The 57,671-nt window shown below is 67.6% G+C and carries 39 protein-coding genes and 1 pseudogene (1 of these 40 running past the window's edge); 37 read left to right on the plus strand and 3 right to left on the minus strand.

Annotation, left to right across the window (positions count from 1 at the left end; all coding sequences use genetic code 11):
* The 10 genes and pseudogenes from AB4083_RS16805 to AB4083_RS16850 all read left to right on the plus strand — a co-directional run.
* Nucleotides 1–142, plus strand: a pseudogene (locus tag AB4083_RS16805) (IS30 family transposase); the annotation flags it as partial.
* 740 nt (nucleotides 143–882) lie between these two features.
* Nucleotides 883–2,481, plus strand: a complete 1,599-nt coding sequence (locus AB4083_RS16810; RefSeq protein ID WP_441609232.1) for a ShlB/FhaC/HecB family hemolysin secretion/activation protein — start codon at nucleotides 883–885, stop codon at nucleotides 2,479–2,481.
* Between the two features lie 50 nt (nucleotides 2,482–2,531).
* The gene (locus tag AB4083_RS16815; RefSeq protein WP_441609233.1) at nucleotides 2,532–4,322 is read left to right on the plus strand and encodes a DUF2341 domain-containing protein; all 1,791 of its coding nucleotides are present in this window, start codon (nucleotides 2,532–2,534) and stop codon (nucleotides 4,320–4,322) included.
* Between the two features lie 13 nt (nucleotides 4,323–4,335).
* Complete coding sequence (locus AB4083_RS16820) at nucleotides 4,336–4,743, plus strand: ExbD/TolR family protein (RefSeq protein WP_441609234.1); 408 nt, start codon at nucleotides 4,336–4,338, stop codon at nucleotides 4,741–4,743.
* Between the two features lie 2 nt (nucleotides 4,744–4,745).
* Entirely contained in the window at nucleotides 4,746–5,408 is a 663-nt protein-coding gene (locus tag AB4083_RS16825; RefSeq protein WP_441609235.1) for an energy transducer TonB family protein, read from the plus strand.
* On the plus strand, nucleotides 5,405–7,219 hold the full coding sequence (locus tag AB4083_RS16830; protein ID WP_441609236.1) for a putative porin: 1,815 nt from the start codon (nucleotides 5,405–5,407) through the stop codon (nucleotides 7,217–7,219). The genes AB4083_RS16825 and AB4083_RS16830 overlap by 4 nt, the downstream gene beginning before the upstream one ends.
* Before the next feature lie 11 nt (nucleotides 7,220–7,230).
* The gene (locus tag AB4083_RS16835; protein WP_441609237.1) at nucleotides 7,231–7,848 is read left to right on the plus strand and encodes a hypothetical protein; all 618 of its coding nucleotides are present in this window, start codon (nucleotides 7,231–7,233) and stop codon (nucleotides 7,846–7,848) included.
* A complete protein-coding gene (locus AB4083_RS16840; protein WP_441609238.1) occupies nucleotides 7,845–8,195 on the plus strand; it encodes a hypothetical protein in 351 nt (116 codons plus the stop codon). Before AB4083_RS16835 ends, AB4083_RS16840 begins: the two co-directional genes overlap by 4 nt.
* 247 nt (nucleotides 8,196–8,442) lie before the next feature.
* A complete protein-coding gene (locus AB4083_RS16845; RefSeq protein WP_441609239.1) occupies nucleotides 8,443–21,540 on the plus strand; it encodes a filamentous haemagglutinin family protein in 13,098 nt (4,365 codons plus the stop codon).
* Between the two features lie 182 nt (nucleotides 21,541–21,722).
* A complete protein-coding gene (locus tag AB4083_RS16850) occupies nucleotides 21,723–22,046 on the plus strand; it encodes a hypothetical protein (RefSeq protein WP_441609240.1) in 324 nt (107 codons plus the stop codon).
* On the opposite strand, the gene AB4083_RS16855 is transcribed toward AB4083_RS16850, so the two are convergent.
* Nucleotides 22,047–22,262, minus strand: a complete 216-nt coding sequence (locus AB4083_RS16855) for a hypothetical protein (RefSeq protein ID WP_441609241.1) — start codon at nucleotides 22,260–22,262, stop codon at nucleotides 22,047–22,049.
* A 28-nt stretch (nucleotides 22,263–22,290) separates the two neighbouring features.
* Here AB4083_RS16855 and AB4083_RS16860 point away from each other — a divergent pair, with 28 nt between their 5' ends.
* The 4 genes from AB4083_RS16860 (at nucleotide 22,291) to AB4083_RS16875 (ending at nucleotide 25,648) form a co-directional block, all read left to right on the plus strand.
* Nucleotides 22,291–23,565, plus strand: coding sequence for a substrate-binding domain-containing protein (locus AB4083_RS16860; RefSeq protein ID WP_441609242.1), 1,275 nt, complete (start codon nucleotides 22,291–22,293; stop codon nucleotides 23,563–23,565).
* A gap of 102 nt (nucleotides 23,566–23,667) precedes the next feature.
* Nucleotides 23,668–24,057, plus strand: coding sequence for a prepilin-type N-terminal cleavage/methylation domain-containing protein (locus AB4083_RS16865; RefSeq protein WP_441609243.1), 390 nt, complete (start codon nucleotides 23,668–23,670; stop codon nucleotides 24,055–24,057).
* A complete protein-coding gene (locus AB4083_RS16870) occupies nucleotides 24,057–24,764 on the plus strand; it encodes a prepilin-type N-terminal cleavage/methylation domain-containing protein (protein WP_441609376.1) in 708 nt (235 codons plus the stop codon). The genes AB4083_RS16865 and AB4083_RS16870 overlap by 1 nt, the downstream gene beginning before the upstream one ends.
* Entirely contained in the window at nucleotides 24,761–25,648 is an 888-nt protein-coding gene (locus tag AB4083_RS16875; protein WP_441609244.1) for a general secretion pathway protein GspK, read from the plus strand. Before AB4083_RS16870 ends, AB4083_RS16875 begins: the two co-directional genes overlap by 4 nt.
* A gap of 9 nt (nucleotides 25,649–25,657) precedes the next feature.
* On the opposite strand, the gene AB4083_RS16880 is transcribed toward AB4083_RS16875, so the two are convergent.
* Nucleotides 25,658–26,545: a LysR family transcriptional regulator gene (locus AB4083_RS16880; RefSeq protein WP_441609245.1), complete on the minus strand. Its 888-nt coding sequence runs from the start codon at nucleotides 26,543–26,545 to the stop codon at nucleotides 25,658–25,660.
* A 103-nt stretch (nucleotides 26,546–26,648) separates the two neighbouring features.
* Between AB4083_RS16880 and AB4083_RS16885 the strand changes: the two genes are divergently transcribed.
* Nucleotides 26,649–27,488 carry an NAD(P)H-binding protein gene (locus AB4083_RS16885; protein WP_441609246.1) on the plus strand — a complete coding sequence of 280 codons (840 nt, stop codon included), beginning with the start codon at nucleotides 26,649–26,651 and terminating at the stop codon, nucleotides 27,486–27,488.
* Between the two features lie 58 nt (nucleotides 27,489–27,546).
* Nucleotides 27,547–27,831, plus strand: coding sequence for a DUF6150 family protein (locus AB4083_RS16890; protein WP_441609247.1), 285 nt, complete (start codon nucleotides 27,547–27,549; stop codon nucleotides 27,829–27,831).
* Here AB4083_RS16890 and AB4083_RS16895 read toward each other — a convergent pair.
* Nucleotides 27,823–28,353 carry an SPOR domain-containing protein gene (locus AB4083_RS16895; RefSeq protein WP_441609248.1) on the minus strand — a complete coding sequence of 177 codons (531 nt, stop codon included), beginning with the start codon at nucleotides 28,351–28,353 and terminating at the stop codon, nucleotides 27,823–27,825. The genes AB4083_RS16890 and AB4083_RS16895 overlap by 9 nt on opposite strands.
* Nucleotides 28,354–28,545: 192 nt before the next feature.
* Here AB4083_RS16895 and AB4083_RS16900 point away from each other — a divergent pair, with 192 nt between their 5' ends.
* From AB4083_RS16900 to AB4083_RS17000, 21 genes are all read left to right on the plus strand, one after another.
* Nucleotides 28,546–29,538, plus strand: coding sequence for a sigma-54 interaction domain-containing protein (locus AB4083_RS16900; RefSeq protein ID WP_441609249.1), 993 nt, complete (start codon nucleotides 28,546–28,548; stop codon nucleotides 29,536–29,538).
* 690 nt (nucleotides 29,539–30,228) lie between these two features.
* Nucleotides 30,229–32,664, plus strand: a complete 2,436-nt coding sequence (locus AB4083_RS16905; RefSeq protein ID WP_441609250.1) for a di-heme oxidoreductase family protein — start codon at nucleotides 30,229–30,231, stop codon at nucleotides 32,662–32,664.
* Nucleotides 32,665–33,357: 693 nt separating this feature from the next.
* The gene (gene tssC / locus AB4083_RS16910; RefSeq protein WP_441609251.1) at nucleotides 33,358–35,721 is read left to right on the plus strand and encodes a type VI secretion system contractile sheath large subunit; all 2,364 of its coding nucleotides are present in this window, start codon (nucleotides 33,358–33,360) and stop codon (nucleotides 35,719–35,721) included.
* Nucleotides 35,722–35,774: 53 nt separating this feature from the next.
* Entirely contained in the window at nucleotides 35,775–36,341 is a 567-nt protein-coding gene (locus AB4083_RS16915) for an Hcp family type VI secretion system effector (RefSeq protein WP_441609252.1), read from the plus strand.
* A gap of 201 nt (nucleotides 36,342–36,542) precedes the next feature.
* Nucleotides 36,543–36,935: a hypothetical protein gene (locus AB4083_RS16920; RefSeq protein WP_441609253.1), complete on the plus strand. Its 393-nt coding sequence runs from the start codon at nucleotides 36,543–36,545 to the stop codon at nucleotides 36,933–36,935.
* On the plus strand, nucleotides 36,932–38,755 hold the full coding sequence (tssF, locus tag AB4083_RS16925) for a type VI secretion system baseplate subunit TssF (RefSeq protein ID WP_441609254.1): 1,824 nt from the start codon (nucleotides 36,932–36,934) through the stop codon (nucleotides 38,753–38,755). Before AB4083_RS16920 ends, tssF begins: the two co-directional genes overlap by 4 nt.
* Entirely contained in the window at nucleotides 38,719–39,840 is a 1,122-nt protein-coding gene (gene tssG / locus AB4083_RS16930; RefSeq protein ID WP_441609255.1) for a type VI secretion system baseplate subunit TssG, read from the plus strand. Before tssF ends, tssG begins: the two co-directional genes overlap by 37 nt.
* On the plus strand, nucleotides 39,837–42,419 hold the full coding sequence (locus AB4083_RS16935) for a contractile injection system protein, VgrG/Pvc8 family (protein ID WP_441609256.1): 2,583 nt from the start codon (nucleotides 39,837–39,839) through the stop codon (nucleotides 42,417–42,419). Before tssG ends, AB4083_RS16935 begins: the two co-directional genes overlap by 4 nt.
* A gap of 7 nt (nucleotides 42,420–42,426) precedes the next feature.
* The gene (locus tag AB4083_RS16940) at nucleotides 42,427–45,015 is read left to right on the plus strand and encodes a DUF2169 domain-containing protein (protein WP_441609257.1); all 2,589 of its coding nucleotides are present in this window, start codon (nucleotides 42,427–42,429) and stop codon (nucleotides 45,013–45,015) included.
* Entirely contained in the window at nucleotides 45,012–46,091 is a 1,080-nt protein-coding gene (locus tag AB4083_RS16945) for a pentapeptide repeat-containing protein (protein ID WP_441609258.1), read from the plus strand. Before AB4083_RS16940 ends, AB4083_RS16945 begins: the two co-directional genes overlap by 4 nt.
* Nucleotides 46,091–46,672, plus strand: a complete 582-nt coding sequence (locus AB4083_RS16950) for a DUF3540 domain-containing protein (protein WP_441609259.1) — start codon at nucleotides 46,091–46,093, stop codon at nucleotides 46,670–46,672. The genes AB4083_RS16945 and AB4083_RS16950 overlap by 1 nt, the downstream gene beginning before the upstream one ends.
* A gap of 4 nt (nucleotides 46,673–46,676) precedes the next feature.
* Nucleotides 46,677–47,075: a DUF4150 domain-containing protein gene (locus AB4083_RS16955; protein WP_441609260.1), complete on the plus strand. Its 399-nt coding sequence runs from the start codon at nucleotides 46,677–46,679 to the stop codon at nucleotides 47,073–47,075.
* Nucleotides 47,075–47,542, plus strand: a complete 468-nt coding sequence (locus AB4083_RS16960; RefSeq protein WP_441609261.1) for a hypothetical protein — start codon at nucleotides 47,075–47,077, stop codon at nucleotides 47,540–47,542. The genes AB4083_RS16955 and AB4083_RS16960 overlap by 1 nt, the downstream gene beginning before the upstream one ends.
* Nucleotides 47,543–47,579: 37 nt before the next feature.
* Complete coding sequence (gene tssK / locus AB4083_RS16965; RefSeq protein WP_441609262.1) at nucleotides 47,580–48,986, plus strand: type VI secretion system baseplate subunit TssK; 1,407 nt, start codon at nucleotides 47,580–47,582, stop codon at nucleotides 48,984–48,986.
* Nucleotides 48,983–49,753, plus strand: a complete 771-nt coding sequence (locus AB4083_RS16970) for a DotU family type IV/VI secretion system protein (protein WP_441609264.1) — start codon at nucleotides 48,983–48,985, stop codon at nucleotides 49,751–49,753. The genes tssK and AB4083_RS16970 overlap by 4 nt, the downstream gene beginning before the upstream one ends.
* Entirely contained in the window at nucleotides 49,750–53,784 is a 4,035-nt protein-coding gene (locus tag AB4083_RS16975) for a type VI secretion system protein (protein ID WP_441609265.1), read from the plus strand. The genes AB4083_RS16970 and AB4083_RS16975 overlap by 4 nt, the downstream gene beginning before the upstream one ends.
* A 17-nt stretch (nucleotides 53,785–53,801) precedes the next feature.
* A complete protein-coding gene (gene tssA / locus AB4083_RS16980; RefSeq protein WP_441609267.1) occupies nucleotides 53,802–54,962 on the plus strand; it encodes a type VI secretion system protein TssA in 1,161 nt (386 codons plus the stop codon).
* A 71-nt stretch (nucleotides 54,963–55,033) separates the two neighbouring features.
* Entirely contained in the window at nucleotides 55,034–55,624 is a 591-nt protein-coding gene (locus AB4083_RS16985) for a hypothetical protein (RefSeq protein WP_441609269.1), read from the plus strand.
* A gap of 56 nt (nucleotides 55,625–55,680) precedes the next feature.
* Nucleotides 55,681–56,271, plus strand: coding sequence for a hypothetical protein (locus AB4083_RS16990; RefSeq protein ID WP_441609271.1), 591 nt, complete (start codon nucleotides 55,681–55,683; stop codon nucleotides 56,269–56,271).
* Nucleotides 56,272–56,317: 46 nt separating this feature from the next.
* A complete protein-coding gene (locus AB4083_RS16995) occupies nucleotides 56,318–57,400 on the plus strand; it encodes a M91 family zinc metallopeptidase (protein ID WP_441609272.1) in 1,083 nt (360 codons plus the stop codon).
* An 85-nt stretch (nucleotides 57,401–57,485) separates the two neighbouring features.
* Nucleotides 57,486–57,671: the 5' end (the start) of a hypothetical protein gene (locus AB4083_RS17000; RefSeq protein ID WP_441609273.1), read on the plus strand. It continues 948 nt past the right edge of the window; the window shows 186 of its 1,134 coding nt (coding positions 1–186); it begins with the start codon at nucleotides 57,486–57,488; the stop codon falls past the right edge of the window.

Genomic DNA, 57,671 nt, shown 5'->3' on the forward strand with positions numbered 1-57,671 from the left:
TCCCAAGGGCATGGATCTGGCGTCGCTGACCCAGGCGCAGTTGAACAAAGTGGCGCGTGAACTCAACGAACGGCCACGTAAGACGTTGGGCTTCTTGACACCTGCCCAGAAGCTGCAGGAAGTTGTTGCGTCGACCGATTGAAACCGCCGGCCCAAAGTAAAAGTAACCAAAAAGAAATGGCCTAAGAGCAAAGGCTCGCGACGCGACTAGAACGAGCAATGACGTCTGCGGTAAACGGATTGACCTGGGTCTACACGAAGCGAGAGTGCGTTTACGTGACGCGCCCTTCGAGGTGCCGTTGCGAAGAGGACGTTCAAGAACCGCGGCCAGTTTCTGTTCTTCGTTAGTGCATGCCCCACCACTTCACCCCTCGCCCCTCTGAGGAGAGGGCAGGGTGAGGGGTCGGGCGGAGCGTTGCGTGGAGTCTTGCCTCATGTGCAAAAGCTTGCGTTTGCTCTTCATTGCCTCGTGAATTTCACGTACAGCATGTCCATCTACATGACATTCCCATGTCACTCCCCGCCGCAAACAAGACGAAACATCCCCCGTCATGAATTTTTCGTGACGCAGGTTCAGTTCCCCCGGAAGCCTTCCGTCTAAGGGCAAAGGAAGTCGGCACGGGCTGGGATGCCCACCGGAATCTCTTCGCCCGGTGCGCCCGCATGGCGCACCGGAAATCTCGATCGGGCTTGCGGGCGCGGCCGCTGTGGCGCGCCCCGGGGGAAGGTTTGCGTGTCGGTTATCGACGGAGTTGGGGTTAACGCGGTTCGGCCTTCTGGACGGCCCGCCGGCAGGGCCGGCCTTGGATCGGACATGTCTCTGTCGCGATCCGGTTACGCATCGCGGTTTAGCTACCGGAACATGAGGAAAGGGACGACCGAATGGACCGGAGCGTCGCGATGAAGGGCCGCCGGCCGCTCGCCTTCGCCGTCATGCTGGCGCTGGCCTGGAATACGGCGCAGGCGCAGCAGGCCGCTGCGCCCACCGCCGAGGCGCCCGCGCGCTTCGACGTCAACGAATACCTGGTGCGCGGCAATACGCTGCTGCAGGCAGTCGAGATCGAGCAGGCGGTGGAACCGTTCCTCGGTCCGGGGCGCAGCCTCGACGACGTGCACGGCGCGCGCGACGCGCTGCAGAAGATCTACCAGGCCAAGGGCTATCAGTCGGTCACGGTGGAAGTGCCGCCGCAGCAGGTGCGCGACGGCGTGCTGCTGCTGAAGGTGAGCGAGAACAGCATCGGCCGCGTGCGGGTGGAAGGCTCGCGCTACCACTCGCCGCAGGCGATCCGCGAAGCGGTGCCGGCGCTGGCCGAAGGCGCGGTGCCGAACTTCAACCAGGCGCAGGAACAGCTCGCCCAGGTCAATCGCCAGCCGGGCCAGCAGGTGGTGCCGCTGCTGAAGCCCGGCAGCCTGCCGCAGACCATGGATGTCACGCTGAAGGTGGAAGACAGCTATCCGCTGCACGCCAGCCTGGAGCTCAACAACGACCACAGCGCCGACACGCCGACGCTGCGCACGGTCGGCAACGTGCGCTACGACAACCTGTGGCAACTGGGTCACACGGTTTCGGCGACCTATATCGTGGCGCCGCAGGACCGCCACGCGGTGGAGGTCTATGCGCTGTCCTACCTGGCGCCGCTCAACAGCCAGTGGAGCCTGCTCGGCTCCGGCTACAAGTCCAACAGCAATGCCAACACGCTCGGCGGCACCACGGTGCTGGGCAAGGGCAATGCGGTGACGCTGCAGGCGATCCGCAACCTGCCGACCTTGGGCGACTACGGCCAGTCGTTCTCGGTCAGCGTGGCGCGCAAGCATTTCGACCAGCGCCTGACCGTGGGCGACCAGCAGCAGGCGGTGCCGATCACCTATTACCCGCTGAGCGTGGCCTATACCGGCCAGCGCACGCGCGACAACTCCTCGCTGGGGCTGGCCATCGCCGGCAACTTCGGCGTGCGCGGCGCCGGCAGCGATCGCTTCGAATTCGACAGCCAGCGCTACAACGCGCGGCAGAACTTCGCCTACCTGCGGGTGGATGCCAACTACACGCGTGCGTTTGCCAATGGCTACGCGTTTGCTTTCCACGCCAGCGGACAGCTCGCCGATTCGCCGCTGGTGTCCAGTGAGCAGTTCGCCGCCGGCGGCGCCAACAGCGTGCGCGGTTTTCTTTCAGCGGAAGACACTGGCGACAACGGCGGCTCCGCCACGCTGGAACTGCGCAGCCCGTCGGTGGCGTCGTGGTTCGGCAAATACGTCAACGAGTGGCGCTTCCACTGGTTCGTCGACGGCTCGCGCATCCTGCTGATCGACCCGCTGCCCGAGCAGCGCGGCCGCTTCACCTTGCTCAGCACGGGCCTCGGCACACGCTTCACTTTGTTCAATACCGTCAGCGGCGAACTGGAATACGCCTATCCGCTCAAGGACGGCTCGCGCACGCGCGCCCACGACGGGCGCTGGCTGTTCAGCCTCAAGGCCGGGCTGTAAGGAGCGCGGCGATGACACGGCTTACTTTTTCTTCTAGGGGTGCAACGACGATGCGTTACCTGATCCTTGCGTGGCTGCTGTGCCTGGCCTGCCTGCCGCGCCTCTCGCTGGCGGCCGAGTCGGCCTGGTGGAACGATGACTGGTCCTACCGCAAGCCCATCACGCTGGACACCAGCACCACCGGCGCGCCGCTGCCGCAGTCGCCGGGCCGCGTGCCGGTGCTGATCCGGCTGCATCCGGGCAACTTCCAGTTCGATGGCGTGGCGAAGGACGGCGCGGACCTGCGCTTTATCGCCGCCGACGGCAAGACGCCGCTGAACTACCAGATCGACAGCTTCGATCCGGTGATGGGCGTCGGCCAGGTGTGGGTGGACGTGAGCGAGCTGCCGGCCAATGCCAAGCAGACCATCTGGATGTACTACGGCAACCCCAAGGCCACCGCGCAGAGCAGCGGCCCGGCCGCGTTCGATGCCGACCACACCCTGATCTACCACTTCGAGGAAGCCGCCGCGGGCGCGCCGAAAGACGCCACCGCCTATGCCAACCATGCGCAGTCCGGCAGCGTGCAGCCGGTCGACGGCGGCATCGTCGGCAAGGCCGCGCGCTTCGATGGCAACCAGGTGGTGACCTTGCCTTCCAGCGCTTCGCTCAATGAAGCGGCGGGCGGCGCCTTCACCTTCAGCGCGTGGATCAAGGTCGACGCACTGCCGACCACGCCGACCGCGATCTATGCGCGCCACCAGGATGGCCGCTCGGTGGTGATCGGCCTCGACGGCGGTGCGCCCTACGTGGAAGCGAACGCCGGACAAGGCGCGCAGCGCAGCGCCGGGGGCGAGCCGGTCAAGGCCGGCCAGTGGACGCAGCTGGCGGTGAGCTTCGATGCGCAGCAGGCCACGGTCTACGTCAACGGCCAGAAGTATTCGACCCTGGCCGCCGCGATGCCGGCGCTGGGTTCCGCCGCCACGCTGGGCGGCGATGCGGCCGGGCAGGCGGCGGCGCTGGCGAACTTCCTCGGGGTGATGGACGAAGTGCGCCTGTCGCGCGTGGCGCGCGCGCCGGTTGCGATCGGCGTCGATGCGCTGTCGCAAGGGGCCGAGTCGAAGCTGGTGCAGTACGGCGAGGACGAAAAGAAATCCGGCGCCGGCTTCGGCTACTTCGGCGTCATCGTCAAGTCGGTGACGGTGGACGCCTGGGTGGTGATCGCCATCCTGCTGGTGATGGCGGCGATCTCGTGGGTGGTGATGTGGCAGAAGGGCCGCTACGTCAGCAGCGTTAGCAACGCCAACGACCGCTTCCTGGAACGCTACCGCGACCTCGGCACCAACCTGCTCGGCATGGGCGACGAAGGCATGCCGCGCGACCTGGCCGCCTCCTCGCTGTATCGCCTCTACGAGGTGGGCAAGAAGGAAGTGTGGCGCCGCAAGGACGCCAAGGGCCGCCTGGTGATCGCCACCGAATCGATCGAAGCGATCCGCGCGGTGATGGATTCGACCCTGGTGCGCGAGAACCAGAAGCTGTCGCGCTCGATGGTGATGCTGACCATCGCCATCTCCGGCGGTCCGTTCCTGGGCCTGCTCGGCACGGTGGTCGGCGTGATGATCACCTTCGCCGCCATCGCGGCCGCGGGCGACGTCAACGTCAACGCCATCGCGCCGGGCATCTCCGCCGCGCTGCTGGCCACGGTGGCCGGCCTGTTCGTCGCGATCCCGGCGCTGTTTGGCTACAACTACCTGCTCACCCGCAACAAGGCGGTCACCGCGAACATGCAGGTGTTCGTGGACGAATTCGTCACCCGCCTGGCCGAACTGCACCGCGACGCCGATATCGGCGCGGCGGCTTGAGGAGGACGCGGCCATGCAGGTACAGGACGACGAGAAGCCCTACGACGACATCAACATCACGCCGATGCTGGACCTGGCGTACGTGCTGCTGGTGATCTTCATCATCATGACCACCGCCTCGGTGCAGGGCGTCAAGGTGAACCTGCCCAAGGCCAGCGCCTCGGTCAGCCTGGCCAAGCCGCAGACCAAGGCGATCACCGTGTCCGACAGCGGGCAGATCTTCCTCGACGCCTTCCCGGTGACGATCGGTGAACTGGAAGCGCGCCTGCGCACGCAGAAAGCGTTGACGCCGGAGTTCCCGATCATCGTCAAGGGCGACGCCAACGTGCAGTACCAGAAGGTGGTCGACATCCTCGACCTGCTGCGCCGGCTGGACCTGTCGCAGGTAGGCCTGGTCACCGGCAAGGCGCCGGGCGGTTGACGATGAACACGTCCGGACAGAGTCCGAAGCCCTGGCGCGGCCGCATCATCGGTATCGCCGCGTTGCTGCTGGTCGGTGCCCTGGTGTGGCATTTCGCCGGGCACCAGGTCGGCGTGCGGCGCGAGGCGCCGCGCATCCCGACCATCACCCCGCTGCCGCCTCCGCCACCGCCGCCGAAAGAAAAACCGCCCGAGCCGAAGAAGCTCGAAGAGACCAGGCAGGAGCTGCCCAAGCCGAACGAACCGGCCAAGCCGGTGGAGGCGCCGAAGGCGCCGGACGTGGCCAGGCAGGTGACTATCAACGGCGCGGCGCAGGCCGGCAACGACAGCTTCAATATCGGTGCGGGCGACGGCGGCGGCATGGTCGGCACCGGTGGCGGCAATGGCGTGGGCGGTTCCTCGTACGAGCAATACCTGGGCTATGCCTTGCAGCAGGCGATCCAGCGCGACGAGCGCACGCGCCGCCTGGTGTTCGAGGTGAAGGTCAGCCTGTGGATCAACCCCAGCGGCCGCATCACCCGCGCCGAACTGCTCGCACCCAGCGGTACGCCCGCCACCGACGAAGCACTGCTCGACGTGCTGCGCGGCATGAGCATCGACAGCCCGCCGCCACCGCGCCTGAGCATGCCGGTGCGCGCGTCGATCCGCGGCAGGCGGCCGGTATGAATTCACGTTTCTCACTACCTGTGGCGTCCGGCGACGACGCCTTGCAATCCTCGGAGAACACCATGCTGGATAACACCAAGCCGCGTCCCGCACGCCGCGCGCTGTGCCTGGCCATCGGCCTGCTGCTGGCCGGCGCCGGCCAGGTCGCGCTGGCGCAAAGCGCCGCGCCACCGTCGTCGAACGCCACCATCAACCTGATCCGCCTGATGGTAAAAAAGGGCTTGATCACCCAAGCCGACGCCGATGGGCTGATCGCGCAAGCCAATGCCGAAGCGATCCAGGCGCAGAAAGCGCAGGCGCCGTCCTCGCTCGCCGCCAGCGACGGTGCGCAGCCCGGCGACGTGCGCGTGCCCTACGTGCCGCAGAGCGTGCGCAACGAGATCCGCGACCAGGTCAAGCAGGAAGTGATCGCACAGGCGCGCAGCGAGCATTGGGCGCAGCCCGATGCGCTGCCGGAATGGCTGGACCGCATCGCCTGGTCCGGCGATATCCGCGTGCGCGACGAAGGGCGTTATTTCAGCCGCGGCAACTCGCCGTACTTCATCGACTACGCCGCGCTCAACCGTGGTGGCCCGTTCGATGTCAATCAGATCGGCCGCGGCGTCAATCCGCCGATCGCCAACACGCAGCAGAACCGCCCGAATATCCTCTCGATCCAGGCGCACCTGGGCGTGGACGTGAAGCTGGGCGACACCATCACCGCCGGCATCCGCATCGGCTCGGGCAACGACAACAACCCGGTGTCCACCACCCAGGCGCTGGGCGGCGGCCTGGCCAAGAAGAACCTGTGGCTGGATCGCGCCTGGCTGCGCTGGCAGCCGTTGGAGTGGGGTGCCTTCACCGCCGGCCGCTTCGCCAATCCGTTCTTCGTCACCGACCTGATCTACTCGCCCGAGCTGAATTTCGACGGCATCGTCGGGCAGGGCCACTGGAAGCTGGCCAGCGATATCGAAGGCTTCGCCAACGCGGGTGTGTTCCCCATCCAGTACGCCGGCAACGACACGCCCACGCAGGCGTTCGGCTACCAGAAGAACCGCAGCGACCAGAAGTGGCTGTCCGCGGTGCAGCTGGGCGCGCACTGGAAGATCGACGAGGACATGCAGTGGAGCGCCGCGCTGGCGTATTACTACTACGACAAGATGCGCGGCAGCCTGTCCGAGCCGTGCCCGATCTATACCGGCATCAACTTCTGCAGTACCGACGCCGACGCGCCGCAGTACATGCAGAAGGGCAACTCGGTGTTCCTGCTGCGCAATATCGTGCCGGACCCGTCGTCGCCGGGTAATTATGCGCAGCCGCAGCTGGTCGGTCTGGCGTACGACTACCACCTGCTCACCCTCACCAGCCAGTTCGACTTCGCCGTCGGCAGCACGCCGGTGCGGGTGCAGGCCGACTACGTGCGCAACATGGCCTACCACGCGAAGGACGCCTTCCAGCGCTATCCGAACGGCCTGGGCCAGCCGGTCAACAACTACCAGGCCAGCAGCTCGGCGAACGAGTCCGGTCCGTACAAGAGCGGCCCGGTGGGCTGGCTGCTGCGCGGCATCCTGGGCAACCCGAGCCCGATGAAGGCGCACGACTGGAACGTGGCGTTCGGCTACAAGTACCTGCAGCCGGATGCCGTGCTCGACGGCCTGACCGATCCGAACTTCCATCTCGGCGGCACCAACGCCAAGGGCTTTATCGTCAGCGCCGACTACGGCATCGCCGAGCGCACCTGGCTGACCGCGCGCTACTTCAATGCCAAGCAGGTCTTCGGCCCGCCGCTGTCGATCGACGTGGTGCAGTTCGAGATCAACAGCAAGTTCTAAAGGAGGCGACGATGAAGACCGTGATCCGCGCGGGCGTCGCCATGACGGCGATGGTCCTGGCCCAGGCTGCGTTGGGGCAAAGCCTGGAAGAACAGTTGCGCACGCAGCTGCGCGATGCGCGCAGCCAGGTGCAGGAACTGCAAGGGCAGCAGTCGGCCTGGCAGTCGCAGAAAGCCGGCATCGAAGGTGAGCGCGACCAGGCGCGCAAGGCGCTGGAGCAGGCGCAGGCCGAACTGGCGAAGCTGCGCGCTGCCGCCGGCGATGGCAAGGCGGCGGCCGCCGAACGTGGCGCCAGGCAGCAGGCCGAGACGGCCTTGCAGCAGGTGCGCAAGGACAACGCCGATGCAGTGGCGAAGCTGAAGGAACAGCAGGGGCGCGACGGTGCGTTCCAGACCCAGCTGGATGAAGCGAAGCAGGCACTGGGCACGTGCAGCGCGCGCAACCAGAAGTTGTACGAGGTGGGACGGGAAGTCATCGATGCCTATGTACATATGGACATGGCTTCGGTGATCGGCTCGCGCCAGCCGTTCGCCGCATCGGCGCGGGTGAAGCTGGAGAACGCCGCGCAGGCGTATGGCGATCGTCTGTACGAGCAGCGCTACGTGGCGCCGGCGGAGCGCAAGCCGTGAAGCAGCGGGCAGCCCGCGTGCTTGGCGCGTGGTGCTGCCTGGTCGCGCTTGGCGCGTCGGCGCAGCAGACGCAAAGCTGCGTCGATGTCAGCGTCAATCAGCATGCGGTGCTGGCGTACGACTGCCTCAGCCGGCAGTTGAGCGGCGATGGCAAAAGGCCGATGGGGCCGCCGCCGCCGATGCTCGATCCGGTGGCGAGCGAGCCGTCGAACCGGCAGGTCGGTCAGTACAACGCTGCAGCGCTGGAGCACCGCATGGGTTCCAGCCTTGGCCACAGCGTGTTTCCGCAGCGGCCCGCGCCGACGTATCCGCAATTGATGCCGCCGGGGGCGATCGGTGGCCACTGACGATACCGGCGTAGGTTGGGGTGAGCCGCAGGCGAACCCCAACATCGGCACGTCCAGGCGCACCGCACCGTTGGGGTTCGCCTGTGGCTCACCCCAACCTACGTCGTGGGGACGCGACGATGCGTAGCAATCCAGCCGTCTATATGAAGTTTCCATGACACCAGTTCAGTCCTTCAGCTCCGTGAAGGTCTAACCGGAAGAAGCCGCGGCCGCGCGCCGCGCGACTCAAAGCTAACGAGGCAAACGCGTGATCAAGGCGGTCGATTCGGCGAAGGCAAGCGGCATCTCTCCACGCAGCGTCCCCGGACGCCGCCCGCTGGCGCAATGGATCGCCGCAGCGCTGGCGATGGGAGCGGCGATGCAGGCGCATGCAGGCAACCCGCCCGTGCTGAGCCAGGCCTGGCTCGCGGCACAGCGCGGCGGACAGGCCAGTGCGCCCAATGGCAATGCGCCCGCGCCGACGCCGAACAATCTTTCCGTGCAGAACGCGCCGCAGCTGTTGCAGCAGCGCGTGGTGCAGCAGTCCATCGCCAACCTCAACCAGGCTGCGCAGGCGGTTGCCGCGCAACTGAGTGCGCAACAGGCCGCGCAGCAGGCGGCGCAGCAACTGGTATCGCCGGTGCCCGACGGCATCGCCGCGGGCGGCCTGCAGGTGGCGGCGGACATCGTGCGCAACCCGGCGCTGTGGCAGAACGCCAACGCGCCGGTGCAGAGCGCCGCCGGCGGCAAGACCACGGTGGAGGTGAAGCAGACCGCATCCAAAGCCATCCTCAGCTGGGACAGCTTCAACATCGGCCGCAACACCACGCTGTACTTCAACCAGAGCGGCGGCAACCAGTCCAACGGCGGCAACGACTGGATCGTGCTCAACCGCATCCAGGATCCGAGCGGCGCGCCGAGCCAGATCCTGGGCCGGATCAAGGCCGAGGGTTCGGTCTATCTGCTCAACCGCAACGGCATCCTGTTCGGCGCAGGCAGCCAGGTGAATACGCATTCGCTGCTGGCCAGCTCGCTGAGCCTGTTCAGCAGCGACGTGGCGACCAGCAATGCGCGGTTCCTCAAGGGCGGTATCGCGGACCAGGCCTCGACCACCGGCTTGCTGGTCAATGGCGTGTTCACCGACGGCCGCAGCCACGACGTGGTGATCGAGAAGGGCGCCAACATCACCACCGGCAAGCAGGGCTTCACGCTGATTGCCGCGCCGCATGTATCCAACGCGGGCGCCATCATCGCCGACGATGGGCAGGCCTTCCTGGCTGGCGGCACCGCGTTCTATAACCCGGCCGGCGCCGATGGCGTCAACGCCGCGCTCGGCATCGCCGGCATGAACGATGGCTCGGGGCCGAACGCGCCGATCGGCAGCGTGATCAATACCGGCCTGGTGGAAGCGCGCCGCGGCAGCGTGCATATGCTGGCTCACGATGTGACGCAGGCAGGCGTGGCGCTGGCTTCGACCAGCGTGGCCTTTCCGGGCAGCATCGAGCTGAATGCGCGCGACCAGGCCAGCGGCGTCGGCGGCCTGCTGGATTTCGTGCGCGGCGGCGTGCTGCTGCTGGCGCCGGGTTCGGTCACCACGGTGTTGCCGGAGAAGGACGGCAGCACCACCTCGTCCAGCGCCGCGGCGAATGCCGCGTTCAAGGGCAGCACGCTGGCGCTGGACGGCGCCACCGTCAACCTGCAATCGGGCTCGCTGCTGGAGGCGCCGGGCGCCACGGTGGCGATCGCCGCGCACACCTACGCGCAGGACAGCTCGCCGACGGCCGGCCGCATCTATGTGGACAGCGGCGCGGTCATCGATGTCTCGGGCCTGGCCAATGTCGTGCTGCCGATGTCGGCGCTGCTGGTCAATGTGGCGCGCGTGGGCCAGAACGAACTGGCCAACTCGCCGCTGCTGCGCAACGGTTTCCTGTACACGCAGAAGAACGTGCTGGTGGACAGCACGCAGAGCGGCACGCGCGCGGATGGCCTGGACTGGGTGGGCAGTCCCATCCTCAATGTGGCCGGCTACGTGGAGAACGTGCCGCGCACGGTCGACCAGCTGATGACCAAGGGCGGCGGGCTGTCCTTGCATGGCGGCGAAGTGATCGTCCGCTCCGGCTCGCAGCTCAATCTCGACGGCGGTTTTCTGTCCTACCAGGCCGGCTGGATCGAAACGCCGAATCTGCTCGGTGCCAACGGCCGCATCTACGACATCGCCGCGGCCGATCCGGACATGAGCTATGTCGGCTATGCCGGCCAGTACACGCAGGACCACGTGCGCTGGGGCATCAGCCAGACCTACAACAACGGCATGCTGGCCGGCTCGCGCCGCTGGGATCCGGGCTTCGTCGCCGGCGGCGACGCCGGCACGCTCGACGTGCAGGCCGGCCATGCGCTGGTGCTGGATGGCGATATCTCGGCGCAGTCCTTCGCCGGCCGCAACCAGGTCGACCAGGGCAAGCAGCCGGCGGGTGGCACGTTCCGCTTCAGCGTGCCGCCGATCGGCCTGGATACCCGCTACAACTATGCGCCGGGCATCTTGCTGCAGCAGTCCGCACTGACGCTGGACCAGCTCGCGCCGGGCTTCGACGCCGCGACCGTGTGGGACACGGTTACGGCTGCGCAGGCATCCGATACCGCGCACGACAGCGACCTGCGCTGGTGGCTGCCGATCTCCACCGGCATGCTGAGCGGCGCGGGTTTCTCCAATGTCATGCTGTCCACCGGCGACAGCGGTTCGCAGATCCTGCAGCAGGCGGGCGCCTCGCTGGCGCTACGGCCCGGCGGCAGCGTGGCGTATACCGCCAGCCGCGTGACCGTACTCGGCAACATCGGCACGCCTTCCGGTTCGATCAGCATCACCTCGAACGGACCCGGGCTGGATACGCCGGCGATGCACGCCGCCGATGGCAGCACGCTGCGTCCGGACATCACCATCGGCAACGGTGCCACGCTCAGCACCCGCGGCCTGTGGGTGAACGACAGCGGCCTGGCCGCCGATGCACGGGTGGGTCATCGCTATATCGACGGCGGCAAGATCGCGCTGACCGCGAATGCATCGATCGGCCCGAACAACACCGACGCCACCGGTTCCGTGCTGCTCGATGCGGGCAGCACGCTGGACGTCTCCGGCGGCGGCTACGTCGGCGCCGACTCCCGCGTGCAGATGAAGAACGGCGTGCCCGCTGGCCAGGGCGGCGATATCAGCCTGGCGACTTACGGCAACGTCAAGGCCGAGTTCCAGCAGGCGAAGGCGCTGGACAGCGGCACGCTGCGCCTGGACGGCACGCTGCTCGGCTACGGTTTCAGCGGCGGCGGCAAGCTTTCCCTGCAGGCGAACTACGTGCAGGTCGGCGGCGATCGCGCGGCGATGCCGATGGCGAACGGCCTGTACCTGGATGCCGGTTTCTTCGCCGGCCGGGGTTTCGACAACTACGCGCTCACCGCGATCACCGATGGCGTCGTCGCGCCGGGCACCCAGCTGCAAGTGACGCGCGGCAACTTGCTGGCCGACTATCAGGCGCTGCTGAGCGCGCCGACGGGCAGCGACCTGTACGCGAAAGACGCTGCGCATCCGTCAGGCATGTATGCCTCGGTCGGCTCGCTCGGCGCGTATCACCGCTATGTGACGCGCGGCAGCAGCGCCGGCCCCGGCTTCTCGCTCAGCGCGGGCCAGTACCTGGACTGGCTGGTCAATCCCAACGATCCCTCCAAGGGCGCGCCGCAGTACGCGGGCGTGAGCGGTTCGGTGCTGCTCGGGCAGGGCGCACAGATCGCGGTGGATGCGGGCGGGAGTATCGCGCTGGCCGGTACCCAGGCCACCACCGTGCTGGGCACGCTGAGCGCGCACGGCGGCAAGCTCGATGTTTCCACCAATGCGCTGGCGCGCAATGTCGGCTTGCCGAAGGTGACGCCGAGCGTGTGGCTGGGCGCGGGTGCCGTGCTGGACGCTTCCGGCGTGGCCTTGATCGATCCCTGGGCCGCCGCGGTGGCCGGCGCCGACGGCGCGCCGCAGGTGCCGCGCACCGGCGTGGTGCTGGACGGCGGCGCGGTGTCGCTGAAGGGACGCGGCGGTTACGTGGTGGCGGAGCAGGGCAGCCGCATCGACGTCGCCGGCGCGGCGGACAACTTCCAGTTGCCGTCGCAGGATCCGAACGGCCTGGGCCACGCCACGCATTACCTGGGTACGCCGGTGTGGAGCGATGCGGGCAGCATTACGCTCGCCGCTGCCGCGGGCCTCTACTTCGACGGACAGTTGCAGGCGGCGGGCGGTGCGGCGCAAGCCGAAGGCGGCACGCTCAGCCTGGTCGGCCTCGGCCGCAAGGTGACCCAGACCAGCGCGCCGCAGGCCAGCGGCGTGCTGGTGCAGCAGTCCGGCCTGTTGCTGCCGCAAGGCGCGCAGGCCGGTGGCGCGGTGGAATCGACGGCGCCATCGGGCCTGCTGCGCTTCGCGGTGGATCGCCTCGCCGGTTCGGGCATCGACACCCTGGTGATCGGTCCGGATCCCTCGCAGGGCAGCACCACCGACCTGGCCACCGCCGTGCCGCTGGGTTTCGCCGACGACGTGAACCTGTCGCTGGGGCGCGCCTTCATCGTCAACGTCCCCGCCATCCAGGCGCTGCCGGCCGGCGCCAACCGCTTGTCCACTACGGCGACGGGTTATGCCAGCGGCAACGGCCACGTCAGCATCGCGGCGCCCTACGTCAACCTCACCGGTGGCGTGGCGCCGACCGCGGCGCCGCTGGCCATGGCCGGCGACGGTACACTGTCGGTGCAGGCGGGTTTCATCGATATCGGCGGCTGGCTGAATCTGCAGCGCTGGGCCGCCGCGGATTTTAGCTCCGCCGCGGATATCCGCTTCCAGGCACCCGCCTTGCTCGCCTATGCCAACGGCAAGCCGCAACCGGGCCTGCTGTACAGCACCGGCAACCTGAGCTTCAAGGCGGCCCAGTTGTATCCGGCCACCGACTACCGCTTTGCCATCGTGGCCAATGGCGCGGGCCTGAAGGACGCCAGCGGCAACGCGATCGACACCACGCTGAGCATCCTGCCCAACGGCAACGGCAGCACGCCCTTGTCCGCCGGCGGCACGCTGCTGCTCAGCGCCAACCATATCGAGCAGCAGGGCACGCTGCGCGCACCGGCGGGCAGCCTGATCCTCGGTGTGACCGACGCGGCGGCGCAGGCCAGCGCGCTCGGCGCCGATCCCAAGCTGTTCCCGCTCGCCGTCACCCAATCGGTGCACCTGGCGCCGGGCAGCCTGAGCTCGGTCTCGCTCGACGGTGTCACCGTGCCTTATGGGCGCACCATCGACGGGGTGCAGTGGCGCTACGACGCCGATCCCAATAACGACACGCCGGACCTGACCGCGCCGCCGTCCAAGCAGATCGCGCTCAACGGCGCCGACCTCGCCCTGGATGCCGGCGCCGGCATCGATCTTTCCGGCGGCGGTCATCTGCAGGCGGCCGAGTGGGTGAGCGGCACCGGCGGCACGCGCGACGTGCTGGCGCAGTACGGCACCAGCTACAGCGGCACGGCCGGCACGCAGGTGCCGCAGTACGCGGACGGCCGCGCGATCTACGCGATCGTGCCCGGCTATCGCGCACCGGTGGCGGCCTACGACGCGGCGTTCGCCAAGCAGGGCGGCGCCGGTCCCGCGGTGGGCCAGACGGTGTACCTGTCCGGCGCCCCCGGCCTGCCGGCGGGTTACTACACGCTGCTGCCGGCGCGCTACGCGACGCTGCCGGGCGCCTACCGCGTGGTGCAGGACACCGGCGCGATCGACAGCGTGCTCGGCGCCAGCGCGGTGCGGCCGGATGGCACGCTGGCGATCGGCGGCTACTTCGCCGACGCGCTGAGCGGCGCGCGCGATGCGCGCAACACCACGTTCCTGGTGCAGTCGAACCAGGTCTGGCAGCAGTACTCGCAATACACGCTCAGCGACGCCGACAGTTTCTTCGGCAAGCTCGCCAGCAAGGCCGGCCAGGTCGCGCCGGCGCTGGCCGCGGATGCCGGCCGCCTCACACTGGCCGCCACCCGCACGTTGAATCTCGGTGCCGCGCTCACCGCGGCGCCGGCCAAGGGCGGGCGCGGCTCGCAGGTGGATATCGCGGCGCAGGCGATCCAGATCGTCGGCGCCGACAGCACGGCGCGCGACGGTTATCTCACGCTGTCGGCCGACGGCTTGAGCACGCTCGGCGCGGGCAGCCTGCTGCTTGGCGGCACGCGCCAGCGCGGCAGCGATGGCGACCATGTCAGCGCGGTGGCGGACAGCGTGCTGCTTGCCAACGACGCGGCGCATCCGCTGCAAGGCGCGGAAATCCTGCTCGTCGCCAACGGCGGCATGCACAACGGTGCGCAGGGCGTGCTGCTGTCTTCCGGCAGCGTGCTGCGCGCCACCGGGCAGGGCAGCGGCGCGGCCAGCCTGCCGCTGGTGTTCGGCGCCGTCGCGGGCACCGGCGCCAACGGCCAGGCGATCGCCGCGGTCAGCGGCGACGGCGCGCTGCTGCGCGTATCGCAGAACGGTGCGGCGGGCATCGTGCGCAACAACGTCTCGGCCCTTCCCAGCGGTGCGTTGACCATCGCGGCGGATGCGCGCATCGACGGCGGCGCCGCGCTGACGCTGGACGCCACCGGCAATACCAGTGTGGATGCCTCCGCCGGATTGTCGGCGCAGGCGATCGATGCCAACAGCAACCTCATCACCTTCCTCGGCGATGGCGCGAGCGCGCCGGGCGGCGCCCATGGCTTTGTGATCGGCAGCGACACGCTGAACCGGCTGCGCGGCGCGCAGAGCGTGACCTTGCGCAGCCGCGGCGACATGAACTTCCTCGGCAACGTGCGCATCGGCCTGGCGCACGATCTGAATCTCAGCGCTGGCGCGTTCGCCAGCGACGGCGGCACGGTGGACATCCAGGCCGGCGGCAAGCTCGGCCTGTCCAACGACCTGGGCGCCGCCAACGGCACGTTCGCCGCCGGCACCGGCCAGTTCGTGGCGCGTGCCGGCGAAGTGGATTTCGGCGCCGGCAACACCGGCCTGCGCGACTTCGGCGGCTTCTCCGCCACCGCGGCGCAGGGCATGCAGGGGATCGGCACGGGGCGCTTCGATTTCGGCAGCCTCGACGTCAACCTCAGCACGCCGTGGCTGCTGGCCGGCGACGGTGCCAATACGCAACTGGCCACCACTGGCGCCTTGCGCATCGGCGGCACGGCCGGGGCGATCAGCGGCGAGCACCTGGGCGGTGCGCTGAATCTCACCGGCGGCAGCGTGTCGATCGCCACCACCGTGGCCGCGCCCGCGGGCCAGCTCGGCGTACATGCCACCAGCGGCGACCTCGTGCTGGCCGATGGCGCGCTGCTCACGGTGGGCGGCATCAACAAGACGTTCTTCGACACCACCACCTATGCCGCGGGCGGCGCGCTCACGCTGCTGGCCGACCACGGCGGCATCAGCCTCGCGCAGGGTGCCACGCTGGACTTCTCCGGCGCCGCGGGCGGCGGCGATGCGGGCAGCCTGGACGCGGAAGCCGGTGCGGCGCTGTCGCTGGCCGGCAGCTTGCGCGGCCAGGCCGGGAGCGGTTATCGCGGCGGCTATCTGACCCTGGGCAGCGGCACTGCGATCGATCTGGACGCGGCCGTGCAGATGGCGGCCAGCGCGGGTGCGACCGGCCTGTTCCAGTTGACCACCGGTGCCGGCGATCTGCATCTGTCGGCCGGCAACACGCTGCGCGCGCAGAAGGTCTATCTCACCGCCGCCGGCGGCACGGTGGCAATCGATGGCAACGTGGATGCATCCGCAGCGTCGGGCAGCCGCATCGAGCTGTACGGCGAACGCGGCGTGGATGTCGAAGGCAAACTGATCGCCACCAGCAGCATCGCCGCGCAGCGCGGCGGCGACGTGGTGATCGGCACCGGCGGCAAGACCGACGGCACGCTCAACGGCCAGTACGGCTACCAGAACGTGCAGTACGCCGACTCCGGTTATATCCATCTGGGCGCGCAGGCGCGCATCGATGTATCCGGCGGTTCGTCCGACGCGTTCTCCGGCGGCTCGCTGAGCCTGCGCGCGCCGCTGCTCGCCAATGGCGACGTGCGTATCGCGCTGGATGGCGGCGCTGTCAACGTCAAGGGCGCGCGTGTGGTGACGCTGGAGCCGTACGCGCGCTGGAGCAGCAAGGACGCCTCGACCGATCCGTCCAGGCATTTCGACGGGCTGATCGACCCGGCCGGCTGGTATGCGACGAACACCAGCGGCGGCACGCCGGCGATGGTTGCCGGCACCTGGACCGATGCCAGCGGCAAGATCCTGCCGCCGCCGGCGGACGATGCGCAGCTCAAGCAATACCTGCAGAACAACTACTTCATCCCGAAGCAGGTCAACGGCGATCACGCCGGTTTCTACGGCTACGCCGGCGGTGACGCCAGCAAGGGCGCGGGCACGCTGATGCGCTACGTGCAGCAGCCGGGCTACGCGTTCGGCGGCCGCTACGCCGGCATCGCCAACCTGCAGCTGCGCCCGGGCATCGAGCTGGTCAATCCGGCCGACGGCACGCGCGGCGGCGACATCACCGTGCTGACCAACTGGAACCTCGGCGCCGGCGCCACCCAGGCCGACGGCAGCATCGCGCTGGCCTACCGCTACCAGGGCATGGCGCCGATGCTGACGGTGCGCGCCGCGGGCGACCTGGATCTGCAGGCCAGCATCACCGACGGTTTCTACCAGCAGAACAATGGCGCGGCGCTGGCCAATCCGCCGCTGCCGCCGCCGCCGGTGGACGACCACGGCTATGGCAATGCGGTGGCCGCGTACACCGTTTCGCAGCAGTACCTGGACGCGAACGGGCTGTGGAGCGGCACCATCAAGCTGCGCGACGGCTCGGCCGCGCAGGGTTATACGCCGGGCGGCGGCACCATCAGCATCGCCAGCGATCCGTACTACCAGGCGCTGCAGGCGCCGCTGACCAGCCAGACCGCCAGCTACTACAACAACTACCAGGCGTATATCGGCGAAGTCGGCAATGCCACGACGACCAACGCATGGGCCTATACCTACAACCGCATCGGCGGGCCGACGGCCAAGGGTTTCCTGGTCTACAGCCCCAGCGCGCTGACCCCGATCAAGGTGAGCGATTACGCCGCCTACCAGGATTACGCGACCGCTTACCAGGCGTGGCTGAAAGCCAACTTCGCCACCAACCCGGTGGCGAAGCGCACCAGCACGCCGCCGCCGCTGCTGTTGCCGGTGGACAACGACTACACCAGCTACAGCTCGAACTATTCGATCTACATCACCGGCCACAACGCCTACTTCAAGTACGTCTCCGGCAGCGTCGGCAACGTCACGGCGGGCAGCCAGTTGTTCTACGCGCCGTTCGCGCCGAAGTCCGATCCGAGCGATCCGCTGTACGGCAAGGCCCTGGCCGACTACCAGAAGTCGCAGCAGTTCCTCGATGCCAATGGCCTATGGAACGGCTCGATCAAACTGCGCAACGGTTCGGCCGCGCAGGGCTATACGCCGGGCGGCGGCACCGTCAGCATCGCCAGCGATCCGTACTACCAGGCGCTGCAGGCGCCGCTGGCGGGGCAGTCGAGCGACTACTACAGCAACTACGAGGGGTATATCGGCGAGGTGGGCGACGGCACCACCACCAACGCCTGGGCTTACACCTACAACCGCATCGGCGGACCGACGGCCAAGGGCTTCCTGGTCTACAAGCCCAGCACGCTGACGCCGGTCGATCCGGCCAGCTATCCGGTCTATCAGGATTACATCAACGCCTACCAGACCTGGCTGAAGGCCAACTTCGCCACCAACCCGGTGGCCAAGCGCATCGTCACGCCGCCGCCGCTGCTGCTGCCGCTGGACAGCGATTACGGCAAGTACAGCAGCGACTATGCGCTGTACGTCACCGGCCATAACGCCTACTTCAAGTACGTCTCCGGCAGCGTCGGCAACGTCACGGCGGGCAGCCAGCTGTTCTACGCGCCGTTCGTGCCGAAGTCCGATCCGTTCAAGCCCGGCGGCGGCACCACCGTGCCGGTACCGGCCAGCGCGGCGAACAACAGCCCGTCCAACATGCCTGCGCTGGGCAGTCCGGCGTCGCTGGCCTCGGCGACCCTGCTCGGCGGATCGAGCACCTCGTACCGGCTGGTGGCGGGCGCGCAAGTGGATGCCGTCGATCCGCTGGCCACGTTGGCCGGTGCGGGCGACGTCAACCTCGACAACCACTTCGCGGTGGTCGATACGCTCACGCCCACGACGCCGACCGGACAGCAGAGCAAGACCAGCGGCAAGGCCGTGCTGCTGCCCACCGTGGTGCGCACCGGCAGCGGTTCGATCGAGATCGCCAGCGGCGGCGACATCAACTGGCTGGATGCCGCCGCGCCCGCGGCGATCTATACCGCCGGCACGCCGGCCCAGGGCACCGGCACGGCCACCAACGTCAGCGTGATCCGGCCGGACTGGAGCTCGCCGCTGGCGAACACGCCGTACATGCTCAGCACCGGCCAGGTGAATCCGGAACATGCCGGCGACCTGAGCCTGAATGCGCGTGGCGATATCGACGGCATCCAGCGCGTGATCGATACCGACGGTTCGGCCACCAAGGCCGCCGGCACCGATATCTCGCAGTACTGGTGGCCGTGGATGCAGACCGCCAATGCGGCGGACGGCTCGGCCTCGTCGATCAACTTCGCCAATTTCGGCCAGGGCGTGATGAGCGCGGGCGGCAATGTGGCGGTGCATGCCGGCGGCGATATCCGCCAGCTCTCGGTGTCGCTGCCGACCACCTGGAAGGCGAATGCCGACGGCCAGAGCGTGACGACCTACGGCGGCGGCAACCTCGACGTGCATGCCGGCGGCGACATCGTCAGCGGCACTTATTTCGTCGCCAAGGGCCAGGGCAGCATCGCGGCGGGCGGTGCGATCGGCGCCGATTTCAACTTCACCGCAGCGGCTTCCGACAGCCAGTACGGCGGCTTGTCCTCGCCGGTCTCCACGCTGTTTGCGCTGCAGGATGCGCAGCTCGACGTGCGGGCGCGCGCGGGTGTCGACATCGGTGGCGTCTACAACCCCTCGTACGTACTGGCCGACGCCAACCCGCTGGCGCTGGCCGTGCTGCCCGCGGGCCGCGGGGACAGCCAGAGCTACAGCACGAGTTCGTCCTTCAGCGCAGGCTCGGTCGCCGGCAACGTGGTGTTCGACAGCCTGCGGCTGCCGGGCGCGCTGTTCGACTACGGCTATGCCGATACGGTGCGCAATCCGGGCGCGATCCTGCCGTCCAGCCTGAGCCTGAGCGCGCTCAGCGGCAGTCTCGATATCCGCGGCGCGGGCGCGCTGTATCCGTCGGCCCAGGGCAACCTGACCCTGCTCGCCGACCAGAACATCGCGCTCAGCCAGCAGGTGTACACCATGCAGCTGGGCACCGGCGACGGCACATCGGGCTTCGGCCTGATCGAGGCTCCGGCCGCGCTGCTGCCGTCGGCGCTGCTGCCGCAGGGCGCGGGCGATCCGTCGAACTTCGGCGCGCTGTGGAGCATGGGTTATCTGGACCGCTTGAACAGCGTCTACGCCAGCCTGCTGCATCCGCAGACCGCGCTGCACGGCAACGACCAGCAACCGGTGCGCGTGTATGCATTGCACGGCGACATTGCCAATGGCGTGACCGCCGCGTCGGGCTTCCCGTACCGCTCGCTGCAGTTGACGCCGTCCAAGCCGGCGCTGATCCGCGCCGGCCGCGACATCGTCAACCTGTCGCTGCTGGGACAGCAGACGCACGACGCCGATGTCACGCTGGTGTCCGCCGGCCGCGACATCTATGACATGGCCGTGAGCAAGACCTTCCGTCCGGACTTCAGGAATGACCCGGGCGCCTACCAGCTCGCCCCGGCCTTGCTGCTGGGCGGGCCTGGCAGCTTCCTGGTCGAGGCAGGGCGCAACATCGGGCCGCTGACCAATCAGGGCGAGGTGGCCAACAACATCACCATCCAGAGCAGCGGCGAAACCGGTATCGAAGCGATCGGCAACCGCTTCAATCCGTATCTGCCGCATGCCAGCGCCGACGTCGGCGTGCTGTTCGGCATCGCGCCGGGCGTGGCCACCGCCGACTTCATGGCGAAGTACGTGGATACCGCTGCGCAGGGCCTCGACAGCCTGATGCCCGAGCTGGTCGACTTCATGCAGCGCCGCGTCGCCGGGCGCGTGGTGGATACCGGCTATGCGCAGGACAAGCTGGCAGTGACGTTGACGCCGGCCCAGGCGCGCAGCCTGTTCGCGCAGGAACCGGACTACGTACAGCGGCAGTTCGTGTCGCAGGCACTGTTCGGCATCCTGGCCAAGGTGGGCGCCGACTACAACGACAAGCGCAGCCCGTACTTCAGCCAGTACGCGCGCGGCTACAACGCGATCGACACGCTGTTCCCGGCCGGTTTCGGCTACACCGCCAACGGTGCCGGCCAGGGCGGCCTGAACGGCGCGCAGCACAGCATCGACACCGGTGATCTGGATCTGCGCAGCACCACCATCCAGACCCAGCAGGGCGGCGACGTCACCGTGCTGGGCCCCGGTGGCCAGGCCTTGCTGGGCAGCGCCTCGGCGCCGCCGGTGATCACCGACAGCTCGGGCAAGGTGGTGGCCGGTCCCAACACCATGGGCGTGCTGACGCTGGAGCAGGGCGATATCCGCATGTTCACCGACCGCGGCGTGGTGCTGGCGCAGAGCCGCGTGTTCACCGAGCAGGGCGGCGACCTGGTGCTGTGGAGTTCCAACGGCGACATCAACGCGGGCCAGGGCGCCAAGACCACCACCGAGATTCCGCCGCCCAGCTATCTGTGCACCATCGACGCGTGGTGCCGGCTGGACGCGCGCGGCCAGGTCAGCGGCGCGGGCATCGCCACGCTGCAGACCGTACCGGGCGCGCCCAGCGGCAGCGTGTATCTGGTCGCGCCGCGCGGCACGGTGGATGCGGGCGACGCCGGCATCCGCGTGTCGGGCAACCTGATCGTGGCGGCGGCGCGGGTAGTCAACGCCGACAATATCCAGGTGCAGGGCGAGAAAGTCGGCGTGCCGGTGACACAGTCGGTGAATGTGGGTGCGCTCAATGCAGCGAGCGCCGCGGCCAGCGCCGTGAGCAAGGCGGCCGAGGACATGGCCCGGCAACAGCAGGACGATGCGCGCAGCAAGCAGCCTTCGGTGATCTCGGTGCAGGTGCTGGGTTACGGCGACGGCAGCGCCAGTCTCGACAACGGCCGCGGCACGCCGCGCTTGTACGACCCGAGCAGTCCGGTACAGGTGCTGGGCGGCGGCATGCTGAGTTCGCGCGCCAGGCAGCAGCTGACGGCGGAAGAGCGCAAGCGGCTGGCCGAGTAAATCGATAGCGCCACTGATAATCGGGCGTTTCCGTCATGGAAACGCCCCGGTAGGGTTTTGTCCGGAGTTTTATGAAAATCCATTAGACAGGGAGTTAAATAACCGTGCAGCAGCCTGGTCGAGGCAGGGCTTTCGCATTATCCGAGGCGTTGCGCCAATTGCTCGAGGCGCACCAGGAGAAAATGGCCGAGCGGTTGATCGATCAATGCAGCCAGGAGCTGGTCCGGCAGATCAGCGAATCGCCGATCGCCTCGCTCAATGTACGCCTGTCCTATCTGCTCAGGTCGCGCCTGCGGCGTCGCGCGCCGCCGGGCGAGCGCGGCGTGCACAGCGCCGCGCCGCTGCTGGTGAGCGTGTTCAATGTATGGTGCCGCGAGGGCCGCCGGGCCTCCGTGCGCAGCGTGCTGCGCGAACTCGGCGGCGCCGACCTGCGCGCGCTGCGCGAGGAACGCGAGCTCGATCCCGAGGTCGTATCGATGCTGCACGAATTCGATGCGCGCGCCTGATCACGCTTTTTTCGTGAGTGCCGCGGCGGTTCGTTCGGAGCGCGTGACGGCGATGTCTATTAAGTCTTCTGGCGTGTCATTTGGATTATTTGGAAAGATCGAGTCATCGGAAAGAAATTTTCGATTACATCTATTTTTAATCGATGCGTCATTCCAGGTCTGTAAAAAATCGACGGCCTCCACTCCGGAGGTATTTTCAAAGTAGGGGTATGTCATGATCTTCGGGTTCAATGGAAATACCCGCATGAAGAAGCTTGCGGGCGCCGTCGTGCTGGCTTTCGCTGCCGCTTCCTCGGCTCATGCCGCCACCCAGGTGGGCGGTGGCGCCACGCTGCCGGCCGTCGGTTACGTCGGTGACGTGTCGAATCGCCTGAACTACGCGCCGGATGCCAACTCGCTGCTGGGCGCTTACCAGAGCGTGACGGGTACCGCCGCTTCCTACTGCCAGACCGGCAGCGGCGCGGGCAAGAACATCCTCGCCGGCGTCAGCGGCACCAGCGTGCAGAACGCCTGCCCGAACGGCTCCACCGCGCCGACCGGCTTCGCCGCCGGCGACTCGCACATCGGCCGCTCCACCCTGACCCAGCCGAACTTCGTCGGCTCGGATTCGCCGCTGTCGACCACCGACTACAACAACTATGTGGCCAACCGCAGCTCCAGCTTCCCGGTGGAGTTCCCGGCCGTCGCCGGCGGTATCGCCATCGTCTATAACAACTCCGCCGTGTCCGGCACGCTGGCCCTGAGCACCGCGCAGGTCTGCAGCATCTTCAGTGGCGTCGTCACCAAGTGGAGCGACCTGGGTATCTCGGGTTCCTCGCCGGACACCATCACGGTGGTCTACCGTTCCGACGGTAGCGGCACCAGCTTCGGCTTCTCCAACTTCCTGTCGAAGAACTGCCCGGGCAGCACGCCCGCCAAGCATTTCGTCACCGACCAGTCGTACGTCAACGTGGTGCAGAAGTACTTCACGCTGACCTCGACCACGCCGAACTGGAACGGCCAGAGCGGCAACGCCAACGTCGTCAACCAGATCCTCAGCGTGCCGGGCGCCATCGGCTACGCCGAAGCCGCCAACGCGCAGGCTGCGTTCGGTTCGGTGGCCACGGTGGACGGCAAGGACCCGGTGGCCGATCTGGGCAACGCGACCACGCACAAGGTCGCCATCGGCAGCACCGATGTGGTCTACAACAACGCCATCACCGGCGTGGACGCCAACACCGGTCGTCCGACCTTCGCCGCGATCGCCGGCGCCCCGGCCACCAGCTGCATCGCCCTGGTCAAGCCGGACGCGTATGCCACGCCGGCCGCGGGTTATCCGATCGTTGCCGTGTCCTACCTGCTGGGCAACAGCGCCAACAATGGCTCGGACGCCGCTAGCGTGCGCGCGCTGATCGGCGCTCCGTACAACGCTTCGATCATCGCCGCCACCGGCACCATCGGCGCCGGCACGGGCCTGTCGTTCCTGGACGTCAGCGCGACCTCGATCACGCAGACCCAGATCAACGGCTGCATCAACTGATCGACGACGGTTCCACCTGCCGTGGAACGCGCGGGAGAGGCTTGCCTCTCCCGCGTTTTTTCGTGTGTCTGGCTGTCATGCGCGCGGCGTAGGGTGCGCGGCATGAACCGGCAACAGGGCTTCAGCCTGCTCGAAACCATCGCGGCCATTCTGCTGCTGGCGATCGCCGTCGCCGCGCTGATGCGGGTGGCGAGCGCCTCGCTCAACCTGACCGACAAACTCGGGCAGGCCACCCGCGCGGACATGCTTGCGCAAGGCAAGCTCGATGCGCTGGGTATCGCCGAGCCGCTGGCGCCCGGCGAGCACGAAGGCAAGTTCGACCGCGACTACCGCTGGCGCCTGCGCGTGCAGCCGTGGCAGGACGGCGAACTGCCGCCGGACAGCGCCTTGATGCTGTACCGCGTGGAGCTGCACGTACTGTGGGGCGATGCGCGGCGGCCGCGCGAGCTGACCTATGTGACCTTGCGCACCGCACGGCGGGCCACGCCGTGATGCTGCGCGTTGCGCCGCGCGGCTTCAGCCTGCTCGAAGTGCTCAGCGCGCTGGCGCTGCTGAGCCTGCTGCTGCTCGGCGTGTTCTATGGCATCCAGACCGCGACGCGTTCGGTGAATACCGGCTCGACGGCACTGGAGCGCAACGACCAGGCGCGTTCGCTGCAGCAGTTCCTGCGCCGCGACCTGATGCAGGCGCGCGCGCTGCCGTGGAAGCTGGATGCGAAAGGTGACGGCGTGGTGTTCGAGGGTGAACCGCGCAGCATGCATTTCGTCGCGCCGCTGCCGGGCTATCTCGATCGCGCCGGCCCGCAATTGCAGGCGCTGGCGCTGGTGGACGACGGCAAGGGCGCCTTGAAGCTGGAGCTGGGCAGCGCGCCGCTGACCTCCGGCGGCGCCGGCGTGGCGTTCGAGCCGGAGCTGCTCGTGGATGGCGTGCACGGCGGACGTTTCCGCTACTACGGCCGCGATCGCGAAGGCGCCGAAGCGAGCTGGCGCGATCGCTGGGATGTGGCCGGGCGCACGCCCGAGCTGGTGACCATCGAGCTGGAACGCAGCAAGGCCGGTGCTGGCGACAAGGCCACTCGCGACGACACCACTCGCGACGGCGCCACGGCGTGGCTGTGGCTGCAGGCGCCGATCCGGCAGAATCCTTATGCGCTGAATGTCGGCGCGCTGGCCAAGAGCCTGGACGGGCCCAAGCCATGAGGGGCGCGAATCGCCAGCGCACCCGCGGTATCGCACTGCTGGTGGTGCTGTGGGCGTGCACGCTGCTGGCGATCCTGCTCGGCGGCTTCGCCGCGCTGGCGCGTACCGAATCGATCCAGACCCGTTATCTGTCCAGCCGCGTGCAATTGCGCTACCTCGCCGAGGCCGGTGCAATGCGCGCGCTGGCCGAATGCGTGAGCCGCAGCGGTGGACGCTGGGTGGGCGATGGCCGCCGCTATCGGCTGCGGCTGGACGAGCACGACATCGACGTTCGCATCCAGGACGAACTGGGCAAGATCGACATTAACGCCGCCGATCCGCGCCTGCTGCAGCGCCTGTTCGTCGCTGCCGGCACCGACGACGCGGCCGCCGCGCAACTGGCGGCGAATATCCAGGAAACGCGCGATACCGGTGCCAAGCTGTTCCGCGAAGAAGGCAACAAGCGCTATGCGCAAGCCGGTCTGGCGGCGGGGCCGCGCTATCGCGAGTTCGATATGCCCGAGCAGTTGCAGACCGTGCTGGGCATGACGCCGGCGCTGTACCGCAAGCTCGCACCCGCGATCACCGTCTGGTCGCGCCGCGCCGAGCCGATGCCGGCACTCGCGCCGCCGCTGGCGCTGGCCAGCCTGCCTGAGATGGATCTGGCCAAGGCCGAGCGCTACGCGGCGCAGCGTGAACTGTCGTCCACCCTTACGCCGCCGCCGGTATTGCCTAGCGGGCAGGCGGCCGGTGCGTGGCGCGGCGGCCTGGTGCGCACGATCGTGGCTTCGGCCAGCGACGGGCAGGGCACCACGGCGAGCGTGATCGTCACGTTCCGCCTGACGGCCTTGAAGGGTGGCTTGGGCTATAGCGTCTTGCGCTGGCAGGAGGACGGTGCCGGCTGAGCGCGCGCTTCAGTCGCGCAGGAACTCCACCAGCGCCCGCACCTTCGGCGACGAATTCAAGCGCGCCGGATACAACGCAAACAGCTCCACCGGCTCCGGCTCCCACGCCGGCAGCAGGCGCACCAGCTGCTTCTTCGCCACCGCCTGCGCCGCACCGTGCCGCGCCAGGATCGCCACGCCCGCGCCATCCAGCGCGAGCTGATGATTGATGGTGGGGTCGGGTACGGACAGGCGCGCTTCCACGCGTACTTCCTGCGTGTCCTTGCCGCGGCGCAGGCGCCAGGTGGTCTGTTCGGCCGGTTGGCCCGAGGGGCCGCAGGCGGTGATCAATGCGTCGAGCTGGCTCAGGTCCGCCGGCACCTTTGGCAGCTTCTTTCCCTTGAGATAGGCCGGGCTGGCGTACAGGCCGAGATGGATGGTGGCGAGCGGGCGCGCGAGCAATGACGAATCCTCCAGCGGGCCGGGACGGATCAGCACGTCGAGGTTGGCCTGCTGCGGCGTCGACTCGCCGGCGGTGATCTGCAACTGCACGCGCAGTTCCGGATAGCGTCGTGCGAATTCGGCCAGTCGCGGGCCGAGGATGAAGCGTGCGAATGCCACCGGCGCGCCGATGCGCAGGCGGCCGCGCGGCACGGCCTGCATGGCGCCGATGGACAGGTCCGCAAGCTCCGCTTCCTCGATCACGCGGCGGCAGCGCTCCAGGTAGATCTCGCCGGCTTCGGTCAGCGCCATGCTGCGCGTGGTGCGTTCGAGCAGGCGCACGCCCAGGCGCTGTTCCAGTGCCGCGATGGCGCGGCTGACGCTGGATTTGGGTACGCCGAAGTGCGCCGCGGCGGCGGTGAAGCTGCGCGCCTGCGACACCTGCACGAAGTATTGCAGCTCGTTGAGGTCGATCATGATTGTTGCACCCTTGCAACAGAGCGTTGCGAAACGACAGATTGTTCCATTGTAGGGCGATCCCTATCGTTATCGCACTCCCCACCACAACAAGGCAACGGACATGTATCTGGTCACTGGCGCAAGCGGCAATATCGGCGGCTCGATCGCGCGGCAATTGCTCGAAGCGGGACACCCGGTGCGCGTGTTTGCGCGCGATCCGGCCAGGCTGGGCGAGTTGGCCGAGCGGGTCGAGATCGCCCAGGGCGATTTCAGCCAGCCCGACAGCCTGGGCGCGGCGGCGCTGGGCACCAGGGCGGTCTTCCTCAACACCGGACCGAATCCGTCACAGCTGCCGGCGCTGCTCGCGGGGCTGAAGGCGAATGGCGCGCCGCGGGTGGTGTTCCTCTCCAGCATCCTGGCCGGCGATCCGGCGTTCCTGCTGGGGCGGATGCATCGCGCGAACGAGGATGCGCTGCTCGCCTCCGGCCTGCGCACCACCGTGCTGCGGCCCACCGGCTTCATGACGAATACCTTGCGCTGGGCCGATTCGATCCGCGCCGATGACGTGGTCTACAACGCGATGGGCAGCGGCAAGGCACCGCCGATCGCGCCGGAAGACATCGCCGCGGTGGCGGTGCGCGCGCTGCTCGATCCGGCGCTGGCAGGACAGACGCTGGAACTCACCGGCGGCGAACTGCTGAACGTGCCGGAGCAGGTGGAGATTCTTTCCGGCTTGCTCGGCCGCACGTTGCGCAGCGTGGACGTGAGCATCGAGCAGACGGTGCAGGGCCTGGTGGCCACGGGCATTCCGGAGCCGCTGGCACGCGGCATCGCGCAGTCGCTGGAGGCGGTGCGCGACGGGCGTGGCCGGGCGATGACGCCGACGGTGGAGCAAATCACTGGCGCCGCGCCGCGCACGTTCCGCGCCTGGGCGCATACGAACGCCGCGCACTTTGCCTGAGTGCGGTTGACGCCAACCGCGCCGCGCTGCAATGTCTCGCCCTCGCGTAGGGGGAGACATGGCGCGGATCTATGTGACGGAGACGATGGGCGAGGCCGAGGTGCGCGTGGCGCTGGTCAGCGCGCGTGGCATTGCCGACCTGTGGGTGTGCCGCGTTTCGTCGTGGGGCCTGGCGGTGGGCGACGAGCGCTGGTTCTTCACGCCGGATCGCCAGTCCGCCACCAAGCGCGTGTTCTTTACCTCGCAAGGCATGGCCCAGATCACCGTGTGCTTCGTCGCGACCCTGGGCGAAGCCGGTTGGCGCGATCCGGCGCGGGCGCGGCCGGGCCTCTTTTCACGATGAGGGCTTGGCTTCCGGCAGTTTGATGACCGGCGTGCTGGCGAGCTTCAGCACCGCCTGCACCCGCGCCGCCGCATCCTGCGCTGCAGCAGGCGAGGGGAAGCGGCCAGCGGCGAGCACCGTCCAGGCAGCACGGTTGGGATCGACGGCGGCGATGCGCAGCAGCGGCAGGCCCAGTCCCTGCGCCGCGCGTTCGAGCGCATCCGCATCGCCGGCATCGACGAACTGGCCCAACTGCAATGCATAGGCGGGTTGTCCGGGTGCCGGCGCCGCTGCAGTCACGTCGCTGGTGACCAGCAAGGCGTTGGTGGACACGACGCTCGCGGCGGTGGCCGGCGTGGTGGCGGAAGCGGCCGTCGCCGCTGCCGCAGGAACGTGCGGCACGGCAGGCGCTGGTGGATCGCGCCAGCGCGCGGCGAACGCCTGCATCGGCGCGCGCCAGTCATCGGGCGCCATCATGCCGCCGGCGAAGGCGAGCGCGCCGAACAACAGGATCAACAAGATCAAGCCAAGCTTGGCGAACATGGATGAACGGCCCCCTGCCGCATCGAAATGCACACGTCTTCACATGAAAAAGACATTTCGCCGGGAAGACGCGCTGCTTCTGCGGTTTTTTCCTGGCGATTGCATATTGCGGTCGCGCACAGCGAGGGGCAACATCCGCGGTCCGGGGAGTCGCATGGAGAACATGACGCGATGCCCCGTACAGGGGGCGTCATGGTCGATATCGCGGAGTCCAACTTGCTTGGATCTTCGCCGCAGTTCGCTCACGTCATTGCGCAGATACGCCGTATCGCGAAATTCGATGTGACCGTACTGATCGGGGGAGAGACCGGCACGGGCAAGGAATTGGGGGCAAGAGCAGTGCACTACTTGAGTGCGCGCGCATCCCGCCCTTTCATCGCCGTCAACTGCGGCGCGCTGGCCGATTCGCTGGTGGAAAGCGAACTGTTCGGACACGAGCGCGGCGCTTTCACCGATGCACGCCAGGCCTCGCCTGGCTTGGTCAGCGAAGCCGAGGGCGGCACTCTGTTTCTCGACGAGATCGACACGCTCTCGCCGAAGGCGCAGGCCTCGCTGCTGCGCTTCCTGCAGGACGGCACCTATCGAAGAGTCGGCGGCACGCAGACGCGCTCGACCGACGTGCGCCTGATCGCGGCCAGCAACGGCAACCTCGACGAACTGGTGAAGTCGCGGCAATTCCGCCGCGACCTGCTGTATCGCCTGAAGGTGATGCCGCTGGTGATGCCGCCTTTGCGCGAACGCGGCGGCGACGTGCTGGAACTGGCCGAGGCCTTTCTCACGCGGCTCAACCGCCAGTACGGCGCGCAGACCTCGCGCAAGCATTTCGACCCGTCCTTTCTCAGCTCGCTGCAGCGCTACAGCTGGCCCGGCAACGTGCGCGAGCTGGAGCACTTCGTGCAGCGCGAGTACCTGATGTGCGAGGGCCAGCTGATCAAGGGCGGCCCGCCGCAGGACCTCGCCGAACCGCCGGCGAAGACCGGCGACGACGCCGTCTTCAAGCAAGCCAAGGCGCGCGCGATCGCCGATTTCGAGCGCAGCTACGTGGCCTCCGCGATGGCGCGGGCCCGGGGCAACATCACGCAGGCGGCGCGCATGGCCGGGCAGGATCGCAGTGCGTTCAGCAAACTGGTGAGCAAGTACAGGCTCGCTTCCGTGATCGGACAGGAGCAAGATTCCGGCGAGTGATGCCATCCATCGGGCGGGGCGGGCGAGTGACTGGTCATTCCGTACGTGTCGTGGCTGATGCTATCGCTCGCCATCTGGCGGGGAGTCCGGGCTGTGCGGATTCCGCCGAGGGGGTGCAGCAGTGGTGGCTGCGGCCGGTGGGGGTCGAGGTTCCGCTGGAGCTGGTGCTTGAGGGCTTGCGGGTGTTGGAGGGGGAGGGGGTGATCGAGTGTCGGCAACTCGGGACGCGGGAGATCTGGCGCCTGCGGCGTGGGGCGGACTGAGGTTCGCTTTCTGGTGGCGGCCCGCAACGGTGTCGTCCCATAAAGCGCGTTTAAGCACACGGCTTGTTCGCGCACCCATCATTCGGATGGTTCGGCTCGGAACCTCCACGCCAGGTGCATGTTGACTTCCATGTATGCAGATCTCCTCGACGCCGCACAAAATTCAGCGGTTGCTGAAGCACTATCCCGCCGCTTCGAATCGCAATGGCGTGATATCCATTAATACCCCGCATCGCGCATGACAAGCACGTATTCCCGGTGACCCGAATTGCCCGGAGAGAACAGCCGTCCTTCGGGCCATCTCATGTGCTTTATCGTTTTGAAGCAGCGCCAAGAAAATGTGCAAGGATCAACAGAAGTAGCGCCTCTCATTAAATAGCATTCCCGTCATTGGCTGCACGATATCAACGCGTCCAGGGAGTGCATCTTGAATAAGAAATCTCTTCTCCGGTTTTCACCATTCCAGGTGACCGCGAGCGCTTTGGCGATCCTCGCCGGCGGCGTGTTGCTGGCTGCCTATGGTGGCGAGTCCCATGCTGGCAATGCCATGACGACGGGGACAAATGCCTCGCCAGTCCTGCTCGCAACCTCGCCGTTTCCATTTCCGCGTGATGGCACGGGAATGGTGCCCTTGTGGCCCGCATCACAAGCGCCCATCGAATCCATTCAATTCACCCTGCCGGACGGCACCCTGGTTACTCGCTTCGGCCTGGTGGGCAGGAATCGCCATGCTCGCGAACGTGGTGAGGCCTGGAATGAACTGGGCTACGGGCCCAATGACACGGTCGACGCCAACGGCAATCCTTTAGACAAAGGGCCCGGCCATTATCTTGACTTCGTCAAGAACTATTTCAAGAACCGCACGTGGGGTGTCGAAATCATCGACAACAGCCGCGTAGCTGGTGTCGCCGTGCCGAGCTTGCGCATCAACAATTATTTTCTGGAGGCGCAGCGGGCGGGGGGGCGTTCGTTCTTTCATCGCTTTGACAGCCCCAACGTGACCGGTTTCGGCTGGATGTCACCGGGGAAACTGAAGGACCCCAAGCTCTATGGTGTCGATGCGGCGAACTGTCCCGTGGTACCCAGGCCGCCGAATGGGGCTCTGCTTCGTCCTGACACCATTCTCAATGATGGTTGCAGCGCCACCGTCGATAGCTTTCCGGGCCACGATGCGCTGAGCGCCGACGCCAACGGCGTGCTCGTCGCCAGCAAAAACGTTCTTGGCGCCACCCGGTTTTATGATTACGCCGTGACGAATGGCGTGACCGGCGTTGCCGTCGCCGGAACGAATGTCCCCGGACGTCGACTGAAAGTGGGCGATGCCGTCGAGTTCACTCAGGCGTTCTTTTCAACGCCGGAGGCGATGCTGGCCGTGGGCGACAACGGGGCCTTTCACTACTACACCACCGAAGTGACCTACGTGGTGGGAGTCGGCTTGCGCCCCTGGTACGGCGTGCAGCCGCGCTTGAACAGCGCCCCGCTGCCGGACGAGACCTTGCAGGGCGGCATCGGCTCGGTGTCGTACGATTACAGCGACGGCAGTACGTTTGTCTTCCAGCAGCCGCAGAACAACATCGGCATGCAGGACATCCAGCGCTTCGTCGAAGGCCGCCGACTGCTCCATAGCAATATGACGACCGGTGAACACAATGAGCCGGGCAATGATCGCGATACGGCGGTCGTGGGGCTGCAGGGTCCGAGCTTCAATCAGTCCTCATGCTTCGCCTGCCATGTCAACAACGGTCGCGGCCCCGCACCGGCGGCGCTGAGCCAGCGGCTGGACCAGATGGTGGTCCGTGTGGCGACGATCGATGCAAAGGGTCAGCAGTTGCCGGATCCGAACTACGGCGTGACGGTCCAGATGAACGGCTATGACGCCCATGGCAAGCTGGTGGACCTGGGCGACAGCGTGCGTGTCGGAGGTTTCGATACGCACAGTGTGTCGCTGGCTGACGGCACGGCGGTCGAGCTGCGCAAGCCTACGCTGTCTTTCGCTGGCCCGGTGCCATCCGTCGCCTCGCTGCGCGCCGCCCAGCCCATTGTCGGCATGGGATTGCTCGAAGCCATTCCCGAAGCCGACATACTTGCGCGCGTTCGAGCCACGCCCGACGAGGATGGCGTCAAAGGCCAGGCGAACTTCGTGTTTGATCCGGACACAGGCGTGGTTCGGCTGGGTCGTTTTGGCTGGAAGGCAGGCAAATTCAGCCTGCGCCATCAAACGGCCTCTGCCTTGCTGGAAGACATGTCGGTGACCACCACGATCTTCCCGAGCCTGGATTGCCTGTCGGGTCCGGCCACGTGCAAATCGGCGCCGCCCGACAAGGGCCTGCTTGACGCCGACCTGCTGGCGATCTCGCGTTACCTCGCCCTGGTGGCGGTCCCCGCGCAGCGCAGTATCAAGAGCGGCTTCCCGAAGGGGGTATCGCCGCTGCCGCATCTCGATGTCGATCCGGACCATGTCGCTGCCGGCGCGGCCGTGTTCCAGGCGGTGCGCTGCGCCAGTTGCCACACGGCTCAGATGACGACCGGTTCCGGCCACGAATTCCAGGAGCTGCGCGAGCAGGCGATCAAGCCCTATACGGACCTGCTCCTGCACGACATGGGTCCGGATCTGGCGGACAACTATGCCGAAGGACTTGCGAGCGGCAAGATGTGGCGTACCCAGCCACTTTGGGGCATCGGTTATACCGAGCGGGTCATGGGCACCGGCGGCAGTGTCGGATACCTGCACGACGGGCGCGCCCGGACACTCACGGAAGCGGTGATGTGGCACGGGGGCGAAGCCGAGCGTGCGCGGCAGCGCTTCAGCGCGCTTTCCACGGCAGATCGTCAGGCGTTGCTGGCGTTCCTGCAGTCGCTTTGACAGCTGTCGCCAACGGCAAGTCGTGCCGCGAATAGCACCTGTCCGGCACGACTTGCGGCCATCGAAAGTGAAGTCCGGTGATCGGGTGGATGTTGTCGCATCCGCTCGACACCGGGGCAAGTCGTCGCGCAGCGCCGGCTATTAAGCAGTCCTGTTTCGGCCAGGAAGTAAGCGCCGGTGCCGACACTCGCGATCCGTGTCGCCTTGGTTGCGACACTACTGATCGTGCCGACCTCTTTCGGCCTCGTCATCGACGGGATCGCGCCTCCGACAATCATCGATGTATCTGGCGCAGCCTTGCTCGTGAGCTTGGTGCCCACGGATATCCACCAGGCATTTGCATGCCACGAGCCGACAAGGCGTCGCGCTCATCGCACGATGGCGCGCGCCTGACGAGGCAGGTGTGCAATTCCGCACACGGCGTGATCTTTATTGCTCGCCCCCACAGCGCACTGCATTCCCATCGTCGATTCAAAACTTTGCGCATGAGTCAGCGCATTTGATGCCATCCATCGCCGTGCGAAAAAATACACGCCGAGCCGTGCAAACAGCGCAGGCATCACCTCAAGAACCGCACTGCATCGCCATTCCTCCCCGTTGGCACGCCTTTTGAATCGTCCCTTTCGCAACGCGTGCGGCAGCGTTCGAAGCGATAAGGGACTTTGCAGCCGCCCAACGAAACGAGGCCTGTACATGACTGTCGAGAGCATTCAACAGAAGCTGCTGCGCGTGCGTCCGCCGCGTGTGCGCATCACGTACGACGTCGAAACGGGCGGCTCTAGCGAGAAGGTGGAGTTGGCCTTCATCGTCGGCATGTTCGCCAATCTTTCGGGCGAGCTGGATGCCAGCGAGTTGCCGGCCTTGAAGGACCGGCGCATGCGCGATATCGACGCCGAGTCGTTCGACAAGATCCTGGCCGACAGCTCGCCCATGATCAAACTCAACGGCATCGCGGACACCATCGCGGGGCAGGGCCGGGTGCTTTCCGGCGAACTGCATTTCGCGGCGCTGGCGGATTTCGAGCCGCTGGCGGTGGTCAATGCGGTGCCGAGCCTGCGCCAGCGCTATGACGCGCGGGCGGATCTGCGCTCGCTGCAATCGATGGCCGAATGCAATGACGCGCTCGGCGCCTTGCTCGATCGCGCCACCACCGACGGGGCGGGGATCACCGCCTTGAAGGCGGCGTTCGTCGCCACGGCGACGGACAACTGGGCCGGTGCCGCGGTCGATGCCAAGGACAACCCGCCGCCGAATGCGGCGGGCGCCGATATTCCGGTGGCGCTGGTCAGTTTCCTGACCGCGCAGATGGCCGGCAACGCGCAGGCTGCGGCCGCGGCCAAGCAGGCTTCCGATGCGGCTGCTGCTGCGTCCGCCAGCTCGACGGCGAATATCAAGACCACGGCGGACGCGCTGACCGCTGCGCAGAAAACCGCGAGCGACGCCGCCACCGCGCTGCCCAAGGCGCAGGACGCCGCCAGCAAGGCCAAGGGCGACGATGCGGTCGCCGCGGCCAACAAGGCGGTGGTCGATGCGAGCAAGGCAAAGAACGATGCCGATGCAGCTGTGCTCGCCGCGCAGGCGCAGGCCGATGCCGCGAGCGAGCTGGCCAAGCGCCAGGCGGCGCTGGCGGCCGACCGTCAGCAGGCCTTCCTGGCGATCGATCCGCTGAGCAAGGCGCGCCGGCTGGCCGGGCGCTTCACCAACGAAATCCTGCTGCCGCTGGGCAACAACGATCTGCACCAGGTGGCGCTGGGCGCGAATGGCCTGATGGACGAGCGCGCCGGCGGCATCGACGTGCAGATCGGCGGGCAGCTCGATGTGATCCTGCACAGCAAGTCGTTCAAGGATCTGGAAGCGACCTGGCGCGGGCTCTACTACGTGGTGTCGCGTACCGAAAGCGGCCGCCTGCTGAAGCTGCGCGTGTTCAACGTCGGCATGGACGATCTGCGCAAGGAGCTGGAGAAGGCAGCCGATTTCGATCAGAGCTGCATCTTCAAGATGATCTACGAGGCCGAGTTCGGCACCTATGGCGGCTCGCCGTACAGCCTGCTGCTGGGCGGCTACGAGTTCGACCATTCGCCGTCCAGCATGTCGCTGCTGACCAATATGACCAAGATCGCCGCGTCGGCGCATGCGCCGTTCCTGGCGGCGGCGGCGCCGGGGCTGTTCGGCCTGGACGGCTTCGACAAGCTGGCCAAGCCGCGCGATCTCAGCCAGCTGTTCGAATCGCCGGAGCTGGCGCAGTGGATGGAATTCCGCGGCAGCGAGGACTCGCGCTACGTGGCGCTGGCGCTGCCGCATATCCTGCTGCGCCTGCCGTACGGCAAGGATGCGCGTCCGGCCGAGGGCCTGCGCTACGAGGAGACGGTGACCGGCGCCGATGGTCCGGACAACAACGCTTTCCTGTGGGGTAATGCCGCCTATGCGCTGGCCGAGCGCATCACCAATGCATTCGCGATATACCGCTGGACCGCGGCGATCCGCGGCGTGGAAGGCGGCGGCCTGGTCGATGGCTTGCCGGTGTTCACCTACCGCGACGATGCCGACCTGGTGAACATGATCTGCCCGACCGAGGTGTCGATCACCGACCGTCGCGAGAAGGAGCTCAACGACCTGGGCTTTATCGCGCTGTGCAATTGCAAGGGCACCGGGCAGGCCGCGTTCTTCGGCGGCCAGACCGCCAACCTGCCGCGCCAGTACATCAGCGACGAGGCGAACGCCAACGCCAAGCTCTCGGCGATGCTGCCGTACATCCTGGCCGCGTCGCGCTTCGCGCATTACATCAAGGTGATCATGCGCAAGAAGATCGGCGCCTTCCTCACCCGCGGCAATATCGAGGCCTACCTCAACAGCTGGATCGCGCAGTACGTGCTGCTGGACGACAACGCCTCGCAGGAGGTGAAGGCCAGCTATCCGCTACGCGCGGCGCAGATCACCGTCACCGACGTGCCCGGCTCGCCCGGCTCGTACAAGGCCACGGTGTTCATCAAGCCGCACTTCCAGCTCGAAGAACTCACCACCTCGATTCGCCTGGTGGCGGATCTGCCGGCGGGCTGACGCCAAGCGCAGCCCTGATCTAGCACGCCACCCGATATACACCTGGAGCGACCATGGACCTCATACTTCTGCAACCCGGCGACTCGTCGATCTTCGGCGGCCCCAATGGCTGGAAAGGCGGCGGCAGCCTGATCGACGACCAATGGCGCGACGAGGTGCTCAAGCTCGGGCAGTGCCTGGAGCTGGTCTCGGTGCACCAGGGCATGAAGCAGCAGATCACCACCGATGTGAGCAATTCGGCGCGCACCTCCGGCCGCCCGATCATCACCGAGTTCACCTGCGTGAAGTACGTGGACAAGACCTCGGTGAAGTTCTACGAGTATTGCCTGCGCGCACAGCCGCTGGGCAAGGGCGACAAGAACCCGACCAAGATCTACATCGCGCGCAACTCCGGCGACAAGACCGCCAACATCCTCACCATCGAGCTGCGCGACGCGATCATCAGCGAGATCCAGTTCCAGTCCAACCCGGACGACATGCCCACCGAGCAGTTCAAGCTCAACTTCACCGAAATACTGTGGACCTACACGGTGCAGGAAGCGGACATGAATACCTCGGGCAACCTGGCCTCGGGCTGGAGTATCGCGCGCAACCGTCCGATCGGTCAGTTCACTACCTGAGCGTAGAAGCCCTTCTCCCCGTTTACGAATTTGTGCACGGGGAGAGGGGTTGGGGTGAGGGTACGGGCGGAGTGGTGCGTTGCAACTCCGCCCGCACCCTCATCCGGCTGCCGCCACCTTCTCTCCCACGGGGACTACCTTCGGGTCGCCGATGGGAGAAGGGTTTCACTTAGGTACCGAGTCACTAGGCGGGAGATGGTCGTGCAATTCCTGATGGAGCGGCTGGTCAATCGCAGTGAGCCGGGCATGGGCAAGGCGCGGCCGTTCGACCCGATCGGGGCGGTGGCGGCGCAGATCCAGCGCATCGTCGAATGCCGGCCTTATGTGGCCATCGGTGGCGCACGGGTATGCGACTTCGGCATGCCGCCGATCGTCGATACCGGGATCGGGCTGCCGGACCATGAACGTTTTGGCGCGCGCCTGCTGGAAGCGATCGCGCGCTTCGAACCGCGCCTGCGCGCGCCACGCCTGGAATGGCTGGCGACGGGCAGTGCGATCAAGCCGTATGCGCTGGTCGTGCACGGCATCGTGCAGGTGGAAAACCAGTCCAGCACGTTCCGTTTCGAACTGCCTTGCCCGGATGACCTGGCATGAATGCCGACGCGCCCCGCCTGAAAATGTGGTTCGAGCAGGAGCTGGCGTCGCTGCGCGACGAGGCGACGGATTTCGGCGCCTCCTTCCCAGCCATCGCCAAGGCGCTGGAACTGAGCGGCGGGCGCAGCAGCGATCCGCACGTGGAGATGCTGGTGCAGTCCTTCGCCTGGATGGCGGGCCGCCTGCGCTACCAGCTCGAAACCGACCAGGCGGTGCTGCCCAATGCGCTGATGAGCCTGTTGTACCCGCATCTGGAGGCACCGCTGCCGTCGATGCTGGTAGGGGAGATCGAGGTGCGCCCGGACGGCGCCAACTTCGTCCACGGCGCCACCCTGGAGCGTGGCCGCTATGTCTACGCGCTGGCCACCAACGAATTCGGCCAGCAGGTGCGCTGCCGTTTCCGCACCTGCTACGACACGCCGCTGTGGCCGCTGAAGATCACCCATGTGGAGTCGATGGCGGCCAACGCCTATCCGCTGGACCCGAACGATACCCGCACCGCATCCATCCTCAGCGCCAGCATCACCAGCACGGGCAAGGAGCCGGTGCACGCGATGCAGATGAAGTCGCTGCGCTTCTGCATCCACGCCGACCACAAGCTGGCTTATTCGCTGTACGACGGGCTGGCCATGCACCTGGTGCGCATGGCGGTGCGCGTGCGCGCCACCGGCGAATTGCGCTATCTCGATGCCGCCCAGCTGCAATGGCGCGGCTTCGATGACAAGGAGGCCGTGCTCGGCGCCAACCCGCTGACCCATCCGGGCTACCGGCTGGTGCAGGAATACTTCGCCTTCCCGCAGAAATTCCTGTTCTTCGACGTGACCGGCATGGACCTGTCCGGCGTCGACAAGGACTTCGAGCTGCTGTTCCTGCTCGACGTGCCGCCGTCGAAGGACCATCACTACGACCGGCATCTGCTGCGCCTGAACTGCCTGCCGCTGATCAACCTGTTTCCGCAGCGCATCGAGCCGTTCGTGCTCGACCAGCGCCAGTACGAATACCGCCTGGTCGCCGACGAGCAGAACCACCGCTATTGCGAGATCTACAGTCTGGACGAGCTGGTCTCGATCCGGCCGGACCGCAGCCCGCGGCCGATCGCGCCGTACTTCGCGCTGGACGAGATGCAGCGGCTGGACAAGATCGACTACTTCTACGCCAGCCGCCGCGAGGTCAACCAGACCGGCGCGGTGCATGGCACGGAAACCTTCGTGTCCTTCCTCGATCCGGAATTCGACACCGTGCTGCCGGCGGAGGAAATGATCGGCGGTACCGCGCTGTGCACCAACCGCCGCTTGCCCTCGCAGCTGGTGGTGGGCACCACCTTGTATCTGGAAGGCGCCGGCCCGGTGACGTCGCTGCGGGTGGCGTGCAAACCCACGCCGAACCAGCCGCCGCAGATGGTGGGCGAGCGGCCGTGGGCGCTGGTGTCGCAACTGTCGCTCAATCATCTGTCCCTGGTCGACGGCCAGCGCGGCCCGCCGGTGCTGAAGAACATGCTGCGCCTGCACGTGGGTCCGGCCAGCCTGACCGGTTACCGGCAGATCGACGGATTGCGCGCGATGTCGACCCGGCGCGTGCAGAAACGCATGCCGCGCCGCGATGCCTGGCGCGGCTTCGTCGATTGCCTGCAGGTGCGCCTGCAGGTGGACCTTGGCCATTTCGAAGGCGGCAGCGCGGTGTTGTTCGGCAGCGTGCTGCACCGTTTCCTGGCGCTGTATGCGGAGGTCAATACCGTTATCGAACTGATTCTCGAATCTTCCGACCGCCGAGGAGAGCTCAAGTCATGGCCACCCCTGACTGGCGCACAGGTGAGCCTCTAGCCGACCGGCTGCTGCGGCGGCCGGCCAGCTTCGATTTCTTCCAGTGGGTGCGGCTGCAGTCGTGGCCGCGCAGTGTTTCCGCGCGCCGCGACGGCGCGCGCTTCGTTTCCTCGCGCCTGCGTTTCCGCGGCGAGATGTCGCCGGTATTCCCGGGCAGCGAGATCTCCAAGGGCCGCCTGCGCGAGGAGCGCGGCCTGGCGGCGGAGGATGCGCGGCTGGAGCTGTTCGTCGCCAACTTCGCCTTGTCGGGCGTGCTCGGTCCGCTGCCGGACAGCTTCGCCGACTGGGCGCGCCAGCGCCTGGCCGAACGCGATCCGGCGATGACCGAATTCCTGGACATCTTCAATCACCGGCTCAGCACGCTGCGCTACGAACTGAAAGCCGCCAGCGTGCCGGCGTTCGACGCGGTGCGGCCGCAGGACACGCGCCAGGCCGATGCGGCCGGCGCCTTGATGGGCCTGTCGGCGTTCGAAGGCGAGGGCGCGGCGATCCTGGCGCGCCGCGTGCCGGTGCCGCGCCGCGCCCTGCTGGCCATGGCCGGCCTGGTGGCGAACGGGCGCAAGAGCGCGGCGCAGGCGCAGATCGTGCTGGGCGTCTATCTGCAGGCAAGGGTGCAGGTGCAGGCGCTGGTCGGTGCGTGGCGCGATATCGAGCAGCGCGACCACACCTTGCTCGGCCGGCGCACGCTGGGCGACGGCGCGCCGCTGGGGCGCCGCGTGTGGGTGAACCATGCCGCGATCGGCTTGCGCATCGGCCCGGTGCCGTATGCGCGCCTGTGCCTGCTGCTGCCCGATCGCGCGCACTTGCCGAGCGGCGCGCACGACGCGCAGTTCGGCGTCGGCTATCGCGGCCTGGCCGCGATGGTGCATTACCTGTTCGATCGCCACGTCGATGCGGTGATCACCATCGAGTTGGACGAAGCGGATATTCCCGCCGCATGGATGGGCAGGCCGCGCCGCCTCGCCGGCTTCGGCAGCGGCCATGGCCTGCGCCTGGGCCAGACCGCCTGGGTCAGCGGCCGTCCGGAGCGCACGCGCGAAGTGACGTTCACCATCCGCGCCGACGACGTGCAGGAGGCCGCATGAGCGCGCTGCCCACCGACACCGCCGGCCGTACCGCGATCCAGCCGATCGGGCACCAGGGCCAGGCCGATTCGCCGCTGCTGTACCTGCATTGCGGCATCGCGCTTTCCGGCAACCGCTGGCTGGCCGACGAGACCTTCCGCCTGCTGTCCTTCGAGGGCCAGGAGTCGGTCTCCGAGCCGTTCGATTTCCAGCTGCAGCTGCGCGGCAATACCGATCCGAAGCTCAACCCACCCCTGACCTTCGATGCGCTGATCGGCCGTCCCGTCACGGTGGGCTTGAACCGCCCGGTGGAAGGCCAGGCGCCGGACGCCGCCGCGCGCTTCGCGCAGGCGCTGCGCACGGGCTCGGCGCCGTCGATGACTTTTTATAACGGCATCGTCGGCTCCTTCGCCGTGGACGAGCCGGGCGTGTACCGCGTCGGCATGAAGCCCGCGCTGTGGCGCCTGAACCTGACCAACCGCTACGAGGTGCACGCGCAGATGAGCGTGCGCGACGTGATCGCGGACCTGATGCGCAAGCACTACATCGATTGTTCGCTGGATGCGGTATCGGGCGAGGACAATATCGCCATCGCCCGCGTGCAGGACTGGCTGCAGGCCGGCGAAAGCGATTTCGAATTCCTGCGCCGGATCATGTCCAAGGCGCATATCTATTACTACTTCAAGCACACCGGCAACGGGCATACGGTGGTGTTCGCCAACCGTCCGGCCTATCTGCCGGCCTTCGATCGTCCGTTGCGCTACACCTATACCGCGCTGGACGAGCTGGGCATGCAGCAGGACGACGTGGTGTTCCAGTACAGCTACCAGCAATCGCTCACCAGCAGCGGCGTGAGCGGCCGTTTCGCGCACCAGGAAAACGCGCCGGACGAGGATCCGATCCCGACCTTCCAGACCTTCGGCGCGTTTACCCCGGCCGATCCGGGCGAGTTGCCGTTCAACCAGTACCGCACGTATCAGTACGGCATGAGCAGCGGCACCGTGCGCGAGTACGTGCGCACCACCGCTTCCACGCTGGCCGCTTCCGGCCGGCAGCTCAGCGGCAGCAGCACCTGCGCGGGTTTTCGCGTCGGCACCCAGTTCACCATGCGCGGCGACATGGCCGAGGGCATGTCGCCCGCACCGGTGCGGCCGTCGCTGGAAAACAAGGCCTTCGTGCTGAGCAAGGTCACCCACCAGGCCACTGCCGACGGCGGCTATACCAATCAGTTCGAGGCCACCGACGCGGCGGCGATGCTGACCGTGTTCTCGGTGCAGGACACCCAGCAGGGCGGCATCCTGGCCAAGGTGGTGGATATGGCCGGGCGCGGCCCCACCGACTGGCGCTACTACGAGCCGGCCAATTTCGATCCGGCCACCAGCCGCCTGCGCGACAGCCAGGCCGCGCCGCCTTATCTGATGGCCAAGGGCGTGTACGTGCAGTTCTCCAGTCCTGGCGCGCCGGGCGGGCCGGTGTGGGTGAAGCTGTCGGCGAGCATGAATACGGTGCCGGAGATCGGCGCCACCGTGCTGGTGACGCGCGCCAACGACGAGTCGGAACTGCCGGAGGTGCAGCAGCTGATCGCTCCCAACGGCAGCCTGGTGGTGACGCCTTCGGGCTGGACCGCCAACACCCATGTCGGCAGCAATTACTCCACCAGCTATGGCGACGGGCAGAGCATCCGCTTCGGCCTGCACTCGGCCTACAACCTGGACCGCGCGGTGGGCATCGTCAACGGCGCCTACGAGAGCGGGCAATACCGCGATACCAGCTATTCGCAGGGCGGCAGTTACAGCTACTCCACTTCGGAGAATGGTGCCTCCGGCCTGCTCAGCCGCTCCGAATCCTACGGCAGCACCTACAACACCATGGAAGCGGCGGTGACCTGGAGCAAGAGCACGATCGGCGACAGCACCAGCTACAGCACGATCACCGGCGATACCTATGCGGAAGACACGGTGGAGGGCACCTCCACCCGCATCACCACGCAGAACATCGTCAACGGCGTCACCACCACGGCGATGCAGAGCAACCTCTCCACCACCGGCATCAACAACGGGGTGGAGACGACGGGCATGACCACCACCCTGTCCAGCACCGGCCGCAGCGCCGCGGTGTCGCTCATGGGGCTGGCCGACCAGGTGTCGCTCACCGGGGTGCGCACCGAGACCTCGGTCACCGGCAGCAGCGACAGCACCAATGTCACCGGCATCTCCGAGCAGATCTCGGCGACCGGCAGCAGCAGCACCATTTCGGCGACCGGCATCGCCAGCCAGACCAACGTCACCGGTGCCAGCACCAATATCAACGTGACCGGCATCAGCACCGGCATCAATGCCACCGGCAGCAGCACCGAAATCGGTGTGACCGGCAGTACCACCCGCATGAACGTGACCGGCATCAGCACCGGCATCAACGTCACCGGCGAAAGCACCGAGATCGGCGTGACCGGCAGCGAGACGCGCATGAGCATCCACGGCTCGTCCAGCACGGTGGACATCACCGGCGTGGGCACCCAGGTGACCATTGCCGGCGCGCGCATCTCGATGGAAATCGTCGGCCTGAGCGTGTCGATCCCGGTGATCTATATCTACGTATGAGGCGCGCATGAAGATCGTCAAACCGATGACCCTCGGCCTGATGCACCGCCCGTACCGCTGGCAGGGCCGGGACCGCCTGCTGGTGGCGACGCTGGGCTTCTTCGAGCTGGGCGGACGGCCGGATGCCTTGCTGCGCGACAACCTGCAGTGGCGCAAGGTGATGTCCGCGCTGCCACCCGGCCGTCCGCTGGACGAGCTGATGCCCAAGACGCGCGGCGAAGTACTGCTGGCCGGCAGCGCGCACGCGGCGAATGGATTAGCCGTGACCGAGCAGATGGTGCGCCTGGCCGTGGGCAGCGTGGACAAGCGGCTGCGCGTGGTCGGCGACCGCCAGTGGATGTACGGCATGCTGCCCTGGCTGCAGGTGACCGAGCCGCTGCCGTTCACCCAGATGCCGTTGAGCTGGAACCGCGCCTACGGTGGCGCAGGCCATCCGGCCAACCCGGAAGGGCGCGGCTATGCGCGCAATCCGCTCGCCGCTTTCTTCGGCCGCAACCACGGCGACATGCCCAATCTCGAAGCGCCGCAGCACCCCGTGCGCGGGCCGCGGCGCCGTTATGCGCCGGCCGGTTTCGGCCAGCTCGACGTGGGCTGGACGCCGCGGCGGCAGTGGATCGGCAGTTACGGGCGGCGCTGGCGCAGCGAAGCGTATCCAGGCCTGGCCGACGATACGCATCCGGAATTCTTCAACGCCGCGCCGCTGGACCAGCGCATCGAAGGTTTCTTTGCCGGTGGCGAGGCGTATCGCCTGGAAGGCATGCATCCGCGGCTGGCCGTGATCGAAGGGGAGTTGCCCGCGTTCCGGCCGCGCGCCTTCGCCCACCGCGTGGGGCAGCCGGCGGATGTGGCCGAAGAGGTCGCGCTGTCGTTCGATACCGTGTGGTTCTTCCCCGATGCCGAACTGGGCGTGACCATCCACCGCGGCGAGATCGACGTGGAGGACAGCCTGGCGCTGGACGTCGAAGCGCTGATGGTGGCCTACGAGCACGCCGACGATACGCCACGGCCGCTGTCCCACTACGGCGAAGTGCTGGCGCTACGGCTCAATCGCGATACCGCCGCGCGCCACGTATTCAACGAAGCCCAGCTCACCCCCGAGCCCGACGCAGCCTTGCGCGCCGCGCGGCAGACGGAAGCGCAGGAAGAACAGCAGCGCCGGGTCGCCGTGCGCGCGGCGCGCGAAGCCGGGCTCGCTGCCGAGTTCGAAGCGGCCAACGGCATGCCCGCGCCGCCGCCGGCAGCGCCACCGCTGGCGGTGGAGCTGCCGGTGCCGGGCGAGGCAGCGGTCCGCCGCGGCGATTTCGATCTGAGCGCCACCCTCGATGCGGTCGACCGCATCGGCCGCGAGGCGCGCGAGCAGGCGCAGGTGCGGCGCGAGGAAGCCGCGGCGCAACTGGCGCAGTTGCCGCCATTGCCGCCGGCCGTGCCGACCACTACCGAGGAAGCGCTGGCGCGCGCGGCGGGCCAGGGCGGTACGATGGGCGCGCTGGGTGAATTCGGTGCACTGGCCGGGGTGCCGCCGGTGGCGGTGGACCAGATCCACGAACTGCAACGCAAGGGGCGCCTGGCCTCGCCGCAACCGAGCGTGCCGGGCCTGCCGCTGCAACCGGACGTGGCCACGGCAATCGGGCAATGGCTGCTGCTGCGCGTGCGCGAAGGCGGCTCGCTGCGCGGTTGCGATCTGGCCGGCGCGGATCTGCGTGGCGCCATGCTGTCCGGCGCCGACCTGCGCGGCGCGCTGCTGGAAGCTTCCGACCTGCGCGGCGCCCAGCTCGACGGCGCGGACCTCAGCGAAGTGGCGCTGACCGGCGCCAGCATGGATGCGGCCAACTGCGCCGCCGCCTGCTTCGACGGCGCCAACCTGGCGCGCACGCGGGCGCACGACGCGATATTCCGCGGCGCCAGTTTCGCCGGTACTCAGGCCGGCGATGCGGACTGGAGCCGCGCGGACCTGGCCGGCGCGCGCTTCGAGCGCTGGATCGCGCCGAACATCGTGCTGGAAGGCGCCAACCTGGAACACGCCACGCTGGCCGATTGCGTGCTGCTGCACGCCAAGGCCGACGGCAGCCGCTGGGCGCATGCGGCCTGGCAGCGCACGGTGGCGCTCGGCTCCAGCCTGGCCGGCAGCGACTGGCGCGAGGCGACGCTGTCGCGCAGCGTGCTGATGGAATGCCGCCTTACCGACAGCCATTGGGCCGGCGCGGACCTGGCCCGCGTGCAGGGCGGCGGCGGCGCCGACTGGTCGCGCGCCGACCTGCAGCGCGTGCGCGCCGACCACAGCAGCTGGCGCGGCGCCAACCTGGCCGATGCCAACCTCGCCGAGGGGCAGTTCCGCGAATGCGATTTCAGCGGTGCGCGCCTGTCGCGTGCGGTGCTGGAACGCACCTTGTTCTACCGCTCGCTGTTCATGGGCGGGGAACTGACCGGCTGCCACGCAGAGGCGGCGGACTTCTACCAGGCCATGTGCCGTCGCGCGGATTTCCGCGAGGCGGACCTGCGCGAGGCGAACTTCGTGCAGGCCGAATGCGCCGAGGCGCGCTTCGATCATGCGCGGCTGGAAGGCGTGCGGCTGGAGCCCGGACGGAGATTGCCATGAGCGACGCGGCAATCAGCTGGGATGACATCGCCCACCTGCAACGCCTGGGGCGTCCGGTGAACGGTGTCGACCTCGGTGTGCTGGACGGCAGCGGGCGCACGCTCGATGCGCTGCTGTTCAACCAGGTCACCTGGCGTGGTGCCTGTCTGCGCGGCGCCCGCCTGCAACATGTGAACTTCATCGATTGCGATCTGCGCGACGCGGACTTCGGCGGCGTGACCATGGAAGGCTGCAGCTTCACGCGCTGCAAGCTGGGCGGCTCGCGCTGGCATCACGCGAACCTGCAGCAGTGTTCATTCGCGCTCGCCGATCTGTCCGCATCGACCTGGACCAAGGCCGAAGTGGCCCTGTCCGCCTTCACCCAGACGGACCTGCGCTTGGCGAGCTTCGCGCATGCCGTCCTGCATCGCACGGTGGCCACCCAATGCGACGTCGCGGGCCTGGTGCTCGCCCACGCGACGCTGGCGCAGGCGGTGCTTCCCGGCGTGGACTTCCGCGTCATCGACGTAACCGGCCTGGTCGCGCAATCGGCGGTGCTGCAAGGTGCCCGTTTCGATGGCATGGACCTGCGCGGGCTGGTGCTGCAGCGCTGCCTGCTGGAAAGCGCGAACTTCACCGGTGCATGCCTGGACGGCGCGGATCTGCGCGAAGCGAATCTGCGCCAGGCCGTGCTGGCGCATGCCAGCCTGCGCGAGGCCAGGCTCGACAACGCACTGCTGCTCGAATCGAACTGGAACGAGGTGGATGCGGCCGGCCTGTCCTGCGAAGGCGCGCTGTTCCAGTCCGCCGAACTGCGCAAGGTTGCACTGGCGCGCGCGCGCGCCACCGGCAGCGTGTGGGATCACGCGCGCCTGGCCGATGTGGATTTCGGCCGCGCCGTACTCAGCTACGCACGCTTCGACCACGCCGCTGGCGAGCGCATCGGCTTCCGCCACGCACAGCTGGACCACGCCAGCTTCCACAACACCCGCTTTGTCCACGCCGACCTGCACGCGGCGCATACCAAACGCCTGCGCGGCACCTCGTCGCCCCGCCTCGCCGCCGAGGCCCGCGCCCTTGCCCTGGAGATCGCCTGATGTTCGCCGCCCGCCAAGCCAAACCCGCTCAAGCCGTTGCCAACCAGGCCGCCGCCCACCAGGCGCATGCCCCCACCTGGTTCGAGGCCACCGTCCACGATGCCGCCGGCCGCGATAGCTGGCGGCTGGACGATGGCCGTTCCGCGCACCAGGCGGTGTCCTGCGTGGTCACGCCGCAGCCGGGCGACCGCGTGTTGCTGGTCGCCACCGCCGACGGCGATTGCTTTGTACTGCACGTGCTGGCGCGCGCCGAAGGCGGCCGCGCCACGCTGGCGGTGCCGGGCGCCGAGGCGGTGTCGATCCGCCAGGCCGAGGTGGATATCGCCGCCACCCGCAGCATCGCACTGCGCGCCGGGGACGGCGTGGAAGTGACGGCCGTGCAGGGCACGCTCGCGCTCAACGGGCGGCAACTGTTCGCCTGTGCCGCCGAATCGCTGGTGCAGACCGCGCGCACCTACGTCGGCCAGGTCGAGCAGTTCCTGCTCGATGCGCGGCAGTTGCTGCGGCTGCATGGCGAGCAGGCCATGATCACCGCGCGGCAGGACGCCAAGATCGATGCCGAACGCATCAGCCTGGGGTGAGGCCATGTTCGTCAACACCAACCTCGGCGTGCTCAACCTGGCGTTCCCGGACGTGTGCTTCGTGCCGGTACTGGGCGTGCCGGTGCCGATGCCGTTTCCGAATATCGCGTTGTCGTTCGCGGATATTCCCGCGCAGTTCCAGGTGATCGTCGGCGGCGGCCTGGCGGAGAACCTGGTCACCGTGGGCGCGCTGAGCAATGGCGACCAGCCGGGGGCGGAGGGCGGGGTGGTCTCGCATCTGTTCATGGGGCCGTTCCGCTCGATCCTGGGCAGCTTCAAGGTGTTCATGGGCGGCATTCCCTGCACCCACATGCTCGGGCTGGTAGGCCAGAACGGCTTGCTGCCGAACATGGTGGGCGTGTCGCTGACACCGGCCCAGGTCACCGTGCTGGTGCTGAGCTGATGCACGCTCGCCTGCTCCTGCTATTGACCTTGCTGCTGGCCACGCTGGCCGGCTGCAGCTCGGTGAACAAGCTGCTCGGCCGCACGCCGACCACCACGCTGTCCAGCGTGCGCGTGGCCGCGCCGCCGGGCGCCAACCTCAATTCGGCGGTGCAGCTGGACCTGGTGTTCCTGTACGACACCAAGAACGAAGCCATGCTGCCCAATACCGGGCCGGAGTGGTTCGCGCAGAAGACCGCGCTGATCAACGGGCTGGGGACCTCGGTCGACGTCGTGCACCTGGAGATCCCGCCCGCGCAAGTGATCGATCCGGTGCCCTTGCCCAAACGCGCCGGCAAGGCGGTGGGCGTGTACGCCTTTGCCAACTATCTGTCGGCGGACGGGCAGGCGCGCGCCGACCTCACCAAGTTCAAGCGGGCGGTGGTGTGGCTGCAGGCCACCCAGCTCGCCGTGACCGAACAGCCATGACCGCACGCTCGATTGAATCAGCCGCAGGGGAAGCGCCATGAACGCCACCGTCGACACCCTCGACAGCTTGCCCGAGCCGGTCTCCTGGTCGGAGGGCATGCTGCTGTCGCCGCATCACTTCCAGCAGAACGACATCTACTGGAACAACCTGCTGCAGCGCCGCCTGGTGATGCTGCAGCCATATGCCTGGGGCGTGCTGGACATGGCACTGGACCCCACCGAACTGGTCAAGGGCCGGGTGGTGTTCCAGCGCCTGCGCTGCGTGATGACCGACGGGCTGGTGATCGACTATCCCGGCCATTTCGCGCCGGCCGGCCTGTCCATCGACTTGAGTGGCACCGACTGGAACCAGCAGAAGCAGGTGCGCGTGCATCTGCGCGTGCCGGTGCGCGGCAAGGGCGCGGCCAGCGATATCGGCGACATGCAGCGCTACACCATCGAGCGCGGCAACCTGGAGGCGGACGAGAACACCGGCAAGGACGAGATCGTGGTCGATCGCATGCGGCCCAAGCTCAGCCTCGCCGCCGGCGACAACGTGGCCAAGAGTTACTGCTCGGTGCCCTTGCTGGAGCTGTACGGCGATTCGCGCGGCGTGCACCTGGCGCCATTCCATCCGCCGATGCTCAGCATCGGTGCGTCCGGCTTCCATGGCGACACCGGCCTGCAGCGCTCGCTGGCCTCGTTGTCGGAACTGCTGTGGAAGAAATACCGCGAACTGCTCGGCGTGCGCCTGGACGATCGCGGCCAGCCGCGCCTGGACAGCGAGAGCAGTGCGCAGGTACAGGCCGCGCGCCATCTGGTGATGGCGATGCCGACCTTCGACGTGATGCTGCAGTCGCCGAACACCCACCCGGCCGATCTGTACCTGGGCCTGTCGCAATTGGTGGGCTTCGTCGCCGCCACGCCGGGCGCGCCGCCGCCGCCGGTGCTGGGCGCCTACGACCACGACGATTGCATGCCGGGCTTCACCCGCGCGATCGCCTATGTGCGCGACCAGCTCAACCGGCTCAACGCCAATTTCCGCGTGCTGGAATTCCAGCGCGTGGGCAACTCCGGCTTCCGCCTGCAGCTGCCGCGCGGGATCGATACCGGCAAGCTGCTGATCGAGCTGGCGCCGCGCGCCGGCCAGAACGCGGCCACCATGAGCCAGTGGCTGGGCAGCGCGCGCATGGCCAACGAGGAGCTGATCTACCTGCTGGTGCGCCGCCGCTATCCCGGCGCCACGGTGAAGGAGGCGACGCCGCAGCAGGTGGCCGCGATCAACCTGCGCCCCGGCGCCTTCGTGTACGAGGTCAACAACGCCACCATCGAAGGCGAGGACGGCGCCGCGCGGCCGCTGATCGGCGAAGGCCACACCTTCGTCATCCTCGGCGAACCGGACGAGCACGTGCCGGCGGCGATCACCCTGTACCTGCCGCGCGAAGGAGCCCCGCCGCGGCCATGAACGCGACCGTCGCCTCCTCCAACTTCCTGCTGGGACGCTTCGCGGCGTTCTACGAGGAAGTTGCGCAGGTCAAGCTCGCCATCCAGAAGGGCGAGCTGATGCGGCTGCTGCAGCCGGATAACCCGCATGGAGAGATAGCGGCGCACCAATGCGTGGAGCGCATCGCGCACCGCCTGCTGGCCGTGCTGGACCGGCAATCGCGCGACGTGCAGGCCGCGGCCACCAGCGCGGAACTCGAAGCGTACCGGCGTGCGCGCTATGCGATGGTGGCGCTGGCCGACGAGATCTTCATCCTCGAACTGCACTGGCCCGGCGCCGAGCACTGGCCCGAGCACCTGCTCGAATACACGGTGGAGCGCTCGCGCGTGGCCGGCCGGCGCTTCTTCGACCTGGTCGACGACCTGATGGGCGCGGGCGAGCGCAGCACGCTGGACGCCGATCTCGCCGCGGTGCTGCTGCTGGCCATGCAGCTCGGCTTCCAGGGCATGTACCGCGGCGCCGAAGGCTTGAAGAAGCTGCGCCAATATCGCGCCCGGCTGTATCCGCTGGCCAGTGGCCGCAAGCTCGGCAGCATGGAGGCGCGCGCGTTTCCGCAGGCTTATGACTACACGGTGGTGTCCGACCGCGACAACACGCGCATCGCGCTGGCGCCGTGGCTGCGCGCCGCGGCCTATGGCGCGGTCATCTACCTGGTGCTGTCCTCGCTGGTGTGGCTGTTGCTGACCTGGTCGCTGCTGGACACGATCAACAGTAGTGCAGCGACATGAACCCGGCCGCCGCACCCGCTGCCGCCTCGACCGCCGCCGCCGGCTCCGCCAGCGGCGGCTTCGATCCGTTGTTCCTGCTGCTGGCGGTACTGGCGGCGCTGGCGTTCCTGCTGATCGCCTGGCTGATGTGGCGGGCGCGCTCGAAGAGCATCGCCGCACGCCCGGCGCAGAATCGCGATGGCCAGAGCGGGTGGGTGCGTCTGCGCGACGGGTTGCGCCGGCGCTACGCGGTGATCGAGCGCGCGCTGCGCTATCTGTGGGCGCGGCGCGACTGGCGCTACAAGAGCTCGTGGGTATTGCTGATGGGTTTCCCCGGCGACGGCAAGAGCAGCCTCGCCGCTTCGTTGCCGAAGGACCTGCAGCGCGCCAGCCACCAGCGCGAGGCCAGGCAGGAGCAGTACCTCAGCCAGGCCGTGCCCAACAGCCAGTGGCTGTTCCTGGAGAAGGGCATCCTGATCGACCCGGACGGCGTGCTGGGCGAGCCGCTGAAGCCTGCCGGCGGCAGCAACGCCTCGGCCACCGACACGCCCGGCGCACGCTGGAGCGACATGCTGGCCGATATCGACAGCCTGCGCCCGGACCGCGCGCTGGACGGCATCGTGTGGGTGATCTCGGCACAGCGCCTGTGCGCGGCCACCGCCGAGCAGCGCGCGGCGATGGGCCGCTACGCGTATGCGCGCATCCACGAGTTGCAGGATGCCTTTGCCTACGCGCTGCCGGTGTACGTGGTGTTCAGCCATTGCGACAGCATCCCCGGCTTCGATGGCTTCTGGGGTACGCAGGACCCGCGCCTGCAAAGCCAGATCGTCGGCTGGTCCAGCCCCACCCTGGACGACAACGGCCTGCCGGCCGACTGGGTGCCCAAGGCCTTCGACAAGCTGATCGAAGGCATGCGCAGCCTGGTGCTGGAAGCGGCCACCAGCCATGACCATATCGACGACGTCGACGGTTTCTTCCTGTTTCCGCAGCACATGCGCAGCCTGCAGGAGCCGGCGCTGGATTTCCTGTCCACGCTGTTCAAGACCAATGTGTACGAGACGCGCTCGTTCTGCCGCGGCCTGTACTTCAGCGGCGCGGTGGACGCGAGCAAGCGGCCGGAGGTGGCCGGGCCGCGCAAGGACATCTCCTTTGTCGAGGGCTTTATCCGCGACAAGGTGCTGGCCGAGCAGTGCCTGGCGCAGCGCACGCAGAAGGGACTGCTGGCGCGCAACCGGCTGATCCGGCGCCTGCAGCTGAGCCTGATCGCCCTGGCGGTACTGCTGGCGGTGGCCTTGCCGTGGAGCGCGGCGCGGGTGAACCACCATGCGCAGGGCTTGCGCGACACGCTGTTGAATATCCAGCTCAACAGCCGCTCGCTGGCGCAGCATGGCTGCCTGGACCGGGAGCGCGTGTACAAGCTGATCGCGCAGATCACCACCTTGAGCGAGGACACCCGCTACGCCGCGATCCCGCTGTCGTGGGTGGACGGGCGCATCCATCACGGCATCACCGAGGTGGTGTCCAAGAACGCGCTGCAGCAGGTGGTGCTGCCGTCGATGGCGTGCAAGCTGCAGCAGCGCATCGACGAGATGTCCGCCGCCACGCTCAAGGTGTCGGAGAACACCGTGGCGCCGGATGCCGTGTATGCCGACTACCTGGCCCAGCTCAAGCGCCAGCTCGATCAGTTGTCGACGCTGGAGGGCGGGCTGCTGCGCTTCGACCGCATCGCGCAGCCGGGCATGGCCGACCGCAGCAGCCAGCTGCTGGATTTCGGCGCACTGGCCGATTACCTCTACGGCAGCCCGTTGCCGGCGGACACGATCAAGCGCGACAGCCCGCTGGCCGATGCGCTGGCGGCGGCCACTTATGCGGACGCGCCGGCGATTTCGCCGGAACTGCGCGAGCGCCTGGGCAAGCAGTTCGAGCGGATGGCCGGGCAGGCCGAGCACGATCTGCTGCACCGCGCGGCCGACGGCGTGCCGCTGCTGTCGACCCTGCAGGAAGGCAAGCCGCCGCTGCTCGATACGCTGCGCGGCTTCAACAGCTGGCTGGCCTGGGTGCACAAGAGCTGGCTGCTCAGCACGCCGGAGGACAACCCCTGCACGCGCATGGGCGCGGAAATCGCGCCGGGCATCGAGCACCTGATCAAGAACCACCATTACGACCCCGAGCTGCGCAACACGCTGGGCTATTTCGACCTGGAAAGCTGCTACCAGCCGGCGGTGGACAGCCTGCGCAGCGCCACCCTGGCGCCGTATGGCGCGCTGTTCGTGGTCAATCCCAGCAACCACCAGCTCGAAGGCATCAGCCCGGGCCTGGGCCGCGAGGTCGGCGGCCTGCACACGCTGGCCGGCATGGCCTTCATGCAGGTCAAGTCGCCGCAGCAGTACAGCTGCAACGGCGCTGCCGGTGGCTGGCGGCCGAGCACCTTCGACGAACTGCTGACGCAGTTGCGCGAGTACCAGGAATTCGCCAGTCACGAAAAGATCGAGCAGACCGGCAACAACGCCGAGCAGCCGCTGTACGAGCGCATCGCGCGCACCCAGTTGCAGCTGGCCTTGCAGGACAGCCTGGCGCGCAACCAGCGCGGCCAGGTGCAGGCGATCGATACCGGCCTGGACGCGACCTCGCAGCTCGACCACGAGCTGGCGGAGGAGAGTTCCAGTCTTTCCGCCACAGTGGAACCTTTGCTGCAGGCCCAGCAGCGCATGCGCCAGCTCGGCTTCGGCAGCCTGGCCGACGAGGTGGGCCAGTGCGCGCAGAACTACGCGTCCAGCATGCTGCTGGACGTGTCGGAGCTGGCCTCGGCCAGCCATCTGTACGACCCGCCGGCGCCCAGCGGCGGCGACGACAGCACGCCGCTGTTCGACCTGGGCAGCGTGCCGGTGCTGCAGGGTTACCTGGACCGCCAGCTGCAGCGCGCGGAGGTGTTGTCGCGCTACGCGGCGCCATTCGCGACGCTGCTGAGGCAGACCCACGGCGTGAACAACAGCCAGCGCATCAATACCCAGGTCGACGCTTACTGGGGCGGCACCATCAGCGAGTTGAACCGCGCGGTGCAATTCGCCGACCCCGCCGGGCAGGTGGCGCACCTCAACGATTTCTTCCTCAAGCAGCTGGCCAGCCTGAGCTATGCCAACTGCGAGGCCACGCTGGCCGCATATACGCCGGCGGCCGTGGGCAACGATCTGTTCTCCTCGCGCCGCGGCGATATGGAAAAGCTGGCCAGGGCGGCGTGCTCGGGCCGCGGGCAGGCTAGTTCGGACCTGCATTACGCGCGCATCGGCATGCTGTTCAACAGCCAGCTCGCGGGACGCTATCCGTTCGGCCCGGTCGATTCGCGCGAAGTGTCGCCGGCGGTGGTGAAGGCGTTCTTCGTCTACTACGCCAAGGAGAAACCCGAGCTCAAGGCCTGGCTCGAGCATGCCAGCGGCGCGCGCGCGGCGAAGATGAAGACCTTTATCGGCCAGCTCGATGCGGTGGAGAGTTTCTTCGCCGGCAATCTCTCGGCACAGCCGCAGAGCCTGCCGGTCCAGGTGAAGGTGGGCTTCCGCGCCTTGCCGGACCGCTCGCCGATCAGCAACCAGCTGATCGGCTGGACCGTGCGTGCCGGCGGCGCGCAGGGCGCGGCCTGGCCAGGCGCGGACGACAGCTTCGCCTGGAGCCTGGGCACGCCGCTGTCGCTGGATCTGCAATGGGCCGACCGTTCGCGCTATCTGCCGGTGCCCGACGCCGCGCAGCCGGAGCTGCAGGCCAGCGGCTATCACGCGGTGTTCGAGACCGGCGGTTCGTGGGCACTGCTGCGCTGGCTGGATGCGCACGCCGCGGCGCCGGAGAACGGTGCGCTCGATCCGGGCCAGCGCATGTTGCATTTCCAGGTGCCGGTGCTGGACAGCAGCGCCGCGAAGGATGCGAGCACGGCGCCCAGGAGCGGCACGGACAAGGCCGAGCTGTACCTGACCCTGAAACTTTCCGGCACCGACGCCACGACCAAGGCGCCGGTGCCGCTGGAGGCGCCCGCGTTCCCGCGCGACGCGCCGGTGTTGTGGTGACCTGACGGAGTGGAGCGATGAGCCAGTACGCGCAAGCCAGGAGCAAGGACGTCGCGTCCGATGAGGCCATGCCGGAAGCAGCGGCCATGGGCCGCGACGACGGCGGCTATTTCGAGCACCGCCTGGGGCTGTCGCTGGCGCGGTTGCTGGCGCCGCTGGACGGTGCGCAACCGGCGGGTGCTTCGGCGCGCGGCAGCATGGGCTTCCGCATGATCCAGCAGTTGCGCCAGAGCGACGACGCCAGCCTGCCGATGGGCGCCTGGGCGACCGAACCGCGCCGCGCCAACTGGCCGAAGGTGTCGCAGCTGGCGGCCGGCATGCTCGACACGGTGGGCAAGGACCTGCAACTGGCCGCGTGGATGCTGGAGGCGGAGCTGCACGAGGGCGGCTACGCCGCGCTGATGCCGTGCTTCGCGCTGCTGCGCGGCCTGTGCGAAGACTGGTGGGACAGCCTGCATCCGCGCGGCGACGGCGATGGCTACGACGCGCGCTGCAATATCGTGCGCTGGATCAACGAGAAGCTGCTCAACACCATCGCGTTGCTGCCGCTGGTGGAAGACGACGAACACGTCGCGAGCTGGTCGCAATGGGAGCTGGCGCATTACCACGAGCGCATGCGCGCGGTGAACGGCAACCTGCCCGACGAGGCCCAGGACGCCGCCACGCTGGACGATCTGCACGGCGTGCTGGCGCGGATGGACGCGGTGGACTTGCGCGAACGCCATGCGGAGCTTGGCGATGGCCGTGCAGCCATCGCCGCATTCGAGCATGTCTTGCGCGAACAGCTGGGGCCGGAGACGCCGCCGCTGGGGCGGCTGGATGAGTTTCTGGCGCGCATCGAAGCGCTGCTGCGCGGCGAGCTGACGCGGCGCGGGCCGGCGGCGCTGCCGCCGGTGGCGCCGCTGGACTTCGACCAGGAAGCGGGCGAAGAAGACGAAGGCAGCGAGCCGCGTGCCGCGCACGACCTGTTCGGTGAACGCGAACGCGCCTACCAGGTGCTGGCGCAGATCGGCGAGTACCTGATGCAGGTGGAGCCGCACAGCCCCGTGCCGTACCTGATCCGCCGCGCGGTAGCGTGGGGCGGCTTGAACGCGGCGGAGCTGTATCGGGAGGTGTTTCAGAAAGGGGGCGGGCGGATCGAGATCTTCGAATTGCTCGGCGGCGAGGCGGAAAGCTGAGCATCCGCCGTACGCGACGGCGCCGTCGATAACGGCCCATTGAACCTGTCTACGTCTACGAGGAAGCGCACATGCCAAGAGGTCCCAACCGTGACTGGACCCGCAAGGCCATCCGCGACGGCAACACCATCATCGGGCACATCCATTACACACCCTCGAACCAAGGGGCCTATCAAACCCTCAAGACCGAGGCGAACGCGCCGCGCGTGAATCGCTTCGGCAGCCGCCAGGTACTGCGTGGCGACGGCACCATCAAGACGGCCTATGCCTCGGGCAAGCTGCGCCGGCGCAATGCCAACGCCGCGCGCCTGGCGCTGGCGGGAGTCAACACGCTCAACCCCCACTACAACCCGCCCAATACCCACAAGGCGCATCTGGTCTCGGACGCTTTCGGCGGGCCCAGCGTGCCGAACAACCTCGCCAACGAACGCCGCGCCGTCAATCTGAGCGGGCACAAGCGGATCGACAACCGCATCGACCGGTTCATGACCGCAGTGGCCGGCGGCAACAACCACTACGCCACCAACCGCGGCGGCATGGTGGTGAAGGAGTCGTATCGCCACGCCAGCGGTGCGCCGAAGGGGCGGCTCTATATGGTCAGCGTGAAGAACCAGGCCACCGGGGCGAAGACCTATCACAAGTTCACCTTCAAGCCGCTTTGAGCGAGGGGCTTCGGGCTCGCGGGCGACGCTACGTACGCTGAAGAGGAGGCAGGCATATGCCAAAGAACCGCAACTGGACCTGGGCGCCGGTGAAGGAGGGCAACCAGACCCTCGGGCGCGTCAATTATTCGGCCAGCGATCGGGCCACCTACCGCGCGTTCAAGGTCGAGGCCAATGCCGCGCGGGCCGCGGGCACCCGCTTCGGCCATCGCCGGGTCAATCACCCGGGCGGCCTGGGCGTGCAGCGGGCTTATGCGTCGAGCAAGCTGCGGCTGCGCCCGACCAACGCGGCTCGCATGGCGCTGGCGGCCGTCAACGTGCTCAATCCTGGCCATCTGCCGGTGCCGCGCAACAAGTCGCACCTGATCGCCGACAAATTCGGCGCACCGAGCGTCCAGCAGAACCTGTCCAACGAGCGGCGCTCGATCAACCTGCGCGGGCACAAGGTGATCGAGAACCGGATCACCCGCCTGCTGCGCGCGGCCAGCGGCGGCAATACACATCACGCCACGATACGCGGCGGCATCGTGGTGCGTGAAAATTTCAATCTGGCGGGGCAGCCCACCGGGCGGCAGTACATGGTGAGCGTGAAGCACCTGGTCACCGGCAACCGCACCTTCCACAAACTGACGTTCAATCGCAACTGACATCCGGCGTCCGCGTGGCGCCGGCCGGTAGCCCAAGGAGTTCCCCATGCCTAAGGACAGTCTGAGAACGCGGGTGGTCGAAAAATTCGCGGCCGCCAACCGCACCGGCGTCGCGCCGAAGATGACGGCGCGCGAGCAGCGCATCGTCGACAAGGTCAGCTCGAAGCTTGCCAAGGCCGTCGCCACCGGCAAGCCTGCCGACATAGGCAAGCGCTGGCAGCCGGTGGTGTCGCGCGTGGCGCGCACCCCGGCCGCCGGAATCACGGCGCAGATGCTGGAGGCAAGGAAGGCGAAGCTCAAGCCGGTGGAACAGGTGCATGTGCACCGCGAGCTGAGCAACGTGCATGTGAAGCGCACGGACGGCGAAAGCGCGGCCGCCTTTACCGACCTGGCGGTGGATGCGCGCCGCTCGATGCACACCCTGATGAGCCAGAAGGGCGGCCACCAGATGATGAAGGAGGTCGATGCGCGCGTGACGCAGAATCGCCAGCACGCCGGCGACAACGCCGCGGTCTATATCCGCTCGACCAAGTCCAGCGACACCTCGAACATGAATGCGCCGCATCCGGTGCTGCCGGGCGTGAAGGAGGGTTATCGCTTCGATGGCAAGGCAGGCAAGGGCTGGGGCAGCGAAGTGCGCATCAACCCCAACGAGGCCAGATCGGACCGCTTTATCGGGCTGGGCCACGAGATGGTGCACGCGCACCGGTTGGCCCACGGCAGGGCGGTCAGCGTGCCGCAGCTCAGCCAGCCCGACCATCCGCTGTTCAAGGATCCGATTTCCGTGGGCGCCCAGACCGAGAAGAACATGAATGAGAAGCTCGGCCAACGCCTGTTGACGCTGGTCCATCGCACCACCCTGCTGCAGGAGGAGTTCGAGACGGTCGGCCTGAGCAAGCCGCCGGGCGGCGGGTTCCATCCGACGGAGAACATGCTGCGCGCCGAACACGGCCTCAAGGCACGCGCCGATTACTCCAAGGCCAAGCCCGGCCATACCGACAAGGACATCAAGGAGTTCGACGAGCTGTTCGACAATCGCTCCGGGATCAAGAAGGCCTGGCACGACCTGACGGGCGGTTCGCCGGCGCCGACGCCGCTGAGCGATATGGTCAAGCGGTACAAGAGCTGAGTGGAATAAAAGCCGACCTGAGCTCGCAGTGAGGCGGGCGGCTTCGCGCCGACCCAGGCGCGAGCGATCAACGCACGAGGTACCGATGCCGTCACATCCCGCCAAAGACAAGCCGACGCCGAAGCACCTGCATATGCAGGCGCGCAATGCCCGGCGCTTCAAGGGCGCAGGCAAGCCTTCTTTGCAGAAACAGCAGCTGGGCAAGCTTGCGCGCCGGGGACTGACGCCTGCGCTCAGGACCGAGTTGAAGCAGCTGCGCGGATCCTGGGTA

The sequence above is a fragment of the Dyella sp. 2RAB6 genome (assembly GCF_052115385.1).
GTDB lineage: Bacteria > Pseudomonadota > Gammaproteobacteria > Xanthomonadales > Rhodanobacteraceae > Dyella_D.

Coding starts and splice junctions, on each gene's coding strand:
- AB4083_RS16810 (WP_441609232.1), top strand. CDS start 883: ATGGACCGGAGCGTCGCGATGAAGGGCCGCCGGCCGCTCGCCTTCGCC.
- AB4083_RS16815 (WP_441609233.1), top strand. CDS start 2,532: ATGCGTTACCTGATCCTTGCGTGGCTGCTGTGCCTGGCCTGCCTGCCG.
- AB4083_RS16820 (WP_441609234.1), top strand. CDS start 4,336: ATGCAGGTACAGGACGACGAGAAGCCCTACGACGACATCAACATCACG.
- AB4083_RS16825 (WP_441609235.1), top strand. CDS start 4,746: ATGAACACGTCCGGACAGAGTCCGAAGCCCTGGCGCGGCCGCATCATC.
- AB4083_RS16830 (WP_441609236.1), top strand. CDS start 5,405: ATGAATTCACGTTTCTCACTACCTGTGGCGTCCGGCGACGACGCCTTG.
- AB4083_RS16835 (WP_441609237.1), top strand. CDS start 7,231: ATGAAGACCGTGATCCGCGCGGGCGTCGCCATGACGGCGATGGTCCTG.
- AB4083_RS16850 (WP_441609240.1), top strand. CDS start 21,723: ATGGCCGAGCGGTTGATCGATCAATGCAGCCAGGAGCTGGTCCGGCAG.
- AB4083_RS16855 (WP_441609241.1), bottom strand. CDS start 22,262: ATGACATACCCCTACTTTGAAAATACCTCCGGAGTGGAGGCCGTCGAT.
- AB4083_RS16860 (WP_441609242.1), top strand. CDS start 22,291: ATGAAGAAGCTTGCGGGCGCCGTCGTGCTGGCTTTCGCTGCCGCTTCC.
- AB4083_RS16865 (WP_441609243.1), top strand. CDS start 23,668: ATGAACCGGCAACAGGGCTTCAGCCTGCTCGAAACCATCGCGGCCATT.
- AB4083_RS16870 (WP_441609376.1), top strand. CDS start 24,057: ATGCTGCGCGTTGCGCCGCGCGGCTTCAGCCTGCTCGAAGTGCTCAGC.
- AB4083_RS16875 (WP_441609244.1), top strand. CDS start 24,761: ATGAGGGGCGCGAATCGCCAGCGCACCCGCGGTATCGCACTGCTGGTG.
- AB4083_RS16880 (WP_441609245.1), bottom strand. CDS start 26,545: ATGATCGACCTCAACGAGCTGCAATACTTCGTGCAGGTGTCGCAGGCG.
- AB4083_RS16885 (WP_441609246.1), top strand. CDS start 26,649: ATGTATCTGGTCACTGGCGCAAGCGGCAATATCGGCGGCTCGATCGCG.
- AB4083_RS16890 (WP_441609247.1), top strand. CDS start 27,547: ATGGCGCGGATCTATGTGACGGAGACGATGGGCGAGGCCGAGGTGCGC.
- AB4083_RS16895 (WP_441609248.1), bottom strand. CDS start 28,353: ATGTTCGCCAAGCTTGGCTTGATCTTGTTGATCCTGTTGTTCGGCGCG.
- AB4083_RS16900 (WP_441609249.1), top strand. CDS start 28,546: ATGGTCGATATCGCGGAGTCCAACTTGCTTGGATCTTCGCCGCAGTTC.
- tssC (WP_441609251.1), top strand. CDS start 33,358: ATGACTGTCGAGAGCATTCAACAGAAGCTGCTGCGCGTGCGTCCGCCG.
- AB4083_RS16915 (WP_441609252.1), top strand. CDS start 35,775: ATGGACCTCATACTTCTGCAACCCGGCGACTCGTCGATCTTCGGCGGC.
- tssF (WP_441609254.1), top strand. CDS start 36,932: ATGAATGCCGACGCGCCCCGCCTGAAAATGTGGTTCGAGCAGGAGCTG.
- tssG (WP_441609255.1), top strand. CDS start 38,719: ATGGCCACCCCTGACTGGCGCACAGGTGAGCCTCTAGCCGACCGGCTG.
- AB4083_RS16935 (WP_441609256.1), top strand. CDS start 39,837: ATGAGCGCGCTGCCCACCGACACCGCCGGCCGTACCGCGATCCAGCCG.
- AB4083_RS16940 (WP_441609257.1), top strand. CDS start 42,427: ATGAAGATCGTCAAACCGATGACCCTCGGCCTGATGCACCGCCCGTAC.
- AB4083_RS16945 (WP_441609258.1), top strand. CDS start 45,012: ATGAGCGACGCGGCAATCAGCTGGGATGACATCGCCCACCTGCAACGC.
- AB4083_RS16950 (WP_441609259.1), top strand. CDS start 46,091: ATGTTCGCCGCCCGCCAAGCCAAACCCGCTCAAGCCGTTGCCAACCAG.
- AB4083_RS16955 (WP_441609260.1), top strand. CDS start 46,677: ATGTTCGTCAACACCAACCTCGGCGTGCTCAACCTGGCGTTCCCGGAC.
- AB4083_RS16960 (WP_441609261.1), top strand. CDS start 47,075: ATGCACGCTCGCCTGCTCCTGCTATTGACCTTGCTGCTGGCCACGCTG.
- tssK (WP_441609262.1), top strand. CDS start 47,580: ATGAACGCCACCGTCGACACCCTCGACAGCTTGCCCGAGCCGGTCTCC.
- AB4083_RS16970 (WP_441609264.1), top strand. CDS start 48,983: ATGAACGCGACCGTCGCCTCCTCCAACTTCCTGCTGGGACGCTTCGCG.
- AB4083_RS16975 (WP_441609265.1), top strand. CDS start 49,750: ATGAACCCGGCCGCCGCACCCGCTGCCGCCTCGACCGCCGCCGCCGGC.
- tssA (WP_441609267.1), top strand. CDS start 53,802: ATGAGCCAGTACGCGCAAGCCAGGAGCAAGGACGTCGCGTCCGATGAG.
- AB4083_RS16985 (WP_441609269.1), top strand. CDS start 55,034: ATGCCAAGAGGTCCCAACCGTGACTGGACCCGCAAGGCCATCCGCGAC.
- AB4083_RS16990 (WP_441609271.1), top strand. CDS start 55,681: ATGCCAAAGAACCGCAACTGGACCTGGGCGCCGGTGAAGGAGGGCAAC.
- AB4083_RS16995 (WP_441609272.1), top strand. CDS start 56,318: ATGCCTAAGGACAGTCTGAGAACGCGGGTGGTCGAAAAATTCGCGGCC.